We start from the raw sequence: 57671 nt of genomic DNA, 5'->3' as shown, positions 1-57671 counted from the left end.
AATTCAATCATTTTTCATCTTCTCTCCTAAGACCAGAATAATGAATCATTCAATCAACAATTGATTCAGCAAATGCGTCTCGTGTATATTTCTCTGGCTCGCGTACAATGTTCACGCTCACTCTTCTTCCGCTAACTCCTTAATCCGCTCCAATGCCTTCGGTAGCCGGATCGCAAACGTCTCTTCCTGTTCTTTTGGAATATCAGTTTTAGTGACTAGAAGTGTTCCACCGTTTTCTTCCGTAAGAGAATAGCTCTCCCTCCCGCCAGTCCACTCCTGATCCCGTTCCTGCTGTCCGCTTTCTTTTGTGTCAGCACGATGCCTGAATAATACATACTCGTGAGGACGCAGCTTCTCTATCAGACTCGTGACCCCATATCCATTTACTGATGAAAGGAACTCGATCTCATTTCCCTCTTTCATGACACCCTTCATATAAGTACCCTCGTCGATGATATCTGCCCAGTCCTGAAATGTTTCATCGTTCCAAAGAATACTCCACACACGCTCTTTTGAAGCATTGATATGGATAGAAAAATGGGTTTCTTTCATGATGTGATCTTCCTTTCTGATTGAGTTTGTCACACGACCAGTCCTCTAATATCCCCATCATTTATATCTGTCACGATAATCTGCCATCCACTCTATATCCACCGGACCATTTGTTACTGAATAATATTCACCTTCATTATATAGGATTAAACGGTTCTCATAGACAGAAGCACCAATAATGTCATTTTTTGTGTAGATGGTGAAAACAAAACGTGATTCTTCGGAAACATCAGTATCCCATTCGGTCATTCTCATTTTTTTCACATCATACTGCTTGAGAAAATCGAACAGTTCCTTCGCAGCTTTAGCATGACTAACTTCCCACTGTACTGAACTTACTTCCGAATCAAGTAACATAACCTCTACATGTTCAGGGCTGTAATCTAATACATTCGTTAAGTTTTTTTCGCGATATTCGTTATAAATCGTTCCCGCTACCAATGCGACAGGAAGCACCATCATAAATGCCAGAGAAAATTTGAACATACGTTTTTCATGCAGATCTTTATCAGCTGTGAATTTCATCAGCTTGTCTGCCAAATATGCCGTTAATGGAATGATAATGATGAGTAATACCAAAACACCTGCGGTAATACCAACATATGAACTCCATAAATGAAATTCTTCACCTAAAAAATATCCAGCGTATAAAAGCAACGAACATATAATGATAAAGTATATCCAGTAGTAACTATTCTTGCTGGTGTACATTGAATCACCTTCTGTTTCTCATGATTGGTTTCCTCTATTCACTTCTATTACTTTTATTCGTTTCCTCAATTTGACGAGTATGGTGACGGAAATGCATGCCGATCAGATCGTACCATTCCTGTGCATTCAACCAACCGAAGCCTCCGTGTTTTATTTTATATTCCCGATTCGATTCAGCAGCCGTTTCCCTTAAAATTTTCATTCTTTCAGAAAGCTCAGTCAGCCTGTTCTGAAGAAATTCTTTGCTATCGATATTACTCGGGGGTGCATTTAATTCATCTGGCAGCTTTATTTTTATTGCGGGAAAGCTGCCTCTTTTAAAAAGTTGTTCTCCAAAATCAGTTTTTCCTGACTTTTGCTTTGTTTTCAATGTTGCACAAGTATCTACCTGATCAAGGTATTCGTGGGCAACCACAATCACATGATCATACACCTGACTAATTGACCAGGCTTCAACAGCTGGAGAATATCTCAATTGCTCAACGGAGTATTTTTCAAGATCGGTTTTATACGTTTCAATCAGTTTTAATTCGTACATATAAACCACTCCTTTTTACCGTCACTATCATAAAATAATTGATGCCCATTCATCTCAGTCAAGTTCCTCTAAATTATATATACATATTTAAAAGTTTTATAACTAACTCTTTTGTAATAGCTCCTGATCAATAAACCGCACCATTTTTTTACTGTTTCGTCTGACCATATCTTACACTTTTGTGTTATTAAAACAACGGAATAACCAGTGCACCGACTAAGATACCAGCTACAAATATCAATCCATACAACAATTTTTTATTCATCTAATCTCACCGCTTCCTTTATATGCTCATGTCACACTCTTCAACCGGTCCATCACTGCTTCCAAATCAACATCCCGCTCCAGATGCTCAGGACGCCACTCAATATATACATCAGGTTCAATACCCCGCCCTGTCTGGTAGTGATCAGGATTCTGATACACCAGCTTCGAAGTGGGATAGCCGAGTGTAAAACCTTCTCCAATATCCAGTGAAGCTACATTGCTGTAGTCGTTGATCCCCATTGTGGGCCGGCCGATAACCGTTACTTTCTCTGACCATTTGCTTGTTTCCACAAATGAATCACCTGAGCTTCCACAGTAGAGATCAGAAAGAATAAATATCTGCTCTGGCTTTCTATGACCACTTAATTTTTCCATAGGCAATACCTTTTCAAAAGGGAATCGCTGAAATCCGCTTCCCCGCTTCTCCTGCCATTGCTCCTCAAAGAATTTCAAAATCTTCCGTGTCTCTTCTTCCTCTACTACCTTAAGCGTTTCTTTTAATTCCTCAAGCTGGCTATGTGCAGTTTTCTCTGTACAATTAAACAGCATTTCCGGACTCATTTCATATGGATCCACTTCTTCAGCTCCAAAGATGAACGGAATGAAAGGATAGTAGCTTGAATCACTCCCACCATAGTTGACCCTCACGTCAAAGATCAGTGCCTTCGCAGCTTGATATGACTCTTCATGCTTTTTAAACAGTGTATACACAGCATCCGGATCCCCAAAATCAGTCAGCTTAATCAGGTGAATACCAGGTCCAATTTCTCTTGAGGAGTATTCAGGGGTATACACCGGCTTTTTCTTTCTATGTATCTCATAAATTGCCCGTTCACCCGAGCTTTTTTCCACCTCAATTTCACCAGCTGAAAGCATGACCGGATTCCAATCCTGCCGCGCTTCTTTTTCCTGATAAAGCTTCCTTGCAAATGTATCAGATGCCTGAGGGATACTTTCCCCATCTACTGAAATGATTTTATCTCCTATTTGAAAACGCGTATCCTTAGACTCAGTGATGTACAGGAACTCACGATATCTTCTCACTCTAAATCCAGCCCACTCGGAAGGACTTCCATTCTGATCAGCAGCAGTAAATGAAACGTGCTTATCCCTGAAATCCAGTAGATAATCATTCACAATCGCTGTAAATGCAGCACGTGATTCCGGATCAGCTGGGTTAAGCGCCTCTACCTGCTCCCTGAACAAATCAGGTTGATCCCACCCTTTTTTATCAAGGAATCCTGAATAGTCATGGTGCATGACATCTGCAATCTCTTCGAACATATTTACATACATAATAATCCCCTTTTCGAATTCAGCTCCAACTTATGTCATACTATTCTTACTATTATAACTGAAATACTTTTTCATTTGAGGGGTTAAATGGAAATCGAATTGATTATACTGTCATCTTCCCTTATACTAAACCTAACTCACAAGAAGGGATGATGGATGGCAGATGATCAACTAGTTCTATTTTACACGTCAAAATGTATACGCATTTTTACGAAAAAATAGGATCAGTCTGCACATATCTATCCCTTTACGATAAAGGCTTATTGATGCATACACACTTATCCTTCCGCATGCTTGCGGGAGGATTTTTTTGAAGAAAATGCGTGTACATTCAACTCATCCATACTGGAGGTTTGATGTATGCCGATTGAATTAAAACATATACACTTTAGCTATGATTTACTGGACCACCCCCTCATTGATGACGTGTCATTCACACTTGATGACACGTGGAGACTCGGCCTTGCAGGTCGTAACGGACGCGGGAAAACAACACTACTCAGGCTCATGATGGGTCAGCTGGAGTATGAAGGAGAGATTGTGACAGATCTCGAGTTTGTCTACTTCCCCCTTCCAATTCAGAATCCTGAAAGCCCTGTCTACACAGCGATTGATGAGGTTATGCCGCTTGAAGTGTGGAAGCTTGAGCGGGAATGCCAGCTGCTTGGTATGGACAAACAGATTGTCTGGGAGCCTTTCTCCCAGCTTTCAGGTGGTGAACAGACACGCGTCATGCTCGCAGCCCTATTCTGTGATGAAAGCCGGTTTGCGCTACTTGATGAGCCTACCAACCACCTTGATCTGCAGGGCCGGGTGCAACTTGCCCATTACCTGTACAAGAAGCAGGGCTATATCGTTGTCAGCCATGACAGGCATTTTTTAGATACAGTTACTGATCATACGCTCGTTATTGAACGTAGTCAGGTGGCAATCTATCATGGAAACTTTTCGACGTATGAAGAACAAAAGGAACGGCAGGATCAGTTCGAGCTGGATCAGAACAAGTCATTAAAATCCGAGATCGCACGAATTGAACAATCTGCAAAAGAGAAAGTTGACTGGGGTCAGCAGCGCGAGAAGCCGTCCGGCAATGATCCTTTTGGAAATGCGATCGCCAAGCGGATGATGAAGCGCGGTAAAGCAATCGAACAGCGTACCAACGCTAAAATCGAAGAAAAGAAAAAGCTGCTTAAAAACATTGAGAAAATTAGTGACTTAACGATCAAATGTGTCAGCAGCCACAGAAATCCTGTGCTGCGGGTAAAGGATTTCACTCTAAGCTATGGTGATGAACCACTATTTGAGCCCATCACCTTTGAACTCCTTCAGGGCGAGCAGGTCGCGATCACCGGGCCAAACGGTTCCGGTAAAACCACCCTGCTCAATTACATGCAAGGCATCACAAAGGATGTGACGAGCAGCGGAGAGATGCTGATTCCTCAAGGTCTGACAGAAAGCATCGTCTCACAGACTGCTTCACACACTGGCACACTGAAGGACTTTTCCGAAAAACATAGAATTGATTACACCTTGTTTCTCAACAACCTTCGAATTCTTGGATTCACTCGGGATGTTTTCAATATATCAATCGAAGAAATGAGTGAAGGCCAGAAGAAGAAAGTCGAGCTCGCCAAATCACTTGGCACTGAAGCGGAATGCTACGTGTGGGACGAGCCGCTTAATTATCTTGACGTCTATAACCAGAAGCAGATTGAAAAAATGATTGGTGATTACCAGCCTACCTTGTTGTTTGTAGAGCATGATCATGTTTTTGTGGAGCATGTGGCGACGAGGATTATTGAATTGAAGTAATTAAACAGGGACGTAAATGCCGGGCCATTTCTTGATTGGCTTGCAACTTTACGTCCCTGTAATTTATTTAGTGTGATGTCAGCGTTTGAAAATCCCTATCCAGAATCATATTCAAGACTGGGCATTGATGAAAAACACTGCTCTCAGGGAAGCAGCTCCTAGTCATTCAAAACTTCATTGTGCCTTCTCTCTGTCTGTCCTGAAAGTTATGGACTGGAGAGAATTTCTTATCGTTTATATCCAATTCGCTCACTTCCTTACTGATCCTGGTAGGAACGAGTAGTCCTACCAGGCCGATTACAGCGAATAAGATAAAGCTGAAGGGATAAGAGATGCCATCGATGGTTACGCCTGCTACAAATGAACCGATCGATTGACCTGCCCCTAGAAATAAGAACGAGAGACCAACGCCCATTGACGGGAAGTTCGTGAAGATCCGCGTTGCCCAAACGATAAATATCCCTGTCATAAAGATATATGTGATCCCAAAAAAGATAGCAGAACCGTAAATGGCAACACCAGTTGGTATCGTAATAATTGCAAGAGCAATCATCATAAACGTAACCGTCAGGCGATAGGATAAACCAAGACCAAATTTATTGATAAAACCTCCTGCAGCTGCTCCACCCATTCCTGCAGCCCCCATCAAAATCCAAAAAACCACACTTTCAACATCACTCATTGTATGAACATCAGTTAGATAGCTTCTTGAAAATGTCCAGAATATTGAAGAACTGATTCCTGTAATAAATGATGCTAAAAGCAGGAACTTCGCTTTCTTTATAGAAGGAATCCACTTTGGCTGCTCTATCCCGTCAGTTTGAGAAGACTTGGACGGTATCTTTCTTGTATTCCAAATAGTCACAACGAAAGCAATCACTGCGAAAAGAATAAATGAAAATCTCCAGTGCTCTGTAAAGAAAAGAGCGATCGGTCCAGAAACAATCAGACCAAAGCTTGTTCCGCTATTCATCCATGTGTTCCCTCTGTCTTTGTCTTTATCCTTTAAGGAGTTTCCTGCAACTTGAGCATATGCCGGTGAAGCCCACCCGCTGCCAAGTCCTGCAATAAACGTACTCAACGCCAGAATAGGAAAATTGGGGGAAAACGCTATTCCCGACAAGCCCAATATTGCACTCCATCCAGCGAATTGTATAACGCGTACTTGACCCCATTTCTGAATGAAATAGGAGGAAGTGATTAAAGCTAACGTATAAGAAGCATAGGCTGTTGAGCCAATAAAACCTGCATTATTCTCCGAAAGACCTAACGTCTTAGATATATCAGGCAGAAACAGCCCAAAGCTGAATCGGGCAAACGCAAAAGTGACGCCAATCATTGCTAAACCAGGTAATACAAATTTCCACATAATTAAAATTCACTCCTTTTTAGATAGAACGATCATTATATTTTTAAGCAAAAATGAAAGTAAGCTGATATGAATTCAGCTTACTCTTAAAAAGCTTTTTTTATTAGATTGTAAAGCTCATCTGCCGCCGCTTCCAAACCGACTACTTCCGCAAATGACGTAGCTCCCTCAAACAGCAAAGCTAACTGGGTGGCCTCCTTTTGAGCGAAACCATGCTTCTGCAAGAATGAAATAATTGACTTTTTATGTCCAATCGCCTGATTAACTATTTCTTCATTTTCAAAAGCATACTCCTCCTTTGCTCTTAAAAACATACATCCATTCGTTGATTCAGTACCAAGCCACTTAATATGTGATTGACCCAACCCAAGCGCAAAAGATGTTTTATCATTCGTATTTCCCTCTTCTACAGCTGGATTTAAAAATGAAAAATAACGCTTTTCACGGGCAGACAGCACTTCTAAAATTAAATCTTCTTTCGAATCGAAGTGATTATACAACGTCATCAAAGCAACGCCAGCCTCACTTACTACTCGCTTAAGCCCAACTCCGTGAAATCCATTCTCATAAAACAATGCATCTGCACATTCCAACAAATCCTGCTTTTTCTTACTCATACACACCAACCTTAGATAGAATGATCATTATAAAATTAACATAAAAAATGATGAAGAGCAAGCCATCCCTTTTGATTGGAAGTCGTTCAGATTGAAAGAATGATTCGTTACTGCTATAGTTCACCTCAAATATAACATCAGAGAGGCTGAGTTCCTCCTGTTTATTATCAGACGTATTCAGATGCTACCGAGATTACTTTTAAACCTAAGATCATTTAATAGAGAGAAGGATGTTTCCAATGAAATTAAGTGTACTTGATCAAGCGCCTGTGACGAAGGGCAATACAGCAGTTGATGCACTCAGAAAATCCGAGGAGCTGGCCATATTGGCTGATGAACTCGGCTACCATCGCATGTGGATGGCAGAACACCACGGATTAGAATCTCACGTCAGCTCTGCACCTGAAATCACTGCAGCAAGACTTGCATCAAAAACAGAAAATATCAGAATTGGCACCGGCGGCGTGATGATGATGCATTACTCACCATTAAAACTGGCTGAAGTCTTCAAGACACTGAGTGCATTTTCACCCGGCAGAATCGACTTCGGCGTCGGCAGAGCACCTGGTGGTGACAGCGGTGCCATGTATGCACTATCAGAGGGACGAAGACCTTTACTCGATAACATGTATGAAAAGTTTAAAATTGCCATGCAGCTGATCAATGATGAGGTCCCTGAAGGCAAATTACATGGCTCAACGCCTGCAGTACCTGGTCATGTCACATTACCGGAAGCCTGGATGCTCGGATCAAGCGGAAATAGCGCGGTGGAAACAGCGAAGTTGGGTGCCGGGTATTCATTTGCACAGTTCTTTAATGGCCAGTTGAGCACAGAAATCCTCGAAGCTTATCGATACCACTTCAGGCCTTCAGCACTGATGGAAAAGCCTGAGATCAATGTGTGCTATATGGTCACAGCAGCGGAAACGAAAGAAGAAGCAGAATACGAAGCACTGCCGCAGGACATTGCCGGTCTATGGCTTTCTCAGGGTAAAATCGCTCAGCCGCTCACGCCGGAGGAGGCAAAAGACTACCCACTGACAGAAATGGATAAAATCAAGATCCAGCATCGCCGTCCGCTTCATATCGTCGGTGCAGCCAAAGATGTGGCCGACAAACTGAAAGCAGAGCAGGAAAAGTACGGTTTTGATGAAGCCATGATCGTCAGCATCCCCCATTCCCAGGAAGCACGATTGAATGTTTATAGATTGCTTGCAAAAGAGTTATTGTAAAGCAATGCGAATAAAACGCTGGAGCAGATTTTGCTTCAGCGTTTTATTTATTCAGGTTTATATTTAACATTATGTTATAGAATTTTGAAACAATCGTTAGTAGAAGGACGTATTATAGATATAAAGGAATTTCTTGCCACCTGTAATGATGACAATATCGACTCTGCCAATCCCATTCAAGCAAGCGGTGTCGATCGTACAGTCGTCAGAAGGTACTGGAATAAAGAATAGAAGGGAGTTTTTTGATGGAGCGTCAGGAAGTCATCCGGCTCGAACATGTAACGAAAAGATTTGGAGATAAGCTCGTTTTGGAGGATATTGACCTCTCCGTATATGAAGGGGATATTATCGGATATATCGGACCGAACGGCGCAGGGAAAAGTACGACGGTAAAAATGATGCTCGGTCTTGTGGATGGATACGAGGGCAATATTTTTATCTTCGGAGAAAACCTGAAAAATCAGGATCATACATATAAAAGAAGGATTGGATACGTCCCGGAAAATGCGGAACTCTATGATTCACTGACTGCTCAGGAATACCTCGCATTTATTGCAGGACTTTATGGACTTGAAGAGGGATCAGCCCGTGTGAAAGCGCATCGGTTGATGATGAAGTTTGAGATTGATCACGCCATGCATGCGAGATTGTCCTCTTTTTCTAAAGGAATGCGGCAAAAGGTGCTCATTATATCAAGCCTGCTGCACAATCCGAATGTCTTATTTCTCGATGAACCACTGAGCGGACTGGATGCGAACAGTATGCTGATCGTGAGGGAGATTCTGGCCCAACTGTCAGCACAGGGAAAAACGATTTTTTACTCTTCTCATATCATGGACATTGTCGAAAAGATCAGCAACCGGATTGTGTTGATTTCAGGTGGTCATATTGCCGCTGACGGGACCTTTGATGAGCTGAAGGAGCAGAATCAGAAAGGGTCCCTTCAGGATATATTCAATAGTCTTACCGGCTTTAGTCAGCATAAGGAAATTGCAGAGGATTTCGTTGCCATCGTTCAGGAGGAACCGGCATGAACAATTTCGCCACGCTGAGACTGCTTGATCGTTTCGCTCCTTTGTTCAGACGCGCGGGTATCGATTATCCGATGCTCCGGCTGATTCTCGGCATGAAACTGACGATGGATACAAGAAGAGTGCCCACGGTCTTTGCGCAGTCGAAGGTGAAGGAAGGAAAAAACTACTTTATCCGCTCGCTGTGGATCTATGCGCTATATGGACTTGCGGTGATTCCGTTTTTGTTTATTGATGACTATTTCTTTCAGCTGAGCATTATTTTCGGCATTCTGATGTTTATTTTAATGACCTCAATGGTCTCTGATTTTTCATCTGTTCTGCTTGATGTCAGAGACCGCAATATGATGATGACAAAGCCGGTGGATCAACGTACGATCAGCACGGCCAAAATGCTTCATATTACACTTTATATGTCTTTGTTAACGATTGCGACGACAGGCATTCCATTATTTGTCTCACTCTATGTGAATGGTTTCGGATTTTTCCTGCTATTTCTTGCAGAACTGATCCTGCTGAATTTTCTCATTCTAATGATGACCGCACTCGTTTACTTTGCCATTCTGCAATTTTTCGATGGGGAAAAGTTAAAAAATGTGATTAATTTCATGCAAATTGCTTTAACACTTGGCATCATTCTTGGTTACCAGCTAGTCGCGCGCTCTTTTCAATTTACAAGCCTCGACGTGACCTTTACCCCGTCCTGGTGGCAGCTTTTCACCCCGCCTGTCTGGTTTGGTGCACTGCACGAAGCGCTTTTGACTGGTGAGCGGAGTTTATTTGTCCTCCTGCTGGCGGCATTAGCTGTGATTGTCCCTGTGATTGCCATGATTCTTTATGTCAAAATGATTCCGGCCTTCGAATCCTCTCTGCATAAACTCTCTACGGTTGAACAAGGGAAAGAAAAGCGGACAAACCGTTTGAAGCAGATCTTTCTTCGCTTCATAGCACCTAATCAAGAGGAGCGAAATTTTATGAACTTCTCTTTTGCAATGATGAAGAATGAACGTGAATTCAAGCTGAAGGTATACCCTCAGGTGGGCTTTACATTTGTGATTCCGTTTCTGTTTATGTTTACGACAAGTGAAAATGGATCTTTTGAAGCGCTTAGAGAGGGCAGCTCCTATTATTTGTTTTATTTTACCCTGCTTGTGATTCCGACGGTTATTTCGATGGTGAAATACTCAGGGGCATATAAAGGGTCCTGGATTTATGCGGCAATGCCTTTAAAAGACCGCATGTTAATTGACAGAGGATTAACGAAAAGTGTACTGGTGATGTTCTATCTGCCGGCTATGCTGATTTTAACACCTGTTTTCATCTGGATTTTCTCCGGGAGAATCTGGCTGGACCTTGTCGTGATCATTGCGACTGCCATTCTTTATGCTGCGATCTGCACACTCGCACTAAACGGAAAAAGCCTGCCGTTCAGCCAGCCTTTTTCAGTTGCGCAGCATCAGGAAGGCATCAAGGCATTTGTTATGATGCTGGTGATCGGAGGCTTCTGCCTGATCCACGTCCTGTTCAATAATTGGGCATTTGGTCTTGAGATTTATGCCGTTATTCTGTTGATCGCTATCCTGATTGTGTGGACACTTGGGTTCAGAAAGATCCGATTTGACACATGAGTAAATGACCCTGTGCCAGAAGCAAATCCCACACAACTCATTCAGATGATCTAAACAAGTAAGGTTGTGTGGGATTTGTGTTCAACACAGGGTTAATCGTGATTTTTTAACGGTCAGATTTCTTTTTATCTATCAGCAGTCCAACTATTAGCCCCAGTAATATATTTGTTATTAAAATCGGGTTTACCGGATCCACACTGTTCATCAGAATAAATGTTAAAACTCCTGCTACAAGTGCAAATAAAATAGCATTTAAAGACATAATACCCTCCCATTAACTCAAAGTTCGAATTTCATATTTTTTACCGTACAGGCTTTGTTAAAGTTTAGTTTTGATATGATCAAATGCCTCTGAGATAGAAACATAGGAATCATCATGTAATTAATCGTTTACCACTAGATCATAACCATCCAAAACATACTTTTCTTTAAACCCCACAGATTTGTATAAATTGACTGCCGCTGTATTTTCACCTGATACACATATCGTGATTTCATCAATACTTGGGTACGAGAAGAGCTTCTTCAAAGCATCGGTTAAAAGTACTTTCCCAACTCCTTGACCTCTAAATTCCGTTGAAACGGCAATATACTCAATGTTTCCTTCTTTATGTTCAGGGTTCGCTTCTATGTATACATAACCTTTAATTTCTGACTCATTTCCTTTTATCACCATTAGATGATGATTTCTATTCAGTCTATTTAGTATAGAATCAGCATTGTAATAGGTTTTTGGAAAAACCTCATTATGTAAAGCAGCGAATGAATCATAGAACGCTTCGTCTATTGCTTTTGAAGAACTGATGGATTCATCAGTAAATGTACTTCTTGCTATATTCAGAACCTGATCTGCGCCTGAGTATTGAGCGTGATTTTGCATTGCAAATTCTTTGGCAAATGAGTTATCTTGATTGATAAAAAAGGAGCAGGACTTAATCTGTTGAGGTATCGTAAGAAGAATTTTATTCCATAATGCTTGTGCAACATCCAGATTTTCATCCGTGACAAACGGTCCCCATATATCCGCGTATCCCCCGTCCAAATCTACATCCAATCCAATCGCACCAACGATATCAGATTGATCATATGCAACTAAAAACGAATCTTCTAATGCTAAATCAGAAAAATCATTCATTAAAGAATCGTATATTTCTTCATGATGCTCTCCGCAAAATCCTATATGGCTTCTATTTTTTGTATTCATTTTTTCAAGATAAATAGAAACTTCTTTTATATCTTTTGGTGAAATGATTTTTATGTTCATAGTAATCTCCTCTTTTGGTTATATAAACAAGTAAAAAGCTATGAAAATTGTGTGTGTCACAAGATCAATATTGATCAAGCTCAAAATGTTCACTAAGCGAGCATGTCCGCCCTTCCTGATCCCATTTATGATATTCTTCAAAAACTGCCTGAATATCGTGTTTGAAACGGACTTCCACCAGATGTTTTACGTACAGATAACTTCTCCAATAATCGAACATAATGCTTGATAAACTGGATGTGTATGAGCCGCTGCCAAACTCGTCAATAGAGCGGTGACCGTATTCTCCAGTAAACGCGTCTACTAACTCTTCCTCAACCGCTGTAATCTCATCACATTCCTTCTCAGTTAAAAGGAACTTTCTTGGCAAATATTCGCACATGCCTTCCTCGAACCAAATGCTATCTTCACGTTCATCGTCAAAATCATCGAGAAATAAATCAGAGTGATGCGTTAACTCATGACCCAGGATTTGCAGGATGTGATTCTCTGAGAGTTCTTCGTAAAAACGTTCAATATGGGGAACGTCTTTCCCGTCTAACTGCTGCACGAAAAGCTTTCTCCAGGCTGCTAAGTCAGGTGTTATGTATATCGTATTTTTGTTCGTAAACGCTGGGATAGCAATATCAGAAAATATAGTGGTGGCCGCTTCTGCTGACGTCCATACAATTCCTTTTGGCTGATTGATTAATAAGTACTCTTTTTCCAATATGTGTTGATACTCCTCCAGCCGCTTGCTGAAACGCTGGATGAGATCCTTGTGAATTTCATATTCCTTGATGTCTTCAAAAGCATAGATGTGTTTCATCATGAACAACCTTTCTTATTAAATGTTTCCCAATCAGTCGACAAAGCACTCAAGGAGGTAAACGCTGAATCGCAAGTCCTTTACAATTCACATCCACGCCCCCGTATACCTACTAATTATTCTTCCGCAAGAATTCGTTTTTTTGATATCCAGGTTGCGATTAAAACAAACAGGCTCATTAAGACAGAAAGGATTGCTCCGAAAAACAGGATCATCATACCCGCCAGTCCAACCCATCCGCTTGTAACTGAGAGAACCAGATTATTAATCAGCAAAGCAGATACAAAGGTTAAAACAGCTATATGGTATGGTTTGATTTTTTTCCACACTAATAGAAGCAAGAGAATGAAAAAGACTGATACAGCAGCATACATCAGTGCTTCATTGAGTGAAAAAAAGAATCGTGACTGCCCGGCATCAGGCCCTGTCCCCGGGTTCGCTGTCTCTACAAATGCGACGATTGTTAAGGCGATTCCAGCAAACAATGCAAAGCCATAGACAACCCAATTTGTTTTTGTGATATTAGCACGGGTCATGGGATATGTCCTCCTTTATATTGTGACTCATTCTAACCTGAGTTCCGTAAGTGAAATTCCATTTAATTACACCTCTACTATAGCGGTTACCCCATTAACAAGTAGAGAAACAACACCGGTGGTCATTAATATAATGGATACTACTCGATAATTCTTTTGAGTCTTTGATTTGTTCCAGGCATAATAGCCAGTTGCCAGTATAAATAAGCTTATAAGAACATTGATTAAAAATGGAATAACAACCATTGTATCCACCTGCCTCTCAGTATTTTTGATATAAGCATGAATCAGGTTTAGCTCCTTAAACTCCTTAACAGGATGCTTCTACTCTTTCATCCAGCTTTGATGATTGATCAATGGGAAGAATTGAATGGATAGAAATTGGTCAATGTTTGCTTTGTTACAAATTTGTGCCCAGAACTGAACACAATTCCCACACAAATCATTTAAGTAAACCAATAAAATTTTGTATGAATGGTTCCTGTCACAGAGTCAGTGTTTTGAATGCCCTCACTTCAATTCTCCGGCACTAAGTATTTTATAATAAGAGAAAATAATCGTGGCGAGACCAATACCTAAAAGAATTCCTCCAGCAACGATGAAATTATTAATATAGCTTTCTATAATAATGAGATACGTTGCAGTGTCTGCCCCGCCCTGTTGAAATAACCATTTATCAGCAAGCGATGTTCCGAAATTCACGCTGAAAAACAGCAATATAAAACCAGTTGCGGCTAAGATCATGCTGGAGATAATTAATCCGTTTAACCTTCCTCTTGTCATATTATTTCTCCTTCCTCTTTTTAAGAAGAATACCTGTGAATAATATAAGATAAATCAGTTTGTTTCCTGAGCTGAAACTGTCAAAGCAATTTAAAACAGAGAGGCAAACACGAAGTCATATATTAAAATGCTTCAAGCTTTACCTCCCTGTTTAATTTATTTCGATTTAAGGATTTGATCATTCACAAAAGCATTTAAAAAGAACCGTTCATTGTCGTTTGGCGCTCTGCCATTTTCCTTTTCAAAACACTCAATTGCCTCATCTAATGAAGCAGACTTTGTCGCTTTGCTCGAAGAAATAAGCTCAGCCCAGTACAGGTTTATTTCAGCTAAGTCACAAATCGACTCGTGCCCCAGCACATAATACTCAGCGTCATACTTTCGAATATCGCAAATCATTGGCATCAGTAGCGATTGCTTGTAATGAAAAAGTGAGTTGGTCGTTGTTCCGTACGCACTATCCCCTAAAAACAACACCTTATCATCGGGGATGTACACAATCGTGGCGTCATCAGTGTGCGTACTATGAATGGTCTCAAGCACACATACCTTGTTTCCCAGATCAATGGACAGCGCGTTTTCAAAAATAATATCAGGTGAAGGGATTTCAAATGAGTCTCTTTCCGGCACTTCATTTTTGATCGTCTCCATACACTGAGGACTGATTTTCCTGTCATCCACATAACGCTGAAGCGATTCATCATCAAACGAATAACTACGCCAATCCTGTATGATCTGATTGGTCAGCCGGTTGACGATTGTCATTGCTCCAAACTCCTGTGATCCTAAAAAATGATCCCAGTGCCCGTGTGTAATGACCACGTATTTGACTGGCGGTACATTCAAATCCTCGATTTCCTTTAAAAAGTCCTGTGCGTGTTGAACAGAATTTCCTGCATCAATCACAAGGCTATATCGCTCACCACACACCAATCCCAAAACTGGTCTTTCCCGCTTGTCCTCATGTGACATATAGTAAACGGACGAATTTATTTTATTTAGCATGTTCATTTCTCCTCATTCATTATTTAACTGTTACTCGAGAACAGAGAAAATCCACATGCTTTTTTATGACACGGGTTTTCTCTTCGTTATTTTTTCACCACTGGACTTACCTCCTTTAACGGAAATCATATTTTGTGAATCAGATTATTTTATGTATGCCTAATCATTTTCTGAGAGAATACATAAGCGATCGTTGCAATTAATAGGATAGCCAGAAATTGAATTACCGGAGACTGCTCAAGCACTATTCCCCCACTTGTACTCATATATCCCGTGGATAAATCAGGAACATAAAGAGCTGTTAGAACCCAGCCGGATAAGATTTGAAAGCCTATATACAATAGAGCTAAGCTTAAAATAAATACAATATACTTTTTCAAACTGTTCACTCCTTTAGGTTGTATACGCTTTCTTTATAAAAAAGTTTCATTTGATTTGACCAGGTTTCAGAGCTTAAATGATATCACGTAAAATAAAACACATAAATTACACCAGCCAGGATGATTCGATAAATCGCAAATGGGATCAGGCGAATCCGATTAATCAGCTTAAGAAAGAATTTAATAGAAATCAGTGCAAATACAAATGCGCTGATGAAGCCGATTGTAAAAAATGGCAACATATCCATCGTGAAGTATTCCCATTTACTTAAAAGGGAGATCATACTCGCACCCATCATAATCGGGATCGCCATAATAAAGGTGAAATCTGCTGCAGCCCTGTGACTAAGCCCCAACAATACACCACCAGAAATAGTTGAGCCTGACCGTGAAAACCCGGGCCATAAGGATAAGCACTGGATCAATCCAATTGTAAATGCCTGACGATATGAAATCTGATCCACTGTTTCAATCTTTACTTTCTTCCCGCTGATCAGGTCAGCAGCAATCATTAGAAAAGCCCCGATGACAAGTCCAATCAGAACAGTCTTGAGTGAAAAAAGGTGCTCATCAATATAATCCTCGAACAATAGACCAAGCACGCCGGCGGGAAGTAATCCGATGAAAACATGTGATAAACGAAGCTTATCCTGCGTCCCACGTGTATCCATATTTAATCCAAGCAGATCAGAAATTCGCTGACGAAATACAACGACCACAGCCAGTATAGAACCTAACTGAATAACTACTTTAAAAGTATTAGCAACCGGACTTCCCAAAAACTCAGATGACTTCAGCCACAAATCATCCACTACAATCATGTGACCGGTTGATGAAACCGGCGCAAATTCCGTTAATCCTTCCACAAATCCAAGCAAAAAAGCTATAAAAAGCTCCCATACACTCACTTTATGTAATCTCCTTTTGATCTTCCAATAATCTATTTTCTAAACTAAAAAGACGAAATCGTTGATGTAAAGTATCTTGAAAGGATTATTTTTATTAATAAACTAATATCCCTGATCATTTTTACTAACTGCATTTACAAGGCTCTCAATATGATTTTGATATACTAAACGTTGCTTCGGATAGGGTTCTATCCTGATTTCGAGCGTTGTTATACTTATAATTGATCCCCCACAAGTTAGTTTAAAAGGTTGCAGTAGGTTATTAAATTTATTCAACTCACCCTAAAATAGGGAAAAGAAGATCGAGTTTTTATTAGTATTCGATCTTCCTCAGTGCACGTACCATTGTAAACTCAACTTCTGTTTAATAAATGGTATTTATATTTTCTGCTCTTTTTTTCTTCTTCACACTGATCAATGCCCCCACTGCAACAATTCCAAGCAGAACAGCCCAGAAAATCAGTTTCCATTCTGACGAATGTGCGAAATCATATGGCAGGATTCCAAGATCTTTATGTGCAAGAGTAAGTACCGTAAGCTTCACACCTACCCAGCCGACAATCACAAAAGCAGTAGTTTCCAGCTGTGGATACTTTTCTAAAAGCTTGACGAATTTATGGGCGGCAAAACGCATGATGATGATTCCAAAGATCCCCCCTGCCAGCATGACGCCAAACTGACCTCCGTTGATGCCCCCAATTTCCATATTTCCCAAATGCGGCAATGTAATCGCCAGGGCAACCGCTGCCAGCATCGAATCGATCGCAAAGGCGATATCCGCCAGCTCGACTTTCAGAACAGTCATCCAGAATCCAGACTTCTTTGTCGCTTCAGGTTCAACAGAGTGTTCCTTTCCCTTCTGTTGATCATAAATATGCTTGAATGCGATAAACAATAAGTAAGCCGCTCCTAAAGCCTGTATTTGCCAAACGTCTACCAGCAACGTGATCATGAACAACGCGGCAAAACGGAATACAAATGCTCCCACCAATCCATAAAATAACGCTTTTTTCTGCTGTTCTTTCGGCAAGTGTTTAACCATGACAGCCATCACAACAGCATTATCAGCTGCAAGTAGTCCCTCCAGCGCCACCAGTACGAGCAAAACCCACAAATACTCTAATAAAATCGCTTCCATCAGTCATCCTCCTTTTTACTCAACAAAAAAAACCTCTGCCTAATAAAAGGCAAAGGTCTCGCTAAGCAAAAATTTTGCTATCACAACCGATGGCGCAAACCACGTAATGACGACTGTGAAATAGGCTTCCCTATAGCTACTCCCCTTCGACGTAAAGTCAAGGTCAATTAAGTTGTATCAACAGTATAACATTTCTAAGAAAGATATAGCTAACATTATTTTGAAAAATCACGCTAATAATATTTACGATGAAATTCTCCTGTTTTTGGAGTACGATCACCTGGCCTTCACAGATTAATGAATCATCAAAATAGCATTTATAATATAGTTTATGAATGATTCTAAGCGCCATAAAAGTGAACACGATTTTTACCTTGCTTCTTAGCTGCATATAAAGCGTCATCTGCCATCTTAATTGTTTCTTCTAAGCTAACAGCGCTTGATTCTGCCCAAAAAGCGGCTCCGATACTACAACTAACAGCGGCAGATTGGCCATTCAACCAGTAGGGTTCGCTGATTGATGAAATCATTCTCTCACCAACTCTTTTTCCCCTGACAGTCATTTCTTCTTTTGGGGAATGCAGCACGACGATGAATTCATCACCGCCTACCCTTGCGATCATTTCTTCTTCCTGTATATTTTCTTTCAGCCTGGCTGCTACTTGAACGAGTAATTGATCACCAGCCAGATGGCCTAATGTATCATTGACTGCTTTAAACCCATCCAAATCAATGTAAAAAACGATCGCTCTATCGTATTTTTGAGTGTATTTTCGTAAAAACAACTCGAGCGCATATCGATTTGCCAATCCTGTCAGTTCATCCGTGTGTGCAACTTCCTCCATTTCCTCCAAAGCCGATTCCGTTTTAGTAAGATTGGCGATCAGCTTTCTTAAAGAAGCTGACAAGGTCTCAAGTTCGGAAATCCCTTTGTAATGCGGAATCTGAACAAGTTCTCCGAATCTAAGTCTGTCAGCAGTAGTTGCCAAATTTTTAAGCGGAGAAGCTATTTTTCCGGCAAGAAGCCAACCGAGAACTGCAAAAAGCAATACGAAAGTGATTCCGGCTATTAGAAAGAAAGCCAGCAGTTCTTTGATAGGTGTAAAAGCAACTTCTATGGGTTGCCTGGCGAGAATGGTCCACTCCAGACCGGGATATTCCTTGTAACCATTTTCCAGCATATAACCCGTTACATAGTCATCACCATCCGGCCAGGTTTCAGTTATCCAACCGTGCTCACGGGTTTGCGCTAAATCAATACTTTCCAGCTCCAGCGTTTGTCCAATCATTTCATCAGGACCTAATATAATGCTGTTATCAATTTTACTAACGATAAAAAATTCAATGCTATCACGGTTTTTGACAGCATCAAGCATAGCTGCCTCTACTTCTTTCACCCACTCCCAGCTTAAGTGGGTAGCTAAGACCCCAATAAACTGATCGTTGTAATCATAAATAGGGGTACTAATATCAACGAATTTCATTGCTTCTCCTGTCGGATTTGGCAATAGGTCGGCGAGAAGGACCGCTTCATGTACGTCTCCTATAAATGGATTCTCCAATGCTTCTGTATAAACTGGACGAGCGGAAATGTCGGCACCTTTCAGTATAGAATCAGTAGCTGCCAATACTGTGCCATTCTGATCTGTAAAGCCGATCCAGGAGAAAGAAGGAATAGTTGACTGCAATTGATTAAACAAATATTCAATTTCTTCACCACTATCCGGCTGTCTGATGGCGGGCAAACTGCTTAATAAAATTGTTTCGCCATACCTGGACCACATATATTGGTTGAGGTTATTCTCCATCATATAAGCTGTGTCGCTAAGCGAATTTCCGATTTCCGTTTCCATTTGATTAATTGAACGCTGACCATAAACGATGCTGAAAATAAGGATTAACAGAATAGTGGTAATGGCAAATATAATGGCTAATCGTGCTTGAAGACTTAAAGAAAAGTTCATTGTTCTTCCTCCGAAACTCTAAATGGAACAAATAATTATCATATTGAATTCTCAAATTACTGCTAATAAGTTAAATGAATTCCTGAGTAAAAATTGTTTTCAAACTTCATACTGTAAACAGACAATCCCAGTTTCTTCGATTAAGCAAGTTAGATCTCGCGGTGAACATACTGAGGATTTTTCCACAAATCAATTAACAGAATCCTACTCAGAGAAACAGACATTCCTATTATCAACTTTTAAAAGAGTGGTAAATTTACTCTTCATTTATTTATCGTTCTAAAAAGATAGCACTTTAATAAATTTGTGTAAATTGTCTTAGAACAACTTGCCTTACGTACGAAAATATTGTTTTTCAGTTCTTCGGCCATAGATTTCCTAATAACAATTAACCTGCTTCTGCATAGAATGTCGGAAAAGTTTTGAGTACAAAAAGATATTTTTTATTTTTAAGGAAATAAAAAAAGCACCTCCTGGATTGAATCAGTGGCGCTTCCTATCTCCCATAGTTATGAATTGTGTAAAACATTAGACAGTCATCATTGTTCTTTTAACATCGAATACTTTTGATAAGCTTTATAATAACTTCTGCCAAACAAAATAACCAAAATCAATGGCAGCAGCTTCAACAGAACAAACGGTGATTCAAATAAAAATGCTTTCCAGAATAATGAACCTTCCATCCCCCAAAGTCCTTCATGATATAAGCCTGAATCGCTATAAAGCAGAAAAGAAAAAACCAAACACATCGTACCCAGCCAAAATGAATAAGTCATTAACCTTTTGTAGTAGTTACCCGTGGACTCGCGATCTGAGAAAATTTCATTTTGACCATCAGCTTCTTTTTGCCAATACCTGACTCCACTCATCCATGATCCGCTCATATAGTTCCATCCGAAATCTTCATAGGTTGCTTTGTATCCTTCAAGCTTTTGCTTTGATAAACGATCCTGATAATCAATCCGCATCACATAGTTCCTGTCAGTTTTCTCAAAGATGTAGAACCCGGACGAGCTTATATTCGTGCAACGATAACCTTTTTGCAGCTGCTCGTTCAGCCACTGTTCTTCTTTCTCAACATCAAAAAAGATTCTAAATTTTTTCATTTGCTTCACTTCCCTCATACAAAGATATGATATGCAAAAGTCTCTCCTGTTCAGCTTTTAAAACAGCGCTTCCTTCTTCAGTGATTTGATAAATCCTTCTCCGTCCTTCACTTCCAACCGGTTCAATCCAGCCGTGCTTATTCAGATTTTCAATCGCACCGTACAACGTACCCGCCGCTAAAATCACATCGCCATGACTCATCTTTTCTATCTCCTGCATAACCGCATAACCATGGCGCGGCTCACGCAGAGCTAACAAAATATAATGCATCGTCTCAGACAACGGTAATAATTTATGCTTCATATTCTCATCCTTTATTCAGTCTGACTATATAGTTGAACTTAATAAACACATTAATACAGTTGAACTGAATAGTCAATTGAAATTTTATATTTATTGAAAGTGAATATGAGTGATACATTCATAAACAACCTCACACAATTCATTCTGATTATTTAAACAAGTAAAATTGTATTCAAAACAGGGACAATAACTTCAACCAGAGATTACTTTTCAAATACTAAAGAATCATTGTCAGCAAATGCTTTTAAATCTGTAAAACCTATTAATTCCGGACCTGTTACAAAAAATAAAAACGCTTTACTGCTTTCAGAGACAATCGCTTCTGAATCAATACGCCGGTTATAAACTGCTTGTGCGTAAGCTGTGTTTTCATCAGGAGCATACCCTACTAAAACACTGAACTGCTTATCCGTTTCAAGTCCACCCATTGCTGTCATCGTTGAAATTTCATGATCATTGAACACTTTGTTATAACCGACTTCTTCTATTCTCCAGGAAGAATCCTGCTCTGACATAATGGCAAAGCCCATATATAAGTCGTCAGATTCATCACTGGAAAACGAGAAGCTCATCCCTTTATAATTTGCATCTTCTATATTGTTATTATCGATCATCTGTGAAGTTTTCAAATCTACTATGCCCGTCATTTCTTTTTCTATCATACTTCTAATCCCATCCGGTAAGTCTTTCTCATTAAACAATTTATTATCAGTGCTAACTTCCTCAGAGCTCAGTAAAGTTACTTGAGTTTCATCATTTTGATCAGTAGTAACACCCTCATCAGACTTTTCATTGTCAGAACATGCGGACAGTGTTACTAAAGCTAAAATGATGGTTATCCCTTTCTTCATATTCTCAGCTCCTTTCATGTTAAGTTATCTATCTTTTAATGAAGATCCATCTATTATCAAAATTAGTATTTTTGACTAATCAAGACTTTTTCTTAACAAACTCTTCTGCTATCCCCAAGATTAAAAGGAATATGCCCAGGATTAACGAAGCAATTGAGAGGTAATAAGGAAGAGGAATTTCTTCAGTCATGGACCTGGCAACAGTAACAAGTGTCGGTGGACTGCTGACCCCCTGAGCATTAACCATAATAGCTCCCGTAATATAATAACCAATATAAAGTATGGCAGCAGTCATGATTAAAATTGCGCCGCTTATTGTTTTACCCATTTAAAATCTCTCCTTTTCTCTTTGATTTAAACCAATTCAATGCCCTGTCAACGGATACATCACACTCTCATTAAGCGTCTCATTCAGTAAAGTGACTTCCATCGCATGAAAATCCAAGGCAGCAAGCTGCATAGCATTTGCGAACACAATCTGGTCAGCTTCAGTGACAATCTTCTCATCCATCGTATATTGAACAGTTGCAACATCATCCTCAAGTGTAGCCTTAATCACCTCAAACCCCTCTACAATAGCTGAAGCGTAAAACGCATCCTCACTCTTCACTGACTTCATCGCTTCTATCGTTTCCGGAAAGGTTAAAGGTTCTCCATTCTCATTTTCAACCGGTTCCTCCAACACCCCGCCCGGGAGGAATAATGTCTGTTCTAACTCTTTATTGTAAATGGTGTAATAGCCGCGCGTGAGACCTCTTTCATCTTCAATCAGGATCGGCGCATCAACATTCCTTTCAGCTACGATGATGCTTTCCTCACCATCCGGATTCAAGAATGACACTTCCTCAATCCCATATAGATCACTGATGCCAGTCAGCGAGTCATAAAACATACTCGATTGTGCAGAGGTAGTAGAGAGAAGATTCCCATCTTCAGTAAAATTGACCGTCAGCTGCGGCCACTCTACAGTCATTTCTGTAAAAGAGCTGAGAATCTCCTGTTCTGATGGATCGTTTTCGAAAAGGGACGACACCAGCCTTTCTTCAGCTGATGTGTTCTGTTCATCGCCACGCCTAATGGTGAATGCTGTGAGAAATTCGATGCCCGCATTATATGTATGAGAATCGATAAAGTATTGAGGAACCTCCTGGGTTTCTTCATACTTATCTGATTGCTTACCGGCAGCTTCGCTTGGATCATCCTGCATGTCCTCATGATTACTTTCTTCTGTATCCGGCGCTGTGTCATCTGTCTCTACTTCATTTTGAGCCTGTTGATCAGCCGGTTCAATATCCTGCTCCGTTGTGTTGTCTTCACTAGACTGACAACTTACGAGCAAAAGAGCGATAGAAGCCATCCCAACTGCATTGACTATTTTCCTCAATCCGAGAACCTCCCTTTTTTATCCATGTACCCTCTACGTTAGGAAATAAAAGTTTTCCAGACATTCTCTTAAAAAAGAGGATTTTTATTTGATTCATGCAGAAAAAATGAAAGTGACGCACAACCTGAACCATTCACTGATCGAATGGTGCAGGTTGTGCGTCACCATTTGTTGGAGCGCTAAAAAGGAATTTCTCCTATGAAAAATGGAACAAAAACCCCAGCAGTGGATGCAACGAAAATGACCCAAAATGTTTTTGAGGTTAATCTTTCCTTCAATAATTGACTTTCTTTTGATACATAAGAGAGTACGATTGTATATAATCCAAAAAGCATAAAAGATAAACCAAACCATACCACCCAAACATTGCCTATAAATCTTATTCCAGCACCTTCATAAACATTTTTTAGTACAATATCAGTTAATAAAAACCCAACAACTAAAAATAAAATAATTTCAATTACAGTAACTAAATACATTTTCCATATTGCCATCTCTCTACCCCCAAAAGAATAGCCAAATTCAGTAATTAAACCTGTATCAGAAACAACTCTCACACAATTCATTTGAATGATGACAATCACATCAAATTGTGTGGCAATTGAGTCTGTCACATGGTCAGTATTTATTCTTCTTTCATGCTCACAGTGTAGTGCATCATACTTTTCGGAATGCCTTTAATCTCAAATATACCGCTATATACCAGACATCTAACCCTGTACTCTAAAAACATATCGCTGACAACATCATCAATACGCCCTAATGCTTCTCCAATGATCCTTGCTGCTTTGACAAACCCGTCTCCCTGATCGTCTGTCATATTCGCAGCAATAGATAAGATCAATGAATCATAGTAGTTCTCATTAACAGCTTGAACCTGCTGATTCTTCCAGATCCTTAAAGTACCACCCATGTCTGATAGCGATTCCCATTCCTGCTCGTAACGTCTTCTTTCCACTTCTGTTAAAGGTCTTGCTGCATTTCCAAGATACATCCGCTGTAGTTTTTCAGGTTCAACTCCGCCAGTATGCGGGTGAAATTCCTGGAACGTTTCAGTGTTATATAATTTTTTGAAAGCGATAGTAGTGTTGATAATAGAAACAACATTTTCTTTTTCACGGATCAAATACAGAAAGTAGCGGATACCCGTCTGTTCATCCGCATTTTCACCACTCCACAAAACAATCGGAACTTCTCGAGGAATAGCTTCAATTTCTTTTAAAGCTTTGGCTAACCTCTTTTCATATTCCTTTTCAAAATAATCATCCTGCCCATTTAAATGGTCTCTTAGCCACTCCAAACGCTGCCGCTGACCACTCTTTTGGTCAAGGTGCCTAACAGGTCCGTCTCCAAAAAAGTCCGGAAAGCCAATGACTTTCTGATGACGATCAAGCCCGACTTTCAGCGAACCGGCCGGTGATTCACCGCAGACAAGATGAACCGTTTGATAAGGTCTTTCCACACGCATATCCTCATTACAGGCCATACGAAGAACCTCCTGCTGCCAATGAACCAGCTCATCGATCATCTTCTCACTCTCTTCACGCGCACCGTGGATCATCCGGACGTGAATCATTGTCTGCAGAAGCACACTCTTTGCATCCTCCTCTGATAAATAGTCAATCGCATCTTTTAAATCATCAATCACGCATGTCACACTCCCTCTGTTAAGTAAAATACAATGATTCTACAGCCCTCTAAATAATGTGTCAGCAATAAACTTTAACGAATTGCTAATTTGAATCATTTCATAGGCTATGAGCGACAAAACAAACAGTAATACAATGCCCCCTATGTATATCATTCTCTTATCAAGTTTATTCACGGTAGACCTCCTGATCTCGAAGCGTACTAGTTGTTAATATTCTATCACAATGTCCAAAATATGGTTTTTTTAAAAGAATTCTGACGTTACCTTTTTCAAAAAACAAACAATAATTTTGGAAATATATTTAAATTAATTGTGTTTAAAGGTCCAAGCGTTTAAAATAAAAATAAATCTAAATATTCAGTTAATATAAACTACATAGTAGTCAAAAAGTTCAGCTTTGTGAACAAGATAGGAACGAATTTTTATAGAAAGCTATTCCCCCATTACAAACCAAAGGAGGTTTACACATGGAAAACTTGTTCATGGTGCTGTTTCTTGTATCGATGTTGGCGTTTATTGTCGGTTTGATTAAGCCTGACCTTGTATTACGGTGGATGCCAAAAGGCGGTAGAAGCAGAAAGAAAGTTTTGCTGTATTTTGGTTCCTCAATCGTTATATTTTTTATTTTATTCGGTGTAACGGCTGAACCTGTTGAAGATGATGTCGCTGATATTGAACAGACTGCAGTCGGGGAAGAAACAGAACAAGTAGTTGAAGAAAACGAGACTAGTCAAGGAGAGGAAGCGCCCGAAGAAGATGATAAGGAAGTAAAAGAAGAAGCAGAAAGACAGGCCGAGGAGGAAGCGGAGAAACTGGCGGCAGAAGAAGAGGAACGAAAAGCGGAAGAAGAGAAGCTAGCAGCTGAAGAAGCTGAGCGTGCGGCGGAAGAAGCAGAAAAGCTGGCAGCAGAGGAAGCGGAGCGGAAAGCACAAGAAGAAGCAGAAAAACTGGCGGCTGAAGAAGCTGGAACGGTATCTCAGCAGCAAGCGGTACAAATGGCAGAAAGTTATTTGAGCTATACTGCATTTTCAAAAAGCGGACTCATTGAACAATTGGAATTTGAAGGCTTTGAACATGCGGATACCACGTATGCAGTAGAGAACATCAGCGTTGACTGGACAGAACAGGCCGTAAAATCAGCTGAAAATTATTTGGACTATACTGCATTTTCAAAGAGCGGATTAGTCGAACAACTGGAATTTGAAGGATTCAGCACAGAAGATGCTTCTTATGCCGTAGAGAATATCACTGTCGATTGGAGAGAACAGGCCGTAAAATCGGCAGAGAATTACCTTGATTTCTCATCCTTTTCAAGAGCAGGTCTGATCGACCAGTTGGTGTTTGAAGGGTATAGCGTTGAGGATGCTACGTATGCGGTGGATGCTGTAGGGCTTTGATGTAAAAATACGGGGATGTAAATGCCAAACCATTCGTGTAGAATGATTTGTATTTAACATCCACGTATTTTTTAATTCTCTATATTAGCCAATAAAATTGTGTGGGAATTGGGTCTGTCACAGGGGTATTATTGATATCCGAACAGCTTCTTCCCAGTTCAATCATTGTCCAATTTCTATCGCAACATTATGTCTTGCACTATCCTGATTCGTCCAGGTAATCACAGTGCCCGGCGCGACAGAAATATCCTCACTGAATTCATAGTCTGCAATATCCAATTCGATATTACCCTCTATTTCTGCACCTTCTTCAACCGTAACGGTCATTTTCATCACAGGGTGCGGATCGCAGTGAATATTGTAAACCCCTGCATCCTGAAATGTGAAAGTAGTTGTTTCACCTTGTGCTAAGAGTGGTGAAGCCACATCTTCTGTCACTACATTTTCTTCTTCAGTCCCGTTCGCGCTTTCCGTATCTTCCGTTGTTTCTTCCTGGTTCATTTCCTGGTCACTGTCTTCTTCTGTTTCTTCAGTAGCTTCTTCATGATCCATCTCTTGTTCATGCTCTGTTTCTGTCTCTTCTGTTGCTTCTTCTTCGTTTGTCACAGTATCTTCTGCAGTTTCAGTTGTCTCTGTATCACCATCGGACATGTCTTCCGGTTCAGAGGAATCATTAGAATTACACCCTACGAGCAATACCGTGAAAACCAACAATAAAAATAAAGGAAAGAACAACCGCTTTTGCTGCTTCTTCATATTTCCCACCCTTTCTAGGTTGTGTTAACAAGTAAACGAAGAGTAAGCGAAAAAAGATCAGTTTATATGTTAATATTTCAGAAATTTTGTTTCTATAGCTTTTCATTCTTCTATTTTCAGCATGATAATATGCCATACTGTTGTTAGTTATCTATTTTATATATGAATTTACGATGAAAGATCAGAAGATTGCTGTGCTGAATATCACTACAGCAGGTGAATCATAAAAGTCTGCAGAACTTTCCCGGGAGATGATGAAAAAATGGCCGCACAATTAAAAGATATTTATACGAAAGATTTTTTATTGGATTTCAGTCAAAAAGTACAATCGGTATACCCTGCTTTTCATCAAGCAGACTTTATTAATTCGATCATGGATGACACGTGGGACGAGCTGGCACTCAAGGCTCGCACCCGCAGAATATCAAAGAAGCTGGGTGAGTTTTTGCCAGACAAGTATGAAGATGCGTTAGACGTATTGTTTAACATTGCGGATGATTGTGTGGGGTTTCCCTATCTTTTTTTCCCGGATTTTGTAGCGGTGTATGGACAGGCAGAAGAGCATTGGGACCTTTCTATGAGCGCACTTGAAAACTTCACGCAGAAATCATCTGCTGAGTTTGCCATCAGACCGTTTTTACTGCGTGATCCTGATAAAGTCATGAATCAAATGGCAATATGGGCAAAGCATCCCAACGAGCACGTGCGGCGATTGGCCAGTGAAGGCTGCCGCCCACGCCTTCCATGGGGTGAGGCGCTGCCCGTATTCAAGAAGGATCCGGTACCTGTTTTGTCTGTTTTAGAGATCCTTAGAGAAGATGCTTCGTTATATGTACGTAAAAGTGTCGCCAATAACCTGAATGACATCTCAAAGGATCACCCTGACCTCGTACTTGAAACCGCACGCGGGTGGGCAGGTGAAAATCCCGATACAGACTGGATCATCAGACACGGCTGTCGCACATTAATCAAACACGCAAATCCTGAAGCGATGGCATTATTCGGCTATGCAATGGAAATGACCCTCACCACCCATGCTTCAATCTCAGCACAGCCTGACGTATTGAACATAGGTGAGAAATGCGAGCTCCACTATCAGGTGAATATCCGACAAGGTGAACCAGTCTACATTCGTATCGAATATGCGATCGACTTTATCAAAGCAAAAGGACAGACAAGCCGCAAGTCATTTCTCTTATCTAATAAAACAGTATCCGGCGGTGCACATCTTACAGGAACACGGACACACAACTGGTCAGATCTGACCACTCGCCGCCACTATTCAGGCGAGCATCGAATTGTACTTCTGGTTAATGGGCAGGAGGTTGCTGATACTGTGGTGAGCTTGGGGTGAATAACCTTCTATTACGTTCCCAGTTCTGAAAACACTTCCGATACGATTGATTTGAATTATAAAAACGTTCAAATTGAGTGAAATTTTGTAAACAGATTTTTTACTAATGAAAAGCAAAAGACGGCGGCTATGCTTTATTTCAGCTCATAGCCACCGTCCTTTTTGTCTTTATGTTTTGAACCATCAATCACAATTGGAATATTAAGGACTTCAGAAATCTTTAAGAGTGTCAGCGAGGTCGGGTGAGTGAGTCCGCCTTCAATTCTTGCAATCGTGGACTTTGCGACACCTATTGCATCAGCAAGCCCCTGCTGACTGATTTTTTGGTGATGTCTTGCCTCAATGATTTGTCCTGAGATACTTGCAAAGTACTCAACCTTCTTCACTTCATCCTGACCGATAATATCAGCGAGACGTTTTGAAAAGTCGTGGTTCATATGATTCACCCTTTCAGTGATCAATTTAATAAGGTGGATGTAAGAAACAATAGGGTTCATACGTTTTTTCAGCCGGCACAATATCTTCTCTCACAATATTTCCGTTGTATTGCTTATCAAAATAATGAAGCAGCACAACTTCCTTATAGTTGTGAACGGTATATAAGATCCTATGATTCCCGGTGCTGCGATATTTCATTCCCCACCTATATAATTCATCTAATTGAGTATTGAATATGATTGGTTTCACAACCGGAGGATGAACATCTTCTTCAGATTGCTCATTGAATTCTTCAGGAAACGGATATTCTTCAAGCCTTTTCTTAAAAAAATAGTACAACTTTGCAAGATCAATCCAGACCTTATCTCGAGGATGCCCAGTTCTAGCAGCCTGTTCAGCTTTCTTTATAATAAAAGTGTTTCAAATTCAAAAACAGAGCCATGATTACTGGCCAACACAACTTCATAGTTCATAACGGGGACCTCTCGAAGAGTAGTAATTAACGTCGATGGTAGCATATATGCTACCAAAAGTAAATGACTTTAGAGAACCTTACCGCTCTGGACATAAGGTTTGCCTTCTGTCATATAAACAGGTCGTTTGCTCCCCGACCTGAAAACAATTCCCACACAATTCATTTGAGTTATATCATCAAAATGTACATATATCAAAAAATCCTGATGAGCATATTCACTATCTCATCAGGATTTTTATAATTATTCTACAGCAACACTCTTTGCAAGATATCCCATTAAACGCTTCTCATACCTGTCCATTAACGGGCACCATAATCATGTACTTACACAGACAAAATATAAGTGTTTTTGTCTAATTGTTAAAACCTTTGTCGATACTATATCTATATTCTAAAATAGTTATTATACTATCAATTATGTGAAAATAATATAATAGTTAGGAGGCGTCATACAGTGAATCATGATAATCTTGAAAAAATAGTTTTGAAGAGAATTGATGAAATGAGAAAAGAAATGTTCCTAACGGCAAATCATCATGGGGTAGGCAGTACACAAACGCTTAAATGCAGCCAGAAACTAGATAGGCTGATTAATATACATCTTAGATACTTTTCTAATGCAGCGGCCTAGTAGTCTAAATACTAACAGCTAAGAAAATAGTCTCTCAGAGAGTAAGGAATAGATCACCTGTCGGGAAAGCTCATTTGGATTGGGAAAAAACTTTTTCAATGTGTTACTAATATTGATTAAAAAATTTCCAGCGTCTATCCTCATTGCCTCACATCTCATAGATGCTCTTTTTAATGCTGATCCGGAGCACCGCTAGATTAGCGACATCATCAACCTTGATGTAAAAACTCTTCAAGAAATTCTTAACGTTAGCGTATAGAATCCAAAAGCTTTCTTCCTCAAGCAGCTCTTTTTGTTTTTCTAGCTCTACATGAATAACCTGTATCATGTTTTCAATAACCTCATGTTTCAATAACCTATTCAACATTTCCATCATTGGCACCAACAGTCGTTCATCTTCATCATGAACATAAACAGTATGAGCAACAAATACCTTGTTCCAAAGCGCAATTAGAAGCTCTTCATATATGTCCTCTGTGATATTTTTATTCTTCACAAGTTCATCAAAAGCATCAGCAACATGAGCAACACTATGAGCCCACCCTTTGCCTGGAACGAACCCCCTCACATCATTTTCAAGGTTAATATAATCAATCAGTTTATCTTTTATTTCTAAAATCCTTTCGGATGATAAAAAGCCCTCTTCATTGTCTCTATATAAAATAAGCGTGATTAATAATGTCGTAAATGCTCTGGTGAAAACGGTATCTGATCCGGATTCTCCTATACCTTTAAAGAGCATATTATCACCCAGGCACAACTCCAAAAGTTCGGTTAACAGCTGTTGATCCAACTGTTTATCTAAGGTCAATTTGCAAAAGGTGCCATAGATTAAACTGTCTCGTAATTCACTGTCGATCGAACCAATGTGTTCTATCATTGATTTAACGTAAATGTATTCTTTCTCCTTCTCCCAGGGTGCTCCTCCCTCTTGTATATCTTTTAAGACTTTCTTTAACTCTGATGCTTCTAAAGGAACAGCGTAAGATAACGATGCCATAGTTTTTCTCCTCAGTAATTTTGACTATGTTTTTATATTAACATTAAATCCCATAATCCAAGTATACCTCAAAACAATTACCCTACCCTTTTTCAATAAGAAAATTTACAATTTTATATAAATTACCAGTACTATAGTGATAAAATATAGTTATCTGAAAATTATTACTTTAGGAGGGATATCATGTATCAGGTAGAAATTCGGCATGATGGACTAAACAAGTATCGTTTAATCAAGGGTAACGACAGACACGTTGTTGAACAGAAGGCAGCTGTTCAAATCAAAGACTGGGATGAGCGGTGGGAAAAGCAGCTAGCAATTCTTGAAAAGAAAAAAGAAAAAGAAATGATTGCTTTAGAAAAAGAAGAGAAAAAAGAATATGCCGCTCAGCAAACGGCTGAAGCTTTAGAAACTCTAAAAGCCTTAGACAATGTCTTAATACATACATTGGATATCGATGACAAGATTGATTGGGATGACTTAAGAGATGATTCCAGCTTTTTAGAACCTTATCCCATTAAACCAATGCCTCTTCACCAGCCTTCTCAGCCATTAAAGAAGGATTTCGAACCAACATTCAGTTTTACAGATAAAATCTTCTCGAAAAATAAGGAAAAAAAGGCGCAAGAAGCTGAGCAAAAATTTCATACTGCAATGGAGAATTGGAAATCAGAACTGGAACGAATAAAAACGGCTGAAGCTGAAGCACTCTCACAATATGAAGTTTTACTTTCAGAATGGGAGAAGAATAAAAAAGAATTTGAATTAGAACAAAAAGAAACCAATGATGCAGTTGAACTTCAAAAGCAAAGATATCTTAATAACGATCCCCTGGCGATTGAAGAGTATTGTGACATGGTTTTATCAAACTCAGAGTACCCCGATCTTTTTCCAAAAGAATATGACCTTGAGTATATCTCAACAACGAGAACACTGTTAGTGGAGTATAACTTACCCGATATTGAAGCAATGCCAAAACTAAAAGAAGTAAAATACATTGCTAACAGAGATGAATACAACGAATCCTACCTAACTGAAGCTGCAGTAAATAAAATTTATGAAAAACTGCTCTATGATACTACGTTAAGAACGATTCATGAATTATATGAAGGAGATGTTTCCGAAGCACTTGATGCAATCGTTTTTAACGGATGGGTCAACACCTTAAACAAAGCGACAGGAAACTATGAGAAGAAATGCATATTATCTGTACAAGCTAACAAAGATGCATTCCTAGCCATTAACTTAGAACAGGTAGATCCAAAAATTTGCTTTAAAAATCTAAAAGGTGTCGGAAGCAGCAAGTTATCAAGCCTCACCCCTATCGCGCCAATTCTAAATATTAATCGCGAAGATACACGCTTTGTAGACTCCTATGATGTTGCTGCATCCATGAATCAGGAAACAAACCTGGCAGCAATGGACTGGCAAGACTTTGAGCACCTTATCAGAGAACTATTTGAAAAAGAATTTAATTCAAGCGGTGGTGAAGTTAAAATTACTCAAGCCAGTAAAGATGGCGGCGTAGATGCCGTTGCTTTTGATCCCGATCCTATTAGAGGCGGAAAGATTGTGATCCAGGCAAAACGTTATACAAATGTCGTTGGCGTATCGGCAGTACGAGATCTTTATGGAACTGTGCTTAATGAAGGAGCCACAAAAGGAATTCTTGTATCAACAGCGGATTACGGACCAGACGCTTATAGTTTTGCAAATGACAAGCCGATCACATTGCTGAATGGCAGCAACCTACTACATTTATTAGAGAAACATGGACATCGTGCGAAGATTGATCTGAAGGAAGCTAAGAGGATTCTTAAGCAAAACTGAGAAAACAAATATTATTTTATGTTAGCTAGATTGAACTTTTTTGAGATTAGTTCCCTATTCTTATAACGATTCCTACAAATTTGATTTGAGTTGTATAAACAAATCAAATTTGTAGGAATGGAGTCTGTCATGAGGTAAAAAAATTTAAAGATTATGGTTTCACCAACACAATTCACCCTACATATTCACTATTCGCAGTTAAAAAGCTTAGAAAAGAAGTTTATCTCTGCTCTTTTAATAAACTAACTCTTACCTTAGTTCTATGGTCAGTATTTAAAAATCTCTTTTTTATTCGCACATTCCTGAATTTTTACACTTATAAAAACTACTAAAAATTGCAACTACAAAGTGTTATTTACTCACTTCTGATATTCCTTATATAATTTACTTTTATAGCAAGAATGATTATTAAGAATGCAGAGATTATTACTATAAGCCAAAATTTTATCTGTCAAACCAGTAAGAAAAATATAATATATAATTTTCTTACTTATATATCATAAGAGAGGTGAAGAAAAAATGACTACAACAAACGATCAGACAACAGATGATAAATTAGAGAGGGATAGAGAAAGGTGTAGTATTCAACTTGATAGACATTTAGATTGGATAAAATCATGTGATACAAAGGCCTCAATCGTACTAGCTGTAATCGGTATCTTCCTTAGTGCGCTTACAGCTGAGCATTCAATAAATATGTTTGGAGAAATAGCGGAGTCTACCATTAAGAACATTAGCTTTTCAAATATTTTATATATAACATTTCTGGTAATTGCTTTTTCCACCTTTATTTACGGAGTATATAATCTAATTAGAGTATTAACACCCCGTTTATCCAAAGAAGCATCCTTTAGCAATGAAATTGATATAGCTAATTCACTTTATTTCTTTGAGAGTATATCTGGACATCATTATAAGGATTTTAAATCAAAATTTTACAGTCGTTCTAAATCTGATGAAATTGATGATATTATCGGGCAAATTTATATAAACGCCAATATAGCTACTGCTAAGTATCACAATTACAGTAAAGGAATTAAGTTTTCTTTTATTGGTATCACAGCGATAGTAATTCTTTTTGTGTTTGGGATTATCCTAGTAAAAGCAGGTGGAATGTAAATTGAAATTAATAAATTATCCTTACAAATCAAGAAAACAAAAGGTTGAAGAAATCTTAGATAATACTGATGCCGTAAAAGAAGATATTCAGCAATTCCCTAGGGATGAAGATTTTACTTATACAAACGGTTATAAGGCCTGGGCAACTTCTATTTTCGTAGATTTGAGAGAATCAACAAAACTATTCACAGAATATGACGATGTTGAGATTGCTAAGGTAATCCGCGGTTTTACATCCGAAATTATTGAAATATTAAGAGATGGATTAGATGATAAAGAACTCAAGGAAATTGGTATTCGAGGAGATTGTGTATACGCAGTTTATTCTACACCCTTTCAAGAGGATATACGTGAAGTAGCAACACGAGCTTTTTACGTTAACACTTATATGCGTATGTTAAACACACTATTAACTAATAGGACCTTACCAAATATAAGAGCTGGTATAGGATTAGCAACAAGTGAAACACTAGCAGTTAAAGCTGGCAGAAAGAATACAGGTATAAATAACCTTGTATGGATTGGGAAATCTGTTGCAAATGCTGCCAAATTATCTGATTTGGGTAATAAAGAAGGCAGAGGCCCTATAGTTATGTCAGATATTTTTTATACTAATATGATAGAAATAGAATTAAAAATAAGACCAGAAAGTAAAATGTCTTCTTGGTTTACAAAACCAATGTTCGAAGATTACTATCACGGATATGTAGTAATAAATGATTTTAATGAATGGTTAAACAATGGTATGGAATAATATTTTTGGAGGAGATTTAATTGGAAGAACTAAGTTACGATTTTAAGGTTAGAAAACATAAAATAGAAGAGATCCTAGATAACACGGACACAGTAAAAGAAGTAGATCAGTTTCCCAACAATGAAGGCTTTACTTACACGAATGGTTACAAGGCTTGGGCGGGTGCAATATTTGTTGATTTAAGAGACTCTACATCGCTATTCACGGAACAAGAAGATGTAGAAATTGCAAAAGTTGTACGAGGATTCACTTCAGAAATTATTGAGATGTTAAGAAGCGGAACTGAAGATAAAGAATTGAAAGAAATTGGCATAAGAGGGGATTGTGTATTCGCAGTTTACTCAGCCCCTACCAAAAGCGATGTGTACGAGATTGCAAATCGTGCATTTCACATTAATACATATATGAAAATGTTGAATAAATTACTATTAGATAGAGATTTACCTGAAATTAAGGCTGGAATAGGATTATCGATTAGTCCAACTCTTGCTGTTAAAGCCGGTAGAAAGAATTCAGGTATAAATAACCTCGTTTGGATAGGCAAGTCTGTAGCTACAGCTGCTAAGCTTTCAGACTTAGGCAATAAGAGAGGTATACAGCCTATTGTAATGTCTAAACTTTTTTATGATAACATGATAGAATTACAAGTGAAAAAAAACTCAAATAAAGAACCTAAGTCTTGGTATACTAAGGCCTATGATGAAAAGTTCGGCGACTACTATCACGCGTGTATTATCAAGGAGAAATTTGATGATTGGATTAATACCGGAATGAAATAATTCTCTTTAAATGTAATCATTTCAAACCGTTATCTCCCTGTAAATTTTAAAATAAATAGCCCTCCCCATCACACTCACTGCAAGTGCAATGAAAAGGGTGCTAATGTACTGTATTTTTTAATCAATCTGATATGTCCCATAAAACATGATGTCTTTCTATGTTTGTAAGTCACTATACCTTTAAACAGTTATTCTAAATAGCAACTATAAGGTGATTATTTACTCACTTGACTTGTACTGTAATAATTTCCTTTTAGAGCAGTACAAGTTTTTAAATTGCATCTTACATACACTTATTTTTTATTTTACTTAATATATAATCTAATCAAATTATGTTGCAATTGGGACCGTAGCAGGGTCATTACTGTGTGTCATATAGCTAGTTATTTCCAACTGAGAATTGTTAAAATCTTAAATCTTCCTCTTCTTCTTTTATCTTTTCCTTTTTTATATCCTGTTCCAAATAGTGAATATTCTTCAAGGCCCAATGCCTCACAGGAGGTGTCGCCTGAACATATTTTTTATAGAACCTTATCAACCCTTCAAAATATGGTATCAGAGATCCAGACCAAGAAAAAGTACGTAACTGACGGTCAACATTTCCCAATACCATTTCATCCCTTCCATAATTAATTATTAAATGTTCAATTAAATCATTACTCCCTTTTAAATTTATAGGATAAATGTCTGCTAACACTTGCGGAGCCCTCTGCTCACCCTTTGCCCATTCTTTTAAAAATTCCACAGGAATGTATTGCAAAACCGAAGACTCTTCTTTAAAAAATTTATTTCCTAAAATGTTATTCAACCTGTATTTGTAGATACCTTCAGCCTCTAAAAGCTTTATAGATAATACTTCCCAGCTAGTAATAGGTGTATTCTTAATAATCACTTCTATATATTCACTAATTAAGTTCTCCAAACTATATTTAATATCTTTCTCTAACATGTCAAGTAACCTGTTTAAAATATCTCGACTCAAATTTTCTTTATTTATAAATTCTAAACTAAACAAATTATTTAGCACATCGACTATTTCGTAGGAAACACTTTGTTCAGAAAATATATCAGAAGAATTTTCCAAGAAATAGATTATATGTTGGGATGTACTCAGTGTAATTGTTTTTGTATGAAGATAGGACCTGTAATATATTTTCCAAGTAACAACTTGATTATAGCCTTCATCTAGCTCATATAGGTTTCTTAAAAATGGCATTAAGTTATCTTCGCTGATATCTCTTAAAGCTGGACTATAAGCCAACCCTATTAGGCTATCCGCAGTAATGATTGATTCTTTAAGATGTTTCTGTAAAGAATTTAATATCTCTTTGTCTACTTGAATGAATCTGATTAATTCTACAAGAATATGCGAGTATGGTGAATTATCTAATCGTGTTAAAAATCCTTGAAGTAATTCTGGCTCACTTATTTGTATAGAACTTAAAATACCTCCTAATAAATTCATGTTAACCTTTTGTTCGTTCTCTTTAGAATCTAACAATTCTTTAATTTTTATATAAACAATTTCTAATAGCACACTTTTTTCTTTACGCGACATCTTATTTGATATTTGCTTGCCAAAATAGAATGTTTGTTTTTGTTCACCTACCACCAATACATTGACAATTGATTCTAACTCATTTGCTTTGTCCGGATATATTTCCTCTATAAGTTGGTCTATTTTATCTTGAGCAGCATTTCGATATTTACTTCCACTTCCCTCTTCTTCATTAAAGATATAGTCATCATTCGCATTAGAAACGAATAATTTAACTTTTGTTATGGTATCTTGCGGCTGTAATGTATCTTCCCAACCTTTAATTAAGTCAATCACATTCTTAGGCATTTTCGATCCCTCAAATTTTAAAGCCTGATTAATTTCATCTATAAACTCTGGCCAATAATTGTTTTTCTTCTCAAAGATAACCCTCAAAGGCTGATCAATGTTCTCAACATATCCGCTTCTCATTAAACCAAATATATTTTTTAAGAATACTTCACATATTAAATCGGAATATTCATCTTCTTTAGTAATAGATTCTACTAATATACTTATTATTTGATCCCAGTATTCAAATACTTCAGCCCATGTATCCGGTTTCCACTCTTGCATAGATGGTCGAGTTCCTTGGTTTTCAACACCGATCATTCTGGAAAATCCTCTACTTTTCAAAGCATGGCTCGCTGCACCAATGCCTATTTTCTTTAATTCTTTATCTTTATGAAATATTGCCCAGGTAATAACAGAACATCTACTCTTTAAATCTGCTTGTGTACCTGACAAAATATAATGGAAAAGTTGATTAAATTGCCCTGTAGCGTTATTTGACCAGTGCTCATTCTCAGCAGCTGCAAATTTTGCCAAAGTTTTTGCCGCCATATTAAAAGTCTCTTCCCAAAAGCATAACTTTTCTAATGACCTCACTAAATCTCGTCTACCCTCTTTGACTTTCTTTAATTCAGTAATCTTCATATTCCCAAACTCTCGATCTAATGCTTCTACAGTTACGACAGGGTCTATTTCAACAAATGAGCAGAAGATACGAGACCCTATTTTAGAACTTAGTATCTCTGCTTGGCCAAAAGGAGCTTGTATGCCACATAAGCTAGAAGTTAGTTCTTTTGCTTTTTCTAAGAAGTGTAGTTTTGATATCTGATTACATAACTGCTCAACCATTGATGAGGGCATATCCTGATTAGAAAGTATCTCTTGAGCTTTTTGAGGTCTACATTTTTCCCACCACTGAGCTGCTAGAGTTATGGCTAAAGTTTTTGGAACTAATTTTATATATCTACCATGTTGAACTATTATCTTTTTCTTTATAAAATAATGGCACTTTTCATAAAAATCGTCTATGGATACCTCACATATATGTTCAGCAACATACTCCATTTCAAATTCCTTTTCTTGCATAAATCCTAAATGTTCAAAAACTGCACAAGCCTCTATAACTTTCAAGGCTGAGTCATCAACTGTATCTCTTCCCCATAATAACTTTCTTACTAAAGTCTCGTCTTGAATACTACCTATTGTTTCAAGATCATTAATTCTCGCTTCAGCAAGCAGTGTAGCAATACTCGGGAACCCATCAGCAAAAGCTACTATCCTTTTTAAGTCTTCTTCGCTCATCCCAGGATAAGAATTTTTGATAATCCCTTCAATTATCGTATTTGGAACATCTTCCAAATTTATTAGAGGATCAGAAGAAGCAGAAGAATGCAAGTTATAATCTATAGTAAGTAAACTAAACTTGCTTTCAGCATGCTCTACTTCAGATTTTAAAATTTTATGTAATTCATAATCGCAGTTATCTACAACAAGTACACCTGAGATGCCTAAATTTCTCCAAGACGCTATAGAAGTAAATATACTCTCTCTAGAGTAAGTCGCGTCTATGTAAACTACTCTTTTATTTAAGACCTCTATATCTATACTGCCGTCACTCCTAAATACTTCTAAAGCTAGTCTAGTTTTCCCCTTACCAGGCAACCCTATTATTCTAGATACTTTTTTTTCATCCTTTAAATATTCTCTTAGATCTCCAATCATTTGGTCCGTTTCAAAGGTGGAAACAAAATCTGACTGAAATTCTTTATGGCCATTCCACTCATTCCATGTCTTACTCCCCGCTAAGACTGGCTTTCCATTCCACTCCCATACTGAATAAATTGCTGCAACATATTGGTTACACCATTCTGCAATCTTATTTGCATCATATATTTCAATACTTGGGTTAATATCATTTCTAACAGAAATAACAGCTTCTTTTATAGCTTCAATTCTATGTAGAATTTGCTTTTGATTTAATTCTTTATTATGAAAAAGTATATAAGACCCTTGAGAAATTATGACATCTTCAACTCTATCTTTTAAGCTCCCATTAGGTCCTAAGACTTCTTGTTTACAAGTCGATGGTGGCATATCTGTGGCTTTCACTTGAAAAAGTGTATATCTATTAGGCAACCAATCCGTAGATTCAATATTATTTTCCCATTTAATACTACCGTCTTCTCCTCCGTCTCCTACTGTAATATTCAATGCTACTGATACGGAACTTTTCACTATCCCATATTTCTCCGCTTCATTATAAAGTAAAGTAGATAATAATTTCGTTAGTTCAAAATCCTTTAGCTTTGTAATATCTTCTGAAGTCACTTGAAAATAACTCAAATCTAATACCCTCCGTTTCAATTAGATTCTAAATTTTATTTGGATTGTGTAATAAAGTGTCTATTTTCTTTAAGTTATAACTTTAATGTTTATATTTGTTAATCACTTTTGATGATTTGATTTAGTTTCTTAATTCATAATTTCTAGAGATTAGAAAAACCCTCCCCATCACACTCACTACAAGTGTAACGGAAAGGGTTCCATCGTACTACATATTCAAACAAATTTTTCTAAAAATTCTATTTATTCTACAGTAACACTCTTTGCCAAATTACGTGGCTTATCAACATCACAATCTCTATGAAGCGCTGCATAGTAAGCAATCAACTGCGTAGGCACTACTGATACTAGTGGTGCAAGCAGTTCGTGTACGTGTGGGATCACGTAGCTGTCTCCTTCTTCTTCGAGGCCTTTCATTGAGATGGTGCATGTGCTGGCACCGCGGGCTGCTACTTCTTTGACGTTTCCGCGGATGCTCAGGTTGACGTTTTCCTGTGTTGCAAGGGCAACGACTGGTGTGCCGTCTTCGATAAGTGCGATTGTTCCGTGCTTCAGCTCGCCGCCTGCGAAGCCTTCAGCCTGGATGTAAGAGATTTCTTTCAGCTTAAGCGCTGCTTCCTGAACGACATGGTAATCCATTGAGCGTCCGATGAAGAATGCGTTCGGTGTTGTGCTTAGGAAGTCACGTGCGATTTGCTCGAATGCTTCCTTGTCGTCTGTCAGTGTCTGGATTGCGTTTGCTACAATACCCATTTCCTGAATCAGGTCGAATTTCATTTCGAAGCCTTTTGCTTTTCCAGCTGCTTCAGCAAGGATGGCAAGGACTGCGATTTGTGCAGTGTAAGCTTTTGTTGAAGCTACTGCGATCTCTGGTCCTGCATGTAGCAGAAGTGTGTGGTTTGCTTCACGTGAAAGTGTTGAGCCTGCTACGTTTGTCAGTGTTAGTGCAGGGTGTCCAAGTTCTTTAACGTGTACAAGTACGGCACGGCTGTCTGCTGTTTCACCACTTTGAGAAATAAAGATAAATAATGGCTTTTCAGATAGTAATGGTGTGTTGTATACGAATTCACTTGCAACGTGTACTTCAGTCGGGATTTTCGCTGTTTTTTCAAGGTACTCTTTCCCTACAAGTCCTGCATGATAGCTTGTTCCGCAGGCAATGATATAGATGCGGTCTGATGCATTTACTGCATCAAGTGTATCTTTCGCGATTGAAAGCTCGCCTTCTTCATTCTGGTAAGCCTGAACGATTTTACGCATTACAGCAGGCTGCTCGTCGATTTCTTTTAGCATGTAGTGAGGGTACGTACCCTTTTCGATGTCACTTGCATCGATTTCTGCTTTGTAAGAATCACGTGCAACTGTTTCGCCAGCAAGCGTTTTGATCGTTGTGCTTTCTTTTGTCACGATGACCATTTCTTTGTCCATCAGTTCAACGTACTCATCTGTTACCTGAAGCATAGCCATTGCATCAGATGCAACAACGTTGAAGTCTTCTCCAAGACCGACTAATAGCGGGCTCTTGTTCTTCGCAACAAAGATTGTGTCTTCGTTCTGGTTATCTAACAGCGCGATTGCATATGAACCTTTCAGTTCTGTCAGTGCTTTAGCAAATGCTGCTTCTGTTTCAAGGCCTTCTTTTACAAACTTTTCGATTAGCTGAACGATGATTTCTGTATCCGTTTCAGATACAAGCTCAACGTCTGCAAGGTGCTCACGCTTCAGCTGTGCATAGTTCTCGATGACACCGTTGTGTACAAGTGTAAAACGGCTGGTTGTACTCTGGTGAGGGTGAGCGTTCACATGGCTTGGTGCGCCGTGTGTTGCCCAGCGCGTATGGCCGATTCCGATGTTCGCATTAACGCTGAAGTCCACAACTGAACGAAGGTCTGCGATGCGTCCTTTTTCTTTGAATACAGATACGCCGTCGTCATTTTTCACTGCGATTCCAGCAGAGTCATAACCGCGGTATTCAAGTTTTTCAAGACCTTTAAGCAAAATTTCCTTCGTATCGTTTGATCCAATATATCCTACAATTCCACACATAATAAGTTTCCTCCTGTGAGTATAAGGAGGGCATGACCGTATAGAGGACGGACGTGCCCCCTTTATCTCTCTATTAGTTTTTTGCTCTGTTAAAGTTGGCTGGTGATTTCCGCTTCAGGCGAACGCCTCACGCTACAATCACAGCTGTACAATCTCTAAGATTGCCTTTCTTTACTTCAATATCGCTAGTTTAGTTTTTTAGGGTGCTGCAGTCCTGTTCTCTTTGTCCACAGAGTCGCCTCAGTGATTTCAAAAAACAGGTTTTCGGCTGTGCAGTCATCAGCCGGAAGGCATCCGCCGAACACTCGATGCTCCTTCTCCTCGTCAACTGTCACTTCGCTGGACAGTCCTGGCGCTTTTTGTTGCAATTTGTCTACCTTACAACCCTCTCTTTCTACATTAGAATAAAAGTGCGACTTTTCCTGTATACCCTAATTTGGGAAAAATACACTTACCTTATCATACGTCAAAATTGATTTTTACGTCAATCTAATTTTTTGTGAAGTGACGCACAAGGATTAGTATACCACGTTCTGATGTTACGTTGGTTACAAAAGATTTTCAGTTTCGCGCAGGATCTTCATTTTGAAACTTTTTCCTGTTATCATTCGTATGATTACATAGCATTAGATAAGAAGGTGAAAATATGTTGAAGAAATTGATGATCACTGCAGGCTTCCTATGGCTTTTTATTGCTGCTGACGCGGCTGCATACTCCGTTCAGGAAGCGAAGGTCCGCGTCTGGATTCAGCCGAATGGTGATGTGACCGTTAACGAAGTATTTCATTATTCATTTACTGAATATGAGGAGGAAGTCGGCCGTACCCTCTACCGTGAAGGACATAGCGGGGTCGCTGACTTTGAAGCCTACGCCATTACCGGGCCAAATGATGAACCAGGATTTATACAAAGCAGTGATTTGGCGCTGCTTGATTACGAATACGGTGATGAGACGGTATGGACCACTGTAGACGGAGAATACGAAACGATTAAGGTGTTTTATTCCTACACACTTGAGGATGCAGTGCGGGTGTATGACGAATACACAGATGCCTACCTGCCGTTTTTCAGTGACGGGTCACATCATGATGACGATATTAACGAATTGTACATAGATGTGATCTTCCCTGGTCCCGTTCCAACAGATCAGCAGAAAGTGTTCTTTGCTGATAAAAAAGGTGATATCACTCTGCAGGATGAGTCCGGTGTCCGGTTTTACACGCCTTCTTCTTCCATATTTACAAACTCTGAGGTACGTATCCTGTTCCCTTCAGATGTGATGACTGAAGCCGAGCCTGTGCCTGCCCCGATGTCTATTGAAAAAGCCATCGAGGAACAGGAAGCCATTTATGCAGAAGCAGATGAGAGATCCGCAACACTGTCTTCAATTCAAAATGCAATCATGTGGTTTAATATTTTCCTGATCATCGCAATCATTACGTCCGTTATCCTGATGTTCGTTATCCGTAAACGTTCTTCAGGGCATGCGGAAAATGTAATGAACTTCACACCGCTCGCAATCCTTTTCGGACAAAATGAAGCACCAAAGCAACCTGAAAGTCTGTTAGCAGCACTTTATACAATAAAAGAAAAAGGTGCATTAACATCCGGAGTGCGTGGTGAAAAGCTGACCTTCCGTAAAAGTGGACAAACCGTATCACTTACGAAAAGTGAAAAGTTTCTATTAGAAGCTCTATTCAGACACCATGATGAAGTAGTGGTGGATGAGTCACTGCTGACTGAATTCTCATCCCAGGGCTATAAAACATGGGAGAAGCTTGCGAAGAAAGAATTTAATTCACAACTCGGACCAAATAAAAGACCACTTCTGTTACTGAGAATACTGATGTTACTGATGTTTGCACTGCTCATTGCGACACATGTCATTGATCAGAGTCATTGGCTCGCGATCGTGATCCTATTGACGGTTCCCGTTATTCTGTTCGCCCTGACGTTTAAGTTCACGCTTAACAAATGGTTGTGGCTGATTGCGATTGCCCTGAATATCATTACCGGTATTATGCTCATAGATATCGGTCTGAACCTCACATTCCTGACATATGGAATTGCGCTGGCGATACTGGTCTTTTTGGTCAAACCACTGTCAGTGAACTATAAAAAATCGCAGCTTGAAGACAGCATTCTATCGTTTAAATTCATGCTTTCTTCAAACGATACATTCTCCATCACAAGAGAAGCCATCGATCCCTGGATGATCCGCGCGATTGAAATGGCGGTCAACGGCGTTGATCTGAAATCCTATATTACCCCAGATCACCATCCGCTTGAAGCTGTGCCGCTTGCATATTTTATTGCGAAGGATGTTCATCCTTATGAGATGATGGAAATCGAATAAGAAACACTCCGTGACCCCATACACGATAGTAAACTGATTGGTTTCTTATTGTGTATGGGGTTTTGTGGTGGTTGTGATCTCAGCAGTTGTTGTCCTGATCTCACTGCGCATGGTGCACACACCCGGCGCTCTTGTGCTGAGCCCCGGGTGTGCCGGTCCTAATCCGCAGTTCGATTGTCCATCCCCCGCACATCACAAAAAAATCCCCCGCAGCTGCGGAGGATTTTTTAAATTTAAGCTTTTACGCCCATCTCTTCTTCAACGACTTCAGCAATGCGGTTCACATACTCTTCGCAAAGCTCTTTTGTCGGTGCTTCTGCCATGACACGTACAAGCGGCTCTGTGCCGGATGGACGTACAAGAATGCGGCCGTCACCGTTCATTTCTTTTTCTACCTGCTCAATAATTGCCTTCACATCAGGGTTATCTGTCACGCCGTGCTTATCGCTTACGCGGATATTCACAAGCTTCTGAGGGAAGATTTCCATTTCAGCTGCAAGCTCAGACAGTTTCTTACCAGTCATTTTCATGATATTGACAAGCTGCAGACCTGATAATAGACCGTCGCCTGTTGTGTTGTAATCAAGGAAGATAATGTGTCCTGACTGCTCACCGCCAAGTGTGTAACTGCCTTTTCTCATTTCTTCTACAACATAACGGTCGCCGACTGCTGTCTGAATGCTCTGGATCCCTGCTTCTTCAAGCCCTTTGTGGAATCCAAGGTTACTCATGACAGTTGATACGACTGTATTTTGTTTCAGGCGCGATTCGCTCTTCAAATGCTTCGCACAGATGAACATAATCTGGTCGCCATCAACAATCTGTCCATTTTCATCCACTGCGATAATTCGGTCACCGTCACCATCGAATGACAGACCGACGTCTGCATTTTTTTCTTTCACAAATTCAGCAAGTGCTTCAGGATGTGTAGACCCTACACCTTCGTTAATGTTCAGACCGTTTGGTGATGCACCCATTGTTGAAAGGTCTGCATCCAGGTCTGCAAACAGATGTGTTGCTAAAGCGGATGTCGCACCATGCGCACAGTCGAGTGCTACATGAATACCGCCGAAGTCTTCATCTGCAATCTGCTTCAGATACTGAAGGTACTTCTGGCCGCCTTCAAAGTAATCTGTCACGATTCCAAGATCCGCACCGGTCGGGCGTGGTGTTTCGTCTGTCTCAGCATCAATCAGTGCTTCAATTTCATCTTCCTGGGCATCTGTCAGCTTAAAGCCGTCAGGGCCAAAGAATTTGATTCCATTATCAGGCACAGGGTTGTGTGAAGCTGAAATCATTACACCAGCCTGCGCACCCATTGCTTTTGTCAGGAATGCTACGCCAGGTGTTGAAATGACACCAAGACGCATCACTTCTGCACCTATTGATAAAAGGCCGGCTACAAGCGCACCTTCAAGCATGTGTCCTGAGATTCTTGTATCACGTCCAATTATCACTTTCGGGCGTGTTGTTTCTTTTGTCAGCACGTATCCTCCAAAGCGTCCAAGCTTAAATGCCATTTCCGGCGTAAGCTCAGCATTTGCTACTCCGCGGACTCCGTCTGTTCCAAAATATTTACCCATGATAAACATCGCTCCTTCTTCTAAACACCCTCGCAAGGGCTTATGCAGACGCCAGTGAAAATGTGATACTGGCCTGCGATAAAATATATGTCACATTGGAAGGTCCTTCAATCTGGACTTCCATCTCATGTTCGCCTTCTTCTAACCCGTCAGCATCTATATACAAAGCTACGTTGTCTTCTGACAACTCTTCCAGCGCTTCCGGTTCTCCGGTCACGCGTAAGTTAAGCTCCCCACTGGCTGGATTTAAATACGTTGCCTGCAGTTCATCGCCTGTATTTCTCATTTCAACAGGAAGAGCCGACAATGTCAGCTCTTCAGTCGAATCATTATTCTCGTTATTTTCATTATCAGAAGCAGTATCTTCTTCAGCAGGCTGCTCTTCGTCTTCTGTCACAGGGTCAGCTGCAGCACCCGCTTCTTCTTCATCTGTCTCTTCTGCGGATTCAGCAGATTCAGTAAACGAGACCACTCCTGCTACTGTTTCACTGGATAAGCTTGTCACACCATCCGGCACCGGAATTGGTACGTCTATCCGTGAACCGTCACTTGTGACGCCCGAAAGATCAAATGGTACTTCAATTTCACTGATGTTGTCAATCGTGTCTGCTGGCCCATAGATGGTTACAGTCTCTTCTGCAAGTGTAATGGACTCCAGTTCAAGGCCTTCTTCAGGCGTTCCGGTTGGCGCAGGAACAAGCGTTACTTCTTTGCTTGGCTGGGTCACACTGACATTCAGATCGACTGTCTGCGGTTCCACTGTAACCGGCAGCTTATCGAGGCTCGCATTTAACACCTGAACAGTAGACTCAATCGTCTGTTCATCTTCAACCTGACCTTCTATATCCACTGTTGCCCGCACATAACGGATTGACTCGATGACATTTCTTGCTCCTGTCACCTGCACCGTTTGAGGATCGGCTTCAATACCCTCAAGCTCAAAGCCCTCAGGAATAATCGACTGGTTGAATTCTGCGTCTACAGCGAATTCCTCTGTGACACGCTCATCAATCGTAACCGTTGCAACTGCCGGAGAAATCGTCACAGTCAGCTGCGATGAGAAACCTTCAGACTGCAGTTCGACTTCATGCGTACCAAGTTCTTGATCTGCAAGGTTTAAGAATACACGGAAATCCCTTACCGCATTCGTTCTGGTTACAAACTGAGTGGGACCTTGAATCGTAACGTCAACTGTACTCGGTACACCGGTCACAACAAGATCCTCTTCGTTATAAATTGTATCGACCGGAACGCTTTCGATCACTTCCACATCATTCTGGGAATTTGCAGAAGTATTCGTTCCTTCTTCTTCAGTATTCACTGTGATAAACATGAGCACAGCCACCAGTAAGGCAAAACCTCTCAGGAACCAGCGGCTTTCAAGGAATTTATCCATTATTCTTTTTCCCCCTCCAGTTCCATCGTGCTGAAGAGTCTGCTGTTTCCTTCTCGCCAAACCATTCACGGCGTATGATCTTGCTGAACTCTTCCAGTTCAAGATCACGTTGAAGCTCACCGTTAGCTGTAACGGAAATCGCACCTGTCTCTTCTGAAACCACGACTGTAATACTGTCGGTTACTTCACTGACACCAAGCGCTGCCCGGTGACGTGTACCAAGTTCTTTTGAGATAAATGGACTTTCTGAAAGCGGCAGATAACACGCAGCCGCCGCAATACGATTCTTCTGAATAATCACCGCTCCATCATGCAGCGGTGTATTAGGAATGAATAAATTAATTAACAGCTCTGAAGTAAGATTCGAATCCATTGGAATACCCGTTTCGATATAGTCTCCCATACCGGTTTCGCGTTCAAATGAGATCAGGGCACCAATTCTTCTCTTCGCCATGTAGCTGACTGATTTTGTCACAGCTTCTACTAGGCGGTTACGCTCTTCATCTTCCTGAAGATTCCCTCTGGCAAATAATTTCCCACGTCCCAGCTGCTCGAGTGCACGGCGCAGCTCAGGCTGGAAAATAATCATAATGCCCAGAACCCCCCAGAGCATGACCTGTTCCATAATCCACGCCAGTGTGTTAAAACCAAGCAACTCACTGAAAACGCGGATCACAACAATAACAAAAATTCCTTTTAACAGCTGTACAGCTTTTGTTCCTCTGATCACCGTGATCAGCTTATATAAAACAAACCACACGAGGAGTATGTCAATTGCATGAACAGCAAGGTCTAACACCGTCAAATCTGAAAACTGGTCGGCAAACGGCATGTGACTTCCTCCAATTATCTATTTAAAAAATCTCTTTTCATCTAACAAATTTAAACCATCTCATTATAACACAACCATACCGTCCAAGTCTTATGCTGATCTATTGAAATGTGAATTTAACGTGTGTCACAAAGCATGTAAATAGGGTAAAACCTCATCATTATTTAATACGGCACAGGCACGTCCATTTTCTTTTGCCTGATAGAGACGCGCATCTGCTAATGCAATGACGTCATCTACACTAATGCCTTCTTCACTTACGGCATGTCCGAAACTCAGACTTAAACGCCACTCTTCCTGCTTTACTTCAATCCGTTCCAATTCATTTCTCAACTCATACAAAAAGTCTTCGACATAAAAATCTTTCCCGGGAAATAAAAAGACAAATTCCTCTCCGCCATACCGAAATGCGGTGCCGTTATGTTCATGTGCCACTCTTTTCAAAACCGGACCGATCCAAGCCAGCACCTGATCTCCAAAAAGGTGGCCATACCGATCATTTGCCACTTTAAAGAAATCGATGTCACCAATCAGCAAGTGAAACGGTTTATTCTGCTGGTAAATCATTTTCATTTCTTCTTTGAAATAGCGTACATTATAAAGACCTGTCAGATCATCCAATTTCAATTCATTTCCCAGTGATGCTGCCTGAGTAAAATATCTGCGCTCTCTCAGCACAAGAACAGCACTGAAAGTACTCATCACAACAAGAACAAACGTCTGAACGGCCCCGGTCACAAGCGCTTCTGCTGTGTAACCTGTTGAATAGTAAGGCGATGACCATAATCCAATAATCAAAGCTGATGTCATCCAAATCGCTCCACGTTCTTTCCAGTGGACCATTGCATGCATCAGAATCACATACATGATTGGCAGAAAATCACTTTGAATGCCTCCAGTAATGGCAATCAGCCAGACGTAGGCACCATAGTCAATCCATACACCGCTTCTGAAAAGCAGCGGAAAAAAAGCCTGTTTCTTTTCATTCACCTGAAGCTGCCATTGTGCAATCACCGTAAACAGGAAAAATAAAGAGACGAGCCAGTAAAAAGATTCCCCCTCGTACCCTATTCTTTCATTTAAAAAAGGAACCCAGTAAGTCACAATCACACCAACTAAAAATATCCACCTCAAATAAGAGAAGATCTGTTCCGTCTTAATATCTTTCAATCTTTCAAACCCTCCTCCATCTTCAAAGTAAATTTCACTATACACACAATATTTATTTACCTATATTTATCCATTATGTAATGTTTATTAGGATATTAACTGTAATATCATCATATAAGAATTCTCGAAATAATAATAGTAATTTTCAGTAATTTCCAAAGAAATTCATTGCATATTTGTTTTCTGTCAGCATACATTCAGTTTGAACATTAGCTTTGTTTAAGTTGGCTGATGATTTCCGTTTCAGGGGGAGGCTCACCGCCGGCCGCCTGAAGCGCACTGAAACGAGCAAAAGGGCGAGACATTTTTTATGTCCCACCCTCATCTTTTACTAACCTTATTCATCACTGCCAAAGCTTCCAAGCTCTTTGGCTGCTGATTTTATTGAATACCAGAGCCATTCGAATGCCTGGTCAATTTCTTCAATCTCACCTGTAACCCCGCCGGCGCCTGCCATATACTGCTGGCCGTTCACGATTGTTACATCACCTTCTACAGTTCCTTCAATGCGAAGGTCCCCGTTGCGCACTGTCAGATCACCCTGTACGGTTTCTCCTTCAGGTACAACAACTGTATTACCTTCTACTACAACCTGTTCGCTCTGTGTAAAGGACAGTTCTTCTCCACCGTTCCAGTTTGTAAATAAACTGCCGCCCATCAGCACAAAGAATACAGCCACTGCTGCAAGAAGAGGGTGTCGGTGGAACCAGCGCTCCACGCCTGCTTTCTTCTTTTCTTTCGGTAATTTCGCCATCACGTTCTGCGTGAAATTACCAGGTGCCTGTATATGTGAAGTGCTTTGAACAAGCGCAACCGTCTTTTTCAATTCATGAAAATGAGTTTTGCACGCTTCACAAGACTGAAGGTGCACCTTTAACTCCTTTTCCTTTTCCTGTGAAATCTCTTCATCTAAATAATCATGCATCATAAGCACGATGTTTTCAGGACAAGTGTTCACTTAACTCACCCTCTCCTATATTGATCTTAATTGTTTCCGAAGCGCTTCTCTGCCTCTGTGTATTCTTGTTTTTACCGTTCCAATCGGCATATCAAGAATTTCACTGATTTCTTTCAGAGAAAGCTCCTCTATATATTTTAATACGATAACAGAACGATATTTGTCGGGTAATCTGGAAATTTCTTTTTGAATTGATTCCTGCAATTCCATTGATTCCACTTCTTCCTCGGGAAGAGGATCGTCTGTCTGTACCTGTGAATACATGGTCAGGCCGTCTGTTCCGGAGACTTCTGCATCCAGATAGTAGTCAGGTTTCTTCTTTCTGATCCGGTCAATGCACAAATTAGTCGCTATACGGAACAGCCACGTTGAAAATTTCCGATCAATATCAAACGTGTGAATGTTCGTATAGGCTCTGATAAATGCTTCCTGTGCGATGTCCTCAGCTTCATGGCGATTGCCAAGCATTCTGAAGCAGACGTGATACACTCTGTCTTTAAAGAGCTCCACGATTTCACCGAACGCATCCTGATCTCCCTTCCGCACCTGCTGTATTCGCTTTTTCACTATGGATTCCATTCTTCTTTACCTCCGCTCCATGCGGCTCTAACCTATTTACGTAAATGTTGCGCAAAAGGTTTCACGCTTTTTTATTTTTATTTCGAGATTTATTATGTAAATGAAATTTGCCGAATGTTCTAATAAGCAAGCACTTCTATTGTACTATTAATTCTAGTACAGTGTCATCCAATTATTACAAAAATGATAGAAAATTTTGGAATAGCGGTGGGGGGTATAAGGGGATTTGGTAGGGGTTCCGGAGATTTTCGTCGTAGTTCCGGGAATTACCCCGCTCGTTCCGGAAATATCGTGGGTCGTTCAGAAGATTTTACAGGTAGTTCCCTAAGTCATGTCATTAGACTCACCCGTATTTCATAAAAATGCCGCCTGCAACGTCCGCAGGCGGCACATCTGATTATAGAAGCTTCTCGCCAAACAATGACCCTACCAGTGCAACTGCCACTGTAGCTGTCATGTTTTTCTCGTCTAAAATCGGGTTTACTTCTACAAATTCAGCTGACGTCAGGATATCAGCTTCAGCAAGCATTTCCATCGCAAGGTGACTTTCGCGATAGCTGATGCCGCCGATTACTGGTGTACCAACGCCTGGTGCATCATTTGGATCAAGTCCATCAAGATCAAGAGACAGGTGGACACCATCTGTGCGTCCCTTCAGGTAATCAATTGACTCTTCCATTACCTTCGTCATGCCCATACGATCCACTTCATGCATCGTGTACACACGGATTCCTTTTTCCTTAATCAGCTCTCTTTCACCTTCATCAAGTGAACGGGCGCCGATAATCACGATATTTTCAGGCTTCACTTTTGGCGTGTAGCCATGGATATGAACAAGGTCTTCGTGACCAATTCCAAGACTTACGGCAAGTGGCATCCCATGGATATTACCTGATGGAGATGTATCACCTGTATTCAAATCACCATGCGCATCGTACCAGATGACACCAAGGTTTTCATAGTTACTGCTGATGCCCGCAAGCGATCCGATCGCAATACTGTGATCTCCGCCGAGAATTAACGGGAAGTCACCGTCTGTTTTAACTTTTTTCACTTGATCTGCAAGCGCTGTGCTGCCTTTAACGACTGCATCAAGGTTTCTCAGGTTTGTATTTGCTGTATGCACACGTTCGGGCTGATCGATCTGAATATCACCCAGATCCGTTACTGTATGGCCAATTGCCTCCAGGCGTTCAAGCAAGCCTGCATAACGAATTGCACTCGGTCCCATATCAACTCCGCGGCGCATTTGTCCCAAATCCATTGGTACGCCTATAACTGAAATGTTCTTTTTCTGCATCTCTTTGTACCCCCTGTAATTTGTCTCACTCCGCTATTGTAACGCTTACATTTCAAATGGTTCAACTGCGCAGGATAATGTATGAATATGCATGGGAGCTTGTGTGAAAGTATTTACGTTCGATTTGCAAGAGTGGTTATTTAATTAAGTATGGAGATGATTCAATAAATGTTAGTGGTGTTTCAATTAACCATTCAAAACTTGTCACATAACCCTCAGACTCTTACCTTCATTCAGCTAATACCGAACCCTTTTAACGCAGACCTCTACTTCTATTCATCCTGAGGGAAGCACATAACTAAAGCCCTTATCGTTCACCATCGAACGATAAGGGCTTTTGCGTGTAAATTATTTCACAACCATCACTGGCGCATCAATATGCTTCACAAGCTTGTGGCTGACGCTGCCAAGTACCATCGTCTGGAGCTTATTGCGTCCGCGGCTGCCGACTAGTACAAGGTCGTAGTCATTGCTGTTTGCATGATCAATCAGCGTTTCCTCCGGATCACCGTGCTCGATAATCAGGTTTGCCTTGATCCCTTCAGCTTCAACCAGCTCCACACTTTCTTTAAGCTTTTTCTCACGTTTAAAGCTTGCCGTATCTGAATCTCCGTAGTGAAGCACATCAGCTTTAGATGTCTCTCCATCTACCACATACATCAGATCAATAATTGCTTCTTCATCTTTACCTGCAATGTCGATGGCCTTTAATAAAGCTCTTTTTGCATGTTCCGAACCATCTGTAGCAACTAATAATTTTTTCAAATTTATTCTCTCCTTTAACCGTAGATGTTAATGATCTGCACCTTTTGTAATTCCACCGATTTTGTCCATCAGTTCGGTGCTTTCAATATTCAGCCCTTTTTTGATTACATGTGTACCGTGCTGTTCAAATTTGGCTTCGATTTTATCCAATGCGCCTGCTGCTGAATCATCCCAGAGATGAGCATGGGTGAAATCAAGCTCTACTTCTTTGATCTCTTCACTGAAGTCAAACTTCGTCAGGAATTCTGTTACAGAAGCGAAGAACAGCTGCCCTTTAATATAGTATATACGCTTATCTCCACCGTCGACCAGCAAAGACATCACTTTTACTTTTGAAATTTTCGCCGCAAAGAATAATGCGCTTAATACGACACCTGAAAGTACGCCAATTGATAAGTCATGTGTGTAGACAACCACTGCGACTGTAACGACCATTACCGCAACATCTGATTTTGGTACGATATGCAGTGTTTTTAATGATGACCAGTCAAATGTACCAATAGATACCATAATCATCACACCTGCTAGTGCTGCCATTGGAATCTGAACGACAATGTTTCCTAATACAATGATTAAAAACATTAATACAACACCGGCTACCAAGGATGATAATCTCCCTTTCCCTCCGGATTTTACATTAATAACAGATTGCCCGATCATCGCACAACCGGCCATACCACCAAAAAATCCAGTTGTGATATTCGCAATACCCTGTCCACGGCTTTCCATATTCTTATCACTTTCCGTATCCGTTGCATCATCAACAATTGAAGCAGTCAGAAGCGACTCCAACAGCCCAACAACCGTGAGAGCAAGTGCATATGGGAAGATGATCTGAAGTGTTTCAAAGTTCAGTGGAATATCAGGAATCAAAAACATTGGCAATGTTCTTGTTAGCTCACCCATATCACCAACCGTTCTCACGCCGAAATTCATGAAGATCGCTAATGCCGTTACAACAATAATTGCAATTAGCGTCGAGGGGACTGCTTTGGTTATAAGCGGAAGCAGATATATAATTGCTAATGTCAGTCCAACTAGCGCAAACATGACCCACGTTTCATCTACAAAATGCTGCAACTGTGAAGTAAATATCAAAATTGCCAATGCATTAACAAAACCGACCATCACAGATCTCGGAATAAACTTCATATATTTCGCTAATTTAAACACTCCTGCCAGGACCTGTAAAATACCAGTTAACACTGTTGCTGCGAGCAAATACTGCAATCCGTGTTCTGCCACTAGTGTAGTCATTAATAAAGCCATCGCACCAGTAGCCCCCGAAATCATACCCGGTCTCCCACCAACAAACGCGATCACAACCGCGATACTGAACGAAGCGTATAACCCAACCATCGGGTCAACCCCAGCTATAATCGAAAAGGCAATAGCTTCAGGAATTAACGCGAGAGCAACGACTATACCAGCCAGTACATCACCCCGAACATTCCCCAACCATTCATCCTTAGAAAATACCTTTCTCATTTTTTCTACCTCTCTTCCTTATATGAATTAAAAAAAAAGACTTTTGAGTCTCACAAAAGTCTTCATCCGTTCGTAAAACAACTATTCATTTATAACATATTATACTCAATTATAAAAGACTGTATTTAAATATAATCTATTTTTTACAAACTGCTATTCCTAATTGATAATTCATTTGCTCTCTGTACGGCTCTACCAAAACACCTGATTGGAAGTAGAATTCTTTTTTGTGGTAGTCATACTGATCAAACAGCTCCCGGAACTCCTGCCTCGTAATCTGGTGAACGTGAAACGGAGATGCTGATGGCTTGCCCCTTCCCTGACCAAATGGTGTAGAAAGCAAAAGGGTTCCGCCTGGTTTTAACAGACGATACAGGTTTTGAAGAAAAACTTCTTCTTCAGCAATATGTTCATAGGTTTCAAATGACAGAATACAATCAAACTGACCCAGCTCCTCAGGCAGTTCAGGATCTACCGCATTATGCACCTTATAAGAAATCAGAGGGTGGTAATAACGACCTCTCGCATAGGTTACGGCTTCTTCAGACAGATCCACCGCAACCATTTCATCGATCTTTCTCTTTGATTGCTTTGCTGTCATCTGACTGCCATAACCCGAACCGCAGGCAACATCAAGCACCCTCCCTTTCACGTAAGGATAAGAGAACTGATAGCGCGCCATATGTTCAAGCAGCATTTGATTAGAAGGCTTCATATTATCAGGTATGATTCTTTCACCGGTATCAGTCAGGTTCATCAATTTATTCCCCTTTTATTCTGATCCTTCTTAATATCCCTTAAGTGGACCAGTTCAATCATTGGACTGCCTTCTTCTCTTTTCAATCTACAAAAATATCTGCGATCTATTTTCATCACTGTCCAGGCAGTTCCGTTATAAAAAATGTAATCACCTTCACGCATTTGTGATACTCCTCTTTTTAACTTAATTAGATCAAGTTATATTCATATACATTCAAATATAACAGAATTCAAATATTTTGACATTAAAAAAACTCAGGTGTTTTACGCCTGAGTTTTATTTAACCACCACTACTGGTGCGTGAACATATTTAACAAGCTTATGACTGACACTGCCTAATAAAAACTTTTGGACTTCACTTCTGCCTCTGCTGCCGATGACTACCATGTCATAATCCCGTTCGTTGGCAAACGCAATAATGGCTTTTGCCGGTTCACCGTGAACAATATGATAGTTTGCTTCTACACCTGCTTCTCTGAGCGGTTCACCGAGCGCTTTGAGTTTTTTCAGACGCTGATAATTAGCAGTATCTGTATCACCATACTGAAGCACATCAGATTTCGATTTTGAACCATCAACCGCATAGATCATATCTACTGTTGTCTGTTCTGATTTCTTCGCCAGTTTAATTGCCTTTTCAAGTGCTCTTTTTGAATGTTCCGATCCATCCGTCGCAAGAAGAATTTTTGTCATATACATTCGCTCCTTTATCCAGTCAACATTGGCTGAACGTTGCGTTTAAATCAAGAAAGCGTTTTCAATAGTATACTTGAACAAAATTTGAAATACAATCTGCAAAAAACTCTCTGAAGATTCTTTTTGATCAATCATAAGTTGGTTTGACCGGTTGCTTAGCCAGCAGTGAGCAAAGAATACCGATCGCAGGAAATACGATGGAGATCCATATAATCTCCTCATAACCGCCGAAATAGTCGTAAGCTACCCCAAAAGGCAAAGGTCCGATTGCTGAACCCAGGACCATCACAGAGGTTGCAAGACCCTGTATACTCCCCAATGCAGCCCGACCGAAGTACTGCGGCCACACATAGGAAAGTGCAATTCTTTCAAAGCCATTGCTAAGCCCCCAGACAATCGTAAACACAACAGCCATTGCAAAAGTCGTTGTGATATCAAGCATAGCCAATAGCACGATCTCTAAAGCAAATATAAAAGCCAAAATATAATTGACCTTCACACGATCAATCACGCGTCCCGCAATTAACGTAATTGGAAAACCAAGAATCGCCATCCCACTCAGAACGAACGCAGAAACCCCCGCACTTAAGCCATTTTCTCCAAAAAGTGCGATCAGATGAAACGTAATCGCTGTGTTAATTAATGCAGGGATTCCTACACAACTTAAGATCAGCCAAAAAGCTTTTGTGCGCCTCGCTTCAGCAAATGTCCAGCGCTGTTCAACCTCTGGCTCTTCAACTTCAGTTTCATCACCCTTTGGCTTCCTGACAACTGTATGACCATCAGGAAGCATGCCCACATCTTCAGGACGATTTCTGACAAAGAATAAAGCAAGCGGAGTAAAGACGACCAATACAACCACTCCCCACAACACCCACGTTGCCTGCCAGCCAATTTCGCCAACCAGCCATACATTGACCGGTGGAAAAGCCGCAGAGCTCGCAAAACCGCCTATTGCCATATAGCTGAGCGCTTTCCCTCTTTTCGTCATGAACCACTGTGGAATCAACGTATTAGGAATCAGTGTCATGGAACCCTGACCAAATAAACGTAACATTAAAACGCCAAAGAAAAGCATCACAAGATTAGTTACCATACTGTTAAAAAAAGCAGCCATTGCCAGCATGATCGACACAATCACAACCATTTTACGCTGGCCCAGCTTATCAATTAACCGCCCCATAAAGAACATACAAAACGCAGAAACAAGTGTTGCTGCTGAATAAATTGAAGATACCTGTGTCTGACTCCAACCAAAATCCTCTATGTATTGATCAATAAAAACTGAGATAAAATACGTCTGTCCCGGACCTGAGAAAAACACGCCGAGTCCACCGATTAAAACAATTAGCCAGCCATAAAAAAAAGGCGTATTTACCGGTACAGTATCATTGCGCCCAATCCACTTCATTTAAACCCTTCTTTCCTCACGTTCTTTCGCTTAACGTAATACTTGTTTCAATTCACTCATTTTCTCGCATTAACGCATAAAAATCAAATGGACTATCGTTTTACTAACATGAGGCTTTCTAGTAAACTGTAAACAGACCACTTTTGGAGGCTTTCTATGACTCACGAAATTATGACGGTTGCACAGGTGGCTGAATATCTTCAGCTGAGCGAAATGACTACTTATAAATTAGTGCAAACCGGTAAAATACCAGGCTTTAAAATCGGTCGCCACTGGCGCGTTAAGCGTTCAGATCTGGAGACATTAATTGAGCAACTGAAAAAAGATACAGTTTACGAAGATAACGTGTAACACTACCTGGTTTTGGTAGCGTTATTTTTCTTTCAGGATACAAAAAAACTTCCCAGCGATATAGTAATCGCTGAGAAGCTTTGTGAGTGAGCCATGAAGGACTCGAACCTTCGACCCTCTGATTAAAAGTCAGATGCTCTA

The 57671-nt window shown here is 40.0% G+C and carries 56 protein-coding genes (1 of these 56 running past the window's edge); 13 read left to right on the top strand and 43 right to left on the bottom strand.

Features of this window, described 5'->3' with window-relative positions; translation table 11 throughout:
* The 5 genes from E2626_RS14430 to E2626_RS14410 form a co-directional block, all read right to left on the bottom strand.
* A protein-coding gene (locus E2626_RS14430) for a GNAT family N-acetyltransferase (protein ID WP_134382491.1) crosses the window boundary here: on the bottom strand, positions 1-11 show its beginning. It extends 481 nt beyond the left edge of the window; only the first 11 of its 492 coding nucleotides appear in the window; it begins with the start codon at positions 9-11; the stop codon falls past the left edge of the window.
* A 106-nt stretch (positions 12-117) separates the two neighbouring features.
* Positions 118-585, bottom strand: coding sequence for an SRPBCC domain-containing protein (locus E2626_RS14425; protein WP_166786839.1), 468 nt, complete (start codon positions 583-585; stop codon positions 118-120).
* A 24-nt stretch (positions 586-609) separates the two neighbouring features.
* Positions 610-1263, bottom strand: coding sequence for a hypothetical protein (locus E2626_RS14420; protein WP_134382489.1), 654 nt, complete (start codon positions 1261-1263; stop codon positions 610-612).
* 34 nt (positions 1264-1297) lie between these two features.
* Complete coding sequence (locus tag E2626_RS14415; protein WP_134382488.1) at positions 1298-1801, bottom strand: DinB family protein; 504 nt, start codon at positions 1799-1801, stop codon at positions 1298-1300.
* 291 nt (positions 1802-2092) lie between these two features.
* Positions 2093-3364 (bottom strand): S41 family peptidase, encoded by a 1272-nt coding sequence (locus tag E2626_RS14410; RefSeq protein WP_134382487.1) that lies wholly within the window; start codon positions 3362-3364, stop codon positions 2093-2095.
* A 360-nt stretch (positions 3365-3724) separates the two neighbouring features.
* On the opposite strand from E2626_RS14410, the gene abc-f reads away from it, so the two are divergent.
* The gene (gene abc-f, locus E2626_RS14405) at positions 3725-5176 is read left to right on the top strand and encodes a ribosomal protection-like ABC-F family protein (protein ID WP_134382486.1); all 1452 of its coding nucleotides are present in this window, start codon (positions 3725-3727) and stop codon (positions 5174-5176) included.
* 166 nt (positions 5177-5342) lie between these two features.
* Here abc-f and E2626_RS14400 read toward each other — a convergent pair whose 3' ends face one another.
* Entirely contained in the window at positions 5343-6545 is a 1203-nt protein-coding gene (locus E2626_RS14400) for an MFS transporter (RefSeq protein WP_134382485.1), read from the bottom strand.
* A gap of 86 nt (positions 6546-6631) precedes the next feature.
* Complete coding sequence (locus tag E2626_RS14395; RefSeq protein ID WP_134382484.1) at positions 6632-7162, bottom strand: TetR/AcrR family transcriptional regulator; 531 nt, start codon at positions 7160-7162, stop codon at positions 6632-6634.
* Positions 7163-7401: 239 nt separating this feature from the next.
* On the opposite strand from E2626_RS14395, the gene E2626_RS14390 reads away from it, so the two are divergent.
* From E2626_RS14390 to E2626_RS14380, 3 genes are all read left to right on the top strand, one after another.
* Positions 7402-8394 carry an LLM class flavin-dependent oxidoreductase gene (locus E2626_RS14390; RefSeq protein WP_134382483.1) on the top strand — a complete coding sequence of 331 codons (993 nt, stop codon included), beginning with the start codon at positions 7402-7404 and terminating at the stop codon, positions 8392-8394.
* Positions 8395-8639: 245 nt separating this feature from the next.
* The gene (locus E2626_RS14385; protein WP_134382482.1) at positions 8640-9428 is read left to right on the top strand and encodes an ABC transporter ATP-binding protein; all 789 of its coding nucleotides are present in this window, start codon (positions 8640-8642) and stop codon (positions 9426-9428) included.
* On the top strand, positions 9425-11053 hold the full coding sequence (locus E2626_RS14380; RefSeq protein ID WP_134382481.1) for a hypothetical protein: 1629 nt from the start codon (positions 9425-9427) through the stop codon (positions 11051-11053). The genes E2626_RS14385 and E2626_RS14380 overlap by 4 nt, the downstream gene beginning before the upstream one ends.
* A 106-nt stretch (positions 11054-11159) precedes the next feature.
* Here E2626_RS14380 and E2626_RS17265 read toward each other — a convergent pair whose 3' ends face one another.
* The 17 genes from E2626_RS17265 to E2626_RS14300 form a co-directional block, all read right to left on the bottom strand.
* Positions 11160-11315 carry a hypothetical protein gene (locus tag E2626_RS17265; RefSeq protein ID WP_166786838.1) on the bottom strand — a complete coding sequence of 52 codons (156 nt, stop codon included), beginning with the start codon at positions 11313-11315 and terminating at the stop codon, positions 11160-11162.
* A gap of 120 nt (positions 11316-11435) precedes the next feature.
* Positions 11436-12317, bottom strand: a complete 882-nt coding sequence (locus E2626_RS14375) for a GNAT family N-acetyltransferase (RefSeq protein ID WP_134382480.1) — start codon at positions 12315-12317, stop codon at positions 11436-11438.
* Between the two features lie 64 nt (positions 12318-12381).
* On the bottom strand, positions 12382-13125 hold the full coding sequence (locus tag E2626_RS14370; protein ID WP_134382479.1) for a hypothetical protein: 744 nt from the start codon (positions 13123-13125) through the stop codon (positions 12382-12384).
* A 116-nt stretch (positions 13126-13241) separates the two neighbouring features.
* Positions 13242-13661, bottom strand: coding sequence for a hypothetical protein (locus E2626_RS14365; protein ID WP_134382478.1), 420 nt, complete (start codon positions 13659-13661; stop codon positions 13242-13244).
* Between the two features lie 510 nt (positions 13662-14171).
* Positions 14172-14444 (bottom strand): hypothetical protein, encoded by a 273-nt coding sequence (locus E2626_RS14360; RefSeq protein WP_134382477.1) that lies wholly within the window; start codon positions 14442-14444, stop codon positions 14172-14174.
* A 156-nt stretch (positions 14445-14600) separates the two neighbouring features.
* Positions 14601-15449: an MBL fold metallo-hydrolase gene (locus E2626_RS14355; RefSeq protein ID WP_134382476.1), complete on the bottom strand. Its 849-nt coding sequence runs from the start codon at positions 15447-15449 to the stop codon at positions 14601-14603.
* Positions 15450-15598: 149 nt separating this feature from the next.
* Positions 15599-15829: a hypothetical protein gene (locus tag E2626_RS14350; RefSeq protein WP_134382475.1), complete on the bottom strand. Its 231-nt coding sequence runs from the start codon at positions 15827-15829 to the stop codon at positions 15599-15601.
* 83 nt (positions 15830-15912) lie between these two features.
* The gene (locus tag E2626_RS14345) at positions 15913-16737 is read right to left on the bottom strand and encodes an undecaprenyl-diphosphate phosphatase (protein ID WP_134382474.1); all 825 of its coding nucleotides are present in this window, start codon (positions 16735-16737) and stop codon (positions 15913-15915) included.
* Positions 16738-17101: 364 nt separating this feature from the next.
* Positions 17102-17875, bottom strand: a complete 774-nt coding sequence (locus E2626_RS14340) for a TerC family protein (RefSeq protein ID WP_134382473.1) — start codon at positions 17873-17875, stop codon at positions 17102-17104.
* Between the two features lie 341 nt (positions 17876-18216).
* Entirely contained in the window at positions 18217-19839 is a 1623-nt protein-coding gene (locus E2626_RS14335; RefSeq protein WP_134382472.1) for a sensor domain-containing diguanylate cyclase, read from the bottom strand.
* 539 nt (positions 19840-20378) lie between these two features.
* Positions 20379-20945, bottom strand: coding sequence for a DUF2812 domain-containing protein (locus E2626_RS14330; protein WP_134382471.1), 567 nt, complete (start codon positions 20943-20945; stop codon positions 20379-20381).
* Positions 20932-21249 carry a PadR family transcriptional regulator gene (locus tag E2626_RS14325; RefSeq protein ID WP_134382470.1) on the bottom strand — a complete coding sequence of 106 codons (318 nt, stop codon included), beginning with the start codon at positions 21247-21249 and terminating at the stop codon, positions 20932-20934. Before E2626_RS14325 ends, E2626_RS14330 begins: the two co-directional genes overlap by 14 nt.
* A 203-nt stretch (positions 21250-21452) precedes the next feature.
* Positions 21453-22100 carry a hypothetical protein gene (locus E2626_RS14320; protein ID WP_134382469.1) on the bottom strand — a complete coding sequence of 216 codons (648 nt, stop codon included), beginning with the start codon at positions 22098-22100 and terminating at the stop codon, positions 21453-21455.
* A gap of 79 nt (positions 22101-22179) precedes the next feature.
* The gene (locus tag E2626_RS14315; protein WP_134382468.1) at positions 22180-22428 is read right to left on the bottom strand and encodes a hypothetical protein; all 249 of its coding nucleotides are present in this window, start codon (positions 22426-22428) and stop codon (positions 22180-22182) included.
* A 36-nt stretch (positions 22429-22464) separates the two neighbouring features.
* A complete protein-coding gene (locus E2626_RS14310; protein WP_134382467.1) occupies positions 22465-23484 on the bottom strand; it encodes a hypothetical protein in 1020 nt (339 codons plus the stop codon).
* Positions 23485-23663: 179 nt separating this feature from the next.
* Positions 23664-23978 (bottom strand): hypothetical protein, encoded by a 315-nt coding sequence (locus tag E2626_RS14305; protein WP_134382546.1) that lies wholly within the window; start codon positions 23976-23978, stop codon positions 23664-23666.
* A 131-nt stretch (positions 23979-24109) separates the two neighbouring features.
* Entirely contained in the window at positions 24110-25132 is a 1023-nt protein-coding gene (locus E2626_RS14300; RefSeq protein WP_244094345.1) for a DUF1835 domain-containing protein, read from the bottom strand.
* A gap of 470 nt (positions 25133-25602) precedes the next feature.
* Between E2626_RS14300 and E2626_RS14295 the strand changes: the two genes are divergently transcribed.
* Entirely contained in the window at positions 25603-26532 is a 930-nt protein-coding gene (locus tag E2626_RS14295) for an Ltp family lipoprotein (RefSeq protein ID WP_134382466.1), read from the top strand.
* A gap of 162 nt (positions 26533-26694) precedes the next feature.
* Here the strand turns inward: E2626_RS14295 and E2626_RS14290 are convergent, their stop codons facing one another.
* Positions 26695-27288 (bottom strand): plastocyanin/azurin family copper-binding protein, encoded by a 594-nt coding sequence (locus E2626_RS14290; protein WP_244094343.1) that lies wholly within the window; start codon positions 27286-27288, stop codon positions 26695-26697.
* Between the two features lie 262 nt (positions 27289-27550).
* On the opposite strand from E2626_RS14290, the gene E2626_RS14285 reads away from it, so the two are divergent.
* A complete protein-coding gene (locus tag E2626_RS14285; RefSeq protein WP_134382465.1) occupies positions 27551-28642 on the top strand; it encodes a DNA alkylation repair protein in 1092 nt (363 codons plus the stop codon).
* 134 nt (positions 28643-28776) lie between these two features.
* Here E2626_RS14285 and E2626_RS14280 read toward each other — a convergent pair whose 3' ends face one another.
* Together E2626_RS14280 and E2626_RS14275 are read right to left on the bottom strand one after the other, a co-directional pair.
* On the bottom strand, positions 28777-29079 hold the full coding sequence (locus E2626_RS14280) for a helix-turn-helix domain-containing protein (protein WP_134382464.1): 303 nt from the start codon (positions 29077-29079) through the stop codon (positions 28777-28779).
* A 25-nt stretch (positions 29080-29104) separates the two neighbouring features.
* Positions 29105-29419, bottom strand: coding sequence for a hypothetical protein (locus tag E2626_RS14275; protein WP_134382463.1), 315 nt, complete (start codon positions 29417-29419; stop codon positions 29105-29107).
* A 590-nt stretch (positions 29420-30009) separates the two neighbouring features.
* On the opposite strand from E2626_RS14275, the gene E2626_RS17565 reads away from it, so the two are divergent.
* Positions 30010-30186 carry an aspartyl-phosphate phosphatase Spo0E family protein gene (locus E2626_RS17565; protein WP_134382462.1) on the top strand — a complete coding sequence of 59 codons (177 nt, stop codon included), beginning with the start codon at positions 30010-30012 and terminating at the stop codon, positions 30184-30186.
* 148 nt (positions 30187-30334) lie between these two features.
* Here E2626_RS17565 and E2626_RS14265 read toward each other — a convergent pair whose 3' ends face one another.
* On the bottom strand, positions 30335-31186 hold the full coding sequence (locus tag E2626_RS14265) for a DUF2785 domain-containing protein (protein WP_134382461.1): 852 nt from the start codon (positions 31184-31186) through the stop codon (positions 30335-30337).
* Positions 31187-31369: 183 nt separating this feature from the next.
* Between E2626_RS14265 and E2626_RS14260 the strand changes: the two genes are divergently transcribed.
* The 4 genes from E2626_RS14260 to E2626_RS14245 all read left to right on the top strand — a co-directional run bounded on the left by E2626_RS14260 (position 31370) and on the right by E2626_RS14245 (position 35668).
* Positions 31370-33016, top strand: coding sequence for a restriction endonuclease (locus E2626_RS14260; RefSeq protein WP_134382460.1), 1647 nt, complete (start codon positions 31370-31372; stop codon positions 33014-33016).
* A 519-nt stretch (positions 33017-33535) separates the two neighbouring features.
* Positions 33536-34135, top strand: coding sequence for a Pycsar system effector family protein (locus E2626_RS14255; protein ID WP_244094342.1), 600 nt, complete (start codon positions 33536-33538; stop codon positions 34133-34135).
* A 1-nt stretch (position 34136) separates the two neighbouring features.
* Entirely contained in the window at positions 34137-34889 is a 753-nt protein-coding gene (locus tag E2626_RS14250; protein WP_134382459.1) for an adenylate/guanylate cyclase domain-containing protein, read from the top strand.
* A gap of 20 nt (positions 34890-34909) precedes the next feature.
* The gene (locus E2626_RS14245; RefSeq protein WP_134382458.1) at positions 34910-35668 is read left to right on the top strand and encodes an adenylate/guanylate cyclase domain-containing protein; all 759 of its coding nucleotides are present in this window, start codon (positions 34910-34912) and stop codon (positions 35666-35668) included.
* Positions 35669-36071: 403 nt separating this feature from the next.
* On the opposite strand, the gene E2626_RS14240 is transcribed toward E2626_RS14245, so the two are convergent.
* Both E2626_RS14240 and glmS read right to left on the bottom strand, forming a co-directional pair.
* Complete coding sequence (locus E2626_RS14240; RefSeq protein WP_134382457.1) at positions 36072-39839, bottom strand: hypothetical protein; 3768 nt, start codon at positions 39837-39839, stop codon at positions 36072-36074.
* A gap of 243 nt (positions 39840-40082) precedes the next feature.
* On the bottom strand, positions 40083-41885 hold the full coding sequence (glmS, locus tag E2626_RS14235; protein ID WP_134382456.1) for a glutamine--fructose-6-phosphate transaminase (isomerizing): 1803 nt from the start codon (positions 41883-41885) through the stop codon (positions 40083-40085).
* A 646-nt stretch (positions 41886-42531) separates the two neighbouring features.
* On the opposite strand from glmS, the gene E2626_RS14230 reads away from it, so the two are divergent.
* Positions 42532-44241: a DUF2207 domain-containing protein gene (locus E2626_RS14230; RefSeq protein WP_134382455.1), complete on the top strand. Its 1710-nt coding sequence runs from the start codon at positions 42532-42534 to the stop codon at positions 44239-44241.
* A 233-nt stretch (positions 44242-44474) separates the two neighbouring features.
* Here E2626_RS14230 and glmM read toward each other — a convergent pair whose 3' ends face one another.
* The 13 genes from glmM to E2626_RS14170 all read right to left on the bottom strand — a co-directional run bounded on the left by glmM (position 44475) and on the right by E2626_RS14170 (position 57179).
* Positions 44475-45824, bottom strand: coding sequence for a phosphoglucosamine mutase (gene glmM, locus E2626_RS14225; protein ID WP_134382454.1), 1350 nt, complete (start codon positions 45822-45824; stop codon positions 44475-44477).
* A 40-nt stretch (positions 45825-45864) separates the two neighbouring features.
* Positions 45865-47220 carry a CdaR family protein gene (locus E2626_RS14220; protein ID WP_134382453.1) on the bottom strand — a complete coding sequence of 452 codons (1356 nt, stop codon included), beginning with the start codon at positions 47218-47220 and terminating at the stop codon, positions 45865-45867.
* The gene (cdaA, locus tag E2626_RS14215; RefSeq protein ID WP_134382452.1) at positions 47213-48052 is read right to left on the bottom strand and encodes a diadenylate cyclase CdaA; all 840 of its coding nucleotides are present in this window, start codon (positions 48050-48052) and stop codon (positions 47213-47215) included. Before cdaA ends, E2626_RS14220 begins: the two co-directional genes overlap by 8 nt.
* A 126-nt stretch (positions 48053-48178) precedes the next feature.
* Positions 48179-49222: a GGDEF domain-containing protein gene (locus E2626_RS14210; RefSeq protein WP_134382451.1), complete on the bottom strand. Its 1044-nt coding sequence runs from the start codon at positions 49220-49222 to the stop codon at positions 48179-48181.
* Between the two features lie 337 nt (positions 49223-49559).
* The gene (locus E2626_RS14205; RefSeq protein ID WP_134382450.1) at positions 49560-50150 is read right to left on the bottom strand and encodes an anti-sigma factor family protein; all 591 of its coding nucleotides are present in this window, start codon (positions 50148-50150) and stop codon (positions 49560-49562) included.
* Between the two features lie 45 nt (positions 50151-50195).
* Positions 50196-50759 (bottom strand): RNA polymerase sigma factor SigW, encoded by a 564-nt coding sequence (gene sigW / locus E2626_RS14200; protein WP_134382449.1) that lies wholly within the window; start codon positions 50757-50759, stop codon positions 50196-50198.
* Positions 50760-51156: 397 nt separating this feature from the next.
* Positions 51157-52059: an arginase gene (gene rocF, locus E2626_RS14195; protein WP_134382448.1), complete on the bottom strand. Its 903-nt coding sequence runs from the start codon at positions 52057-52059 to the stop codon at positions 51157-51159.
* Between the two features lie 348 nt (positions 52060-52407).
* Positions 52408-52824 (bottom strand): universal stress protein, encoded by a 417-nt coding sequence (locus tag E2626_RS14190; RefSeq protein WP_134382447.1) that lies wholly within the window; start codon positions 52822-52824, stop codon positions 52408-52410.
* A 27-nt stretch (positions 52825-52851) separates the two neighbouring features.
* Entirely contained in the window at positions 52852-54312 is a 1461-nt protein-coding gene (locus tag E2626_RS14185) for a SulP family inorganic anion transporter (protein WP_134382446.1), read from the bottom strand.
* Positions 54313-54448: 136 nt separating this feature from the next.
* Positions 54449-55069, bottom strand: coding sequence for a class I SAM-dependent methyltransferase (locus tag E2626_RS14180; protein ID WP_134382445.1), 621 nt, complete (start codon positions 55067-55069; stop codon positions 54449-54451).
* The gene (locus tag E2626_RS17260; RefSeq protein WP_166786837.1) at positions 55069-55233 is read right to left on the bottom strand and encodes a hypothetical protein; all 165 of its coding nucleotides are present in this window, start codon (positions 55231-55233) and stop codon (positions 55069-55071) included. The genes E2626_RS14180 and E2626_RS17260 overlap by 1 nt, the downstream gene beginning before the upstream one ends.
* Before the next feature lie 115 nt (positions 55234-55348).
* On the bottom strand, positions 55349-55765 hold the full coding sequence (locus E2626_RS14175) for a universal stress protein (protein ID WP_244094341.1): 417 nt from the start codon (positions 55763-55765) through the stop codon (positions 55349-55351).
* Positions 55766-55895: 130 nt separating this feature from the next.
* Positions 55896-57179, bottom strand: a complete 1284-nt coding sequence (locus E2626_RS14170; RefSeq protein ID WP_134382443.1) for an MFS transporter — start codon at positions 57177-57179, stop codon at positions 55896-55898.
* Positions 57180-57335: 156 nt separating this feature from the next.
* Here E2626_RS14170 and E2626_RS14165 point away from each other — a divergent pair, with 156 nt between their 5' ends.
* The gene (locus E2626_RS14165) at positions 57336-57530 is read left to right on the top strand and encodes a helix-turn-helix domain-containing protein (protein WP_134382442.1); all 195 of its coding nucleotides are present in this window, start codon (positions 57336-57338) and stop codon (positions 57528-57530) included.
* The last annotated feature ends 141 nt before the right edge of the window (positions 57531-57671 follow it).

Origin of the sequence: Jeotgalibacillus salarius (genome assembly GCF_004405125.1) — a bacterium.
In the GTDB taxonomy this organism is placed as follows: domain Bacteria; phylum Bacillota; class Bacilli; order Bacillales; family Jeotgalibacillaceae; genus Jeotgalibacillus; species Jeotgalibacillus salarius.
This window is presented reverse-complemented; position numbering and strand designations above follow the sequence as displayed.

Coding starts and splice junctions, on each gene's coding strand:
- E2626_RS14420 (WP_134382489.1), bottom strand. CDS start 1,263: ATGTACACCAGCAAGAATAGTTACTACTGGATATACTTTATCATTATA.
- E2626_RS14415 (WP_134382488.1), bottom strand. CDS start 1,801: ATGTACGAATTAAAACTGATTGAAACGTATAAAACCGATCTTGAAAAA.
- E2626_RS14410 (WP_134382487.1), bottom strand. CDS start 3,364: ATGTATGTAAATATGTTCGAAGAGATTGCAGATGTCATGCACCATGAC.
- abc-f (WP_134382486.1), top strand. CDS start 3,725: ATGCCGATTGAATTAAAACATATACACTTTAGCTATGATTTACTGGAC.
- E2626_RS14400 (WP_134382485.1), bottom strand. CDS start 6,545: ATGTGGAAATTTGTATTACCTGGTTTAGCAATGATTGGCGTCACTTTT.
- E2626_RS14395 (WP_134382484.1), bottom strand. CDS start 7,162: ATGAGTAAGAAAAAGCAGGATTTGTTGGAATGTGCAGATGCATTGTTT.
- E2626_RS14390 (WP_134382483.1), top strand. CDS start 7,402: ATGAAATTAAGTGTACTTGATCAAGCGCCTGTGACGAAGGGCAATACA.
- E2626_RS14385 (WP_134382482.1), top strand. CDS start 8,640: ATGGAGCGTCAGGAAGTCATCCGGCTCGAACATGTAACGAAAAGATTT.
- E2626_RS14380 (WP_134382481.1), top strand. CDS start 9,425: ATGAACAATTTCGCCACGCTGAGACTGCTTGATCGTTTCGCTCCTTTG.
- E2626_RS17265 (WP_166786838.1), bottom strand. CDS start 11,315: ATGTCTTTAAATGCTATTTTATTTGCACTTGTAGCAGGAGTTTTAACA.
- E2626_RS14375 (WP_134382480.1), bottom strand. CDS start 12,317: ATGAACATAAAAATCATTTCACCAAAAGATATAAAAGAAGTTTCTATT.
- E2626_RS14370 (WP_134382479.1), bottom strand. CDS start 13,125: ATGAAACACATCTATGCTTTTGAAGACATCAAGGAATATGAAATTCAC.
- E2626_RS14365 (WP_134382478.1), bottom strand. CDS start 13,661: ATGACCCGTGCTAATATCACAAAAACAAATTGGGTTGTCTATGGCTTT.
- E2626_RS14360 (WP_134382477.1), bottom strand. CDS start 14,444: ATGACAAGAGGAAGGTTAAACGGATTAATTATCTCCAGCATGATCTTA.
- E2626_RS14355 (WP_134382476.1), bottom strand. CDS start 15,449: ATGCTAAATAAAATAAATTCGTCCGTTTACTATATGTCACATGAGGAC.
- E2626_RS14340 (WP_134382473.1), bottom strand. CDS start 17,875: ATGGAAGCGATTTTATTAGAGTATTTGTGGGTTTTGCTCGTACTGGTG.
- E2626_RS14335 (WP_134382472.1), bottom strand. CDS start 19,839: ATGAACTTTTCTTTAAGTCTTCAAGCACGATTAGCCATTATATTTGCC.
- E2626_RS14330 (WP_134382471.1), bottom strand. CDS start 20,945: ATGAAAAAATTTAGAATCTTTTTTGATGTTGAGAAAGAAGAACAGTGG.
- E2626_RS14325 (WP_134382470.1), bottom strand. CDS start 21,249: ATGAAGCATAAATTATTACCGTTGTCTGAGACGATGCATTATATTTTG.
- E2626_RS14320 (WP_134382469.1), bottom strand. CDS start 22,100: ATGAAGAAAGGGATAACCATCATTTTAGCTTTAGTAACACTGTCCGCA.
- E2626_RS14315 (WP_134382468.1), bottom strand. CDS start 22,428: ATGGGTAAAACAATAAGCGGCGCAATTTTAATCATGACTGCTGCCATA.
- E2626_RS14305 (WP_134382546.1), bottom strand. CDS start 23,978: ATGGCAATATGGAAAATGTATTTAGTTACTGTAATTGAAATTATTTTA.
- E2626_RS14295 (WP_134382466.1), top strand. CDS start 25,603: ATGGAAAACTTGTTCATGGTGCTGTTTCTTGTATCGATGTTGGCGTTT.
- E2626_RS14290 (WP_244094343.1), bottom strand. CDS start 27,288: ATGAAGAAGCAGCAAAAGCGGTTGTTCTTTCCTTTATTTTTATTGTTG.
- E2626_RS14285 (WP_134382465.1), top strand. CDS start 27,551: ATGGCCGCACAATTAAAAGATATTTATACGAAAGATTTTTTATTGGAT.
- E2626_RS14280 (WP_134382464.1), bottom strand. CDS start 29,079: ATGAACCACGACTTTTCAAAACGTCTCGCTGATATTATCGGTCAGGAT.
- E2626_RS14265 (WP_134382461.1), bottom strand. CDS start 31,186: ATGGCATCGTTATCTTACGCTGTTCCTTTAGAAGCATCAGAGTTAAAG.
- E2626_RS14260 (WP_134382460.1), top strand. CDS start 31,370: ATGTATCAGGTAGAAATTCGGCATGATGGACTAAACAAGTATCGTTTA.
- E2626_RS14255 (WP_244094342.1), top strand. CDS start 33,536: ATGACTACAACAAACGATCAGACAACAGATGATAAATTAGAGAGGGAT.
- glmS (WP_134382456.1), bottom strand. CDS start 41,885: ATGTGTGGAATTGTAGGATATATTGGATCAAACGATACGAAGGAAATT.
- E2626_RS14230 (WP_134382455.1), top strand. CDS start 42,532: ATGTTGAAGAAATTGATGATCACTGCAGGCTTCCTATGGCTTTTTATT.
- glmM (WP_134382454.1), bottom strand. CDS start 45,824: ATGGGTAAATATTTTGGAACAGACGGAGTCCGCGGAGTAGCAAATGCT.
- E2626_RS14220 (WP_134382453.1), bottom strand. CDS start 47,220: ATGGATAAATTCCTTGAAAGCCGCTGGTTCCTGAGAGGTTTTGCCTTA.
- cdaA (WP_134382452.1), bottom strand. CDS start 48,052: ATGCCGTTTGCCGACCAGTTTTCAGATTTGACGGTGTTAGACCTTGCT.
- E2626_RS14205 (WP_134382450.1), bottom strand. CDS start 50,150: ATGATGCATGATTATTTAGATGAAGAGATTTCACAGGAAAAGGAAAAG.
- sigW (WP_134382449.1), bottom strand. CDS start 50,759: ATGGAATCCATAGTGAAAAAGCGAATACAGCAGGTGCGGAAGGGAGAT.
- rocF (WP_134382448.1), bottom strand. CDS start 52,059: ATGCAGAAAAAGAACATTTCAGTTATAGGCGTACCAATGGATTTGGGA.
- E2626_RS14185 (WP_134382446.1), bottom strand. CDS start 54,312: ATGAGAAAGGTATTTTCTAAGGATGAATGGTTGGGGAATGTTCGGGGT.
- E2626_RS14180 (WP_134382445.1), bottom strand. CDS start 55,069: ATGAACCTGACTGATACCGGTGAAAGAATCATACCTGATAATATGAAG.
- E2626_RS17260 (WP_166786837.1), bottom strand. CDS start 55,233: ATGCGTGAAGGTGATTACATTTTTTATAACGGAACTGCCTGGACAGTG.
- E2626_RS14175 (WP_244094341.1), bottom strand. CDS start 55,765: ATGACAAAAATTCTTCTTGCGACGGATGGATCGGAACATTCAAAAAGA.
- E2626_RS14170 (WP_134382443.1), bottom strand. CDS start 57,179: ATGAAGTGGATTGGGCGCAATGATACTGTACCGGTAAATACGCCTTTT.
- E2626_RS14165 (WP_134382442.1), top strand. CDS start 57,336: ATGACTCACGAAATTATGACGGTTGCACAGGTGGCTGAATATCTTCAG.